Annotated in this window: 54 protein-coding genes and 1 pseudogene (1 of these 55 cut by a window edge); 22 read left to right on the top strand and 33 right to left on the bottom strand. The window is 70.5% G+C overall.

Translation table 11 applies throughout. The features are described from left to right. Positions 1-325: 325 nt before the first annotated feature. From AB0J53_RS43075 to AB0J53_RS43090, 4 genes are all read right to left on the bottom strand, one after another. Positions 326-1,117: a class I SAM-dependent methyltransferase gene (locus tag AB0J53_RS43075; protein ID WP_219519152.1), complete on the bottom strand. Its 792-nt coding sequence runs from the start codon at positions 1,115-1,117 to the stop codon at positions 326-328. A gap of 75 nt (positions 1,118-1,192) precedes the next feature. Next, on the bottom strand, positions 1,193-2,938 hold the full coding sequence (locus tag AB0J53_RS43080; RefSeq protein WP_364183601.1) for a proline--tRNA ligase: 1,746 nt from the start codon (positions 2,936-2,938) through the stop codon (positions 1,193-1,195). A gap of 69 nt (positions 2,939-3,007) precedes the next feature. After that, positions 3,008-3,679, bottom strand: a complete 672-nt coding sequence (locus tag AB0J53_RS43085) for a hypothetical protein (RefSeq protein ID WP_364183604.1) — start codon at positions 3,677-3,679, stop codon at positions 3,008-3,010. Between the two features lie 139 nt (positions 3,680-3,818). Further along, complete coding sequence (locus tag AB0J53_RS43090; RefSeq protein ID WP_308126253.1) at positions 3,819-4,220, bottom strand: hypothetical protein; 402 nt, start codon at positions 4,218-4,220, stop codon at positions 3,819-3,821. 138 nt (positions 4,221-4,358) lie between these two features. Between AB0J53_RS43090 and AB0J53_RS43095 the strand changes: the two genes are divergently transcribed. Both AB0J53_RS43095 and AB0J53_RS43100 read left to right on the top strand, forming a co-directional pair. After that, on the top strand, positions 4,359-5,660 hold the full coding sequence (locus AB0J53_RS43095; protein ID WP_364183607.1) for an FAD-dependent oxidoreductase: 1,302 nt from the start codon (positions 4,359-4,361) through the stop codon (positions 5,658-5,660). A gap of 34 nt (positions 5,661-5,694) precedes the next feature. Next, complete coding sequence (locus tag AB0J53_RS43100) at positions 5,695-6,825, top strand: aldolase (RefSeq protein ID WP_364183610.1); 1,131 nt, start codon at positions 5,695-5,697, stop codon at positions 6,823-6,825. Positions 6,826-6,838: 13 nt separating this feature from the next. Here AB0J53_RS43100 and AB0J53_RS43105 read toward each other — a convergent pair whose 3' ends face one another. The 4 genes and pseudogenes from AB0J53_RS43105 to AB0J53_RS43120 form a co-directional block, all read right to left on the bottom strand. After that, the gene (locus AB0J53_RS43105; RefSeq protein WP_219519141.1) at positions 6,839-7,519 is read right to left on the bottom strand and encodes a copper homeostasis protein CutC; all 681 of its coding nucleotides are present in this window, start codon (positions 7,517-7,519) and stop codon (positions 6,839-6,841) included. Between the two features lie 87 nt (positions 7,520-7,606). Next, positions 7,607-8,209: a GNAT family N-acetyltransferase gene (locus tag AB0J53_RS43110; RefSeq protein ID WP_357585345.1), complete on the bottom strand. Its 603-nt coding sequence runs from the start codon at positions 8,207-8,209 to the stop codon at positions 7,607-7,609. Between the two features lie 199 nt (positions 8,210-8,408). Beyond that, entirely contained in the window at positions 8,409-8,957 is a 549-nt protein-coding gene (locus tag AB0J53_RS43115; RefSeq protein WP_308126254.1) for a UTRA domain-containing protein, read from the bottom strand. A gap of 6 nt (positions 8,958-8,963) precedes the next feature. After that, positions 8,964-9,164, bottom strand: a pseudogene (locus AB0J53_RS43120) (winged helix-turn-helix domain-containing protein); the annotation flags it as partial. Between the two features lie 691 nt (positions 9,165-9,855). Here AB0J53_RS43120 and AB0J53_RS43125 point away from each other — a divergent pair. Genes AB0J53_RS43125 through AB0J53_RS43135 form a run of 3 tightly spaced genes read left to right on the top strand, consistent with a single transcriptional unit; the run spans position 9,856 to position 12,604 of the window. Continuing rightward, the gene (locus tag AB0J53_RS43125) at positions 9,856-10,485 is read left to right on the top strand and encodes a flavin reductase family protein (RefSeq protein ID WP_364183614.1); all 630 of its coding nucleotides are present in this window, start codon (positions 9,856-9,858) and stop codon (positions 10,483-10,485) included. A 33-nt stretch (positions 10,486-10,518) separates the two neighbouring features. Then, positions 10,519-11,823 (top strand): DUF2252 domain-containing protein, encoded by a 1,305-nt coding sequence (locus tag AB0J53_RS43130; protein ID WP_364183616.1) that lies wholly within the window; start codon positions 10,519-10,521, stop codon positions 11,821-11,823. 34 nt (positions 11,824-11,857) lie between these two features. Continuing rightward, a complete protein-coding gene (locus AB0J53_RS43135) occupies positions 11,858-12,604 on the top strand; it encodes an SDR family oxidoreductase (RefSeq protein WP_364183619.1) in 747 nt (248 codons plus the stop codon). A 10-nt stretch (positions 12,605-12,614) separates the two neighbouring features. Here AB0J53_RS43135 and AB0J53_RS43140 read toward each other — a convergent pair whose 3' ends face one another. The 3 genes from AB0J53_RS43140 to AB0J53_RS43150 form a co-directional block, all read right to left on the bottom strand. Further along, positions 12,615-13,430, bottom strand: a complete 816-nt coding sequence (locus AB0J53_RS43140; protein ID WP_364183621.1) for a hypothetical protein — start codon at positions 13,428-13,430, stop codon at positions 12,615-12,617. A gap of 254 nt (positions 13,431-13,684) precedes the next feature. Next, positions 13,685-13,945 (bottom strand): hypothetical protein, encoded by a 261-nt coding sequence (locus AB0J53_RS43145; RefSeq protein ID WP_219510191.1) that lies wholly within the window; start codon positions 13,943-13,945, stop codon positions 13,685-13,687. A gap of 77 nt (positions 13,946-14,022) precedes the next feature. Then, complete coding sequence (locus tag AB0J53_RS43150; protein WP_219510201.1) at positions 14,023-14,280, bottom strand: hypothetical protein; 258 nt, start codon at positions 14,278-14,280, stop codon at positions 14,023-14,025. A 216-nt stretch (positions 14,281-14,496) separates the two neighbouring features. Between AB0J53_RS43150 and AB0J53_RS43155 the strand changes: the two genes are divergently transcribed. Next, positions 14,497-15,150, top strand: a complete 654-nt coding sequence (locus AB0J53_RS43155; RefSeq protein ID WP_364183625.1) for an NIPSNAP family protein — start codon at positions 14,497-14,499, stop codon at positions 15,148-15,150. 571 nt (positions 15,151-15,721) lie between these two features. Here the strand turns inward: AB0J53_RS43155 and AB0J53_RS43160 are convergent. Both AB0J53_RS43160 and AB0J53_RS43165 read right to left on the bottom strand, forming a co-directional pair. After that, positions 15,722-16,393, bottom strand: coding sequence for a pentapeptide repeat-containing protein (locus tag AB0J53_RS43160; protein ID WP_364183627.1), 672 nt, complete (start codon positions 16,391-16,393; stop codon positions 15,722-15,724). 4 nt (positions 16,394-16,397) lie between these two features. Beyond that, positions 16,398-17,933, bottom strand: coding sequence for a glycoside hydrolase family 3 N-terminal domain-containing protein (locus AB0J53_RS43165; RefSeq protein WP_364183630.1), 1,536 nt, complete (start codon positions 17,931-17,933; stop codon positions 16,398-16,400). A 213-nt stretch (positions 17,934-18,146) separates the two neighbouring features. Between AB0J53_RS43165 and AB0J53_RS43170 the strand changes: the two genes are divergently transcribed. Both AB0J53_RS43170 and AB0J53_RS43175 read left to right on the top strand, forming a co-directional pair. Continuing rightward, positions 18,147-18,818 carry a TetR/AcrR family transcriptional regulator gene (locus AB0J53_RS43170; RefSeq protein WP_357585359.1) on the top strand — a complete coding sequence of 224 codons (672 nt, stop codon included), beginning with the start codon at positions 18,147-18,149 and terminating at the stop codon, positions 18,816-18,818. After that, complete coding sequence (locus AB0J53_RS43175; RefSeq protein ID WP_219510186.1) at positions 18,815-19,495, top strand: DNA alkylation repair protein; 681 nt, start codon at positions 18,815-18,817, stop codon at positions 19,493-19,495. Before AB0J53_RS43170 ends, AB0J53_RS43175 begins: the two co-directional genes overlap by 4 nt. 18 nt (positions 19,496-19,513) lie before the next feature. Here AB0J53_RS43175 and AB0J53_RS43180 read toward each other — a convergent pair whose 3' ends face one another. Then, complete coding sequence (locus AB0J53_RS43180) at positions 19,514-20,353, bottom strand: LysR family transcriptional regulator (protein WP_246646098.1); 840 nt, start codon at positions 20,351-20,353, stop codon at positions 19,514-19,516. A gap of 88 nt (positions 20,354-20,441) precedes the next feature. Here AB0J53_RS43180 and metE point away from each other — a divergent pair, with 88 nt between their 5' ends. Continuing rightward, entirely contained in the window at positions 20,442-22,619 is a 2,178-nt protein-coding gene (gene metE / locus AB0J53_RS43185; RefSeq protein WP_364183633.1) for a 5-methyltetrahydropteroyltriglutamate--homocysteine S-methyltransferase, read from the top strand. Between the two features lie 3 nt (positions 22,620-22,622). Here metE and AB0J53_RS43190 read toward each other — a convergent pair whose 3' ends face one another. The 5 genes from AB0J53_RS43190 to AB0J53_RS43210 are packed head-to-tail and all read right to left on the bottom strand — an operon-like array spanning position 22,623 to position 27,493. Continuing rightward, the gene (locus tag AB0J53_RS43190; protein ID WP_246646093.1) at positions 22,623-23,540 is read right to left on the bottom strand and encodes a carbohydrate ABC transporter permease; all 918 of its coding nucleotides are present in this window, start codon (positions 23,538-23,540) and stop codon (positions 22,623-22,625) included. A 3-nt stretch (positions 23,541-23,543) separates the two neighbouring features. After that, positions 23,544-24,455 carry a sugar ABC transporter permease gene (locus AB0J53_RS43195; protein ID WP_364183636.1) on the bottom strand — a complete coding sequence of 304 codons (912 nt, stop codon included), beginning with the start codon at positions 24,453-24,455 and terminating at the stop codon, positions 23,544-23,546. Beyond that, a complete protein-coding gene (ngcE, locus tag AB0J53_RS43200) occupies positions 24,455-25,864 on the bottom strand; it encodes an N-acetylglucosamine/diacetylchitobiose ABC transporter substrate-binding protein (protein ID WP_219510180.1) in 1,410 nt (469 codons plus the stop codon). Before ngcE ends, AB0J53_RS43195 begins: the two co-directional genes overlap by 1 nt. A gap of 24 nt (positions 25,865-25,888) precedes the next feature. After that, on the bottom strand, positions 25,889-26,623 hold the full coding sequence (locus AB0J53_RS43205) for an SIS domain-containing protein (RefSeq protein WP_364183639.1): 735 nt from the start codon (positions 26,621-26,623) through the stop codon (positions 25,889-25,891). Then, entirely contained in the window at positions 26,624-27,493 is an 870-nt protein-coding gene (locus AB0J53_RS43210) for a MurR/RpiR family transcriptional regulator (RefSeq protein ID WP_364183641.1), read from the bottom strand. It abuts the gene before it with no gap. A gap of 79 nt (positions 27,494-27,572) precedes the next feature. On the opposite strand from AB0J53_RS43210, the gene AB0J53_RS43215 reads away from it, so the two are divergent. Next, entirely contained in the window at positions 27,573-28,514 is a 942-nt protein-coding gene (locus AB0J53_RS43215) for a BadF/BadG/BcrA/BcrD ATPase family protein (protein WP_364183644.1), read from the top strand. Here the strand turns inward: AB0J53_RS43215 and AB0J53_RS43220 are convergent. The 6 genes from AB0J53_RS43220 to AB0J53_RS43245 all read right to left on the bottom strand — a co-directional run bounded on the left by AB0J53_RS43220 (position 28,504) and on the right by AB0J53_RS43245 (position 34,546). Then, positions 28,504-29,322 carry a carbohydrate ABC transporter permease gene (locus tag AB0J53_RS43220; protein WP_219510177.1) on the bottom strand — a complete coding sequence of 273 codons (819 nt, stop codon included), beginning with the start codon at positions 29,320-29,322 and terminating at the stop codon, positions 28,504-28,506. The two genes, AB0J53_RS43215 and AB0J53_RS43220, sit on opposite strands and share 11 nt — an antisense overlap. Further along, a complete protein-coding gene (locus AB0J53_RS43225; protein ID WP_364183646.1) occupies positions 29,319-30,197 on the bottom strand; it encodes a sugar ABC transporter permease in 879 nt (292 codons plus the stop codon). The genes AB0J53_RS43220 and AB0J53_RS43225 overlap by 4 nt, the downstream gene beginning before the upstream one ends. Positions 30,198-30,201: 4 nt before the next feature. Next, entirely contained in the window at positions 30,202-31,449 is a 1,248-nt protein-coding gene (locus AB0J53_RS43230; RefSeq protein WP_364183648.1) for an extracellular solute-binding protein, read from the bottom strand. Positions 31,450-31,460: 11 nt separating this feature from the next. Beyond that, entirely contained in the window at positions 31,461-32,804 is a 1,344-nt protein-coding gene (locus AB0J53_RS43235) for a cellulose binding domain-containing protein (protein ID WP_364183651.1), read from the bottom strand. A gap of 114 nt (positions 32,805-32,918) precedes the next feature. Then, the gene (locus AB0J53_RS43240; RefSeq protein WP_219510174.1) at positions 32,919-33,665 is read right to left on the bottom strand and encodes an SIS domain-containing protein; all 747 of its coding nucleotides are present in this window, start codon (positions 33,663-33,665) and stop codon (positions 32,919-32,921) included. After that, complete coding sequence (locus AB0J53_RS43245; protein ID WP_364183653.1) at positions 33,662-34,546, bottom strand: MurR/RpiR family transcriptional regulator; 885 nt, start codon at positions 34,544-34,546, stop codon at positions 33,662-33,664. The genes AB0J53_RS43240 and AB0J53_RS43245 overlap by 4 nt, the downstream gene beginning before the upstream one ends. Before the next feature lie 59 nt (positions 34,547-34,605). Here AB0J53_RS43245 and AB0J53_RS43250 point away from each other — a divergent pair, with 59 nt between their 5' ends. Further along, positions 34,606-35,718 carry a BadF/BadG/BcrA/BcrD ATPase family protein gene (locus tag AB0J53_RS43250; protein WP_364183656.1) on the top strand — a complete coding sequence of 371 codons (1,113 nt, stop codon included), beginning with the start codon at positions 34,606-34,608 and terminating at the stop codon, positions 35,716-35,718. Here the strand turns inward: AB0J53_RS43250 and AB0J53_RS43255 are convergent. The 5 genes from AB0J53_RS43255 to AB0J53_RS43275 all read right to left on the bottom strand — a co-directional run bounded on the left by AB0J53_RS43255 (position 35,696) and on the right by AB0J53_RS43275 (position 44,240). After that, positions 35,696-36,292: a transposase gene (locus AB0J53_RS43255; RefSeq protein WP_364183658.1), complete on the bottom strand. Its 597-nt coding sequence runs from the start codon at positions 36,290-36,292 to the stop codon at positions 35,696-35,698. The genes AB0J53_RS43250 and AB0J53_RS43255 overlap by 23 nt on opposite strands. Further along, positions 36,217-36,444 (bottom strand): winged helix-turn-helix domain-containing protein, encoded by a 228-nt coding sequence (locus AB0J53_RS43260; RefSeq protein WP_364183661.1) that lies wholly within the window; start codon positions 36,442-36,444, stop codon positions 36,217-36,219. Before AB0J53_RS43260 ends, AB0J53_RS43255 begins: the two co-directional genes overlap by 76 nt. Then, positions 36,441-36,761 carry a helix-turn-helix domain-containing protein gene (locus AB0J53_RS43265; protein WP_364183664.1) on the bottom strand — a complete coding sequence of 107 codons (321 nt, stop codon included), beginning with the start codon at positions 36,759-36,761 and terminating at the stop codon, positions 36,441-36,443. The genes AB0J53_RS43260 and AB0J53_RS43265 overlap by 4 nt, the downstream gene beginning before the upstream one ends. An 804-nt stretch (positions 36,762-37,565) precedes the next feature. Beyond that, positions 37,566-43,334, bottom strand: coding sequence for a LamG-like jellyroll fold domain-containing protein (locus tag AB0J53_RS43270; protein WP_364183667.1), 5,769 nt, complete (start codon positions 43,332-43,334; stop codon positions 37,566-37,568). 348 nt (positions 43,335-43,682) lie between these two features. After that, positions 43,683-44,240: a hypothetical protein gene (locus AB0J53_RS43275; RefSeq protein WP_364183670.1), complete on the bottom strand. Its 558-nt coding sequence runs from the start codon at positions 44,238-44,240 to the stop codon at positions 43,683-43,685. Positions 44,241-44,443: 203 nt separating this feature from the next. Between AB0J53_RS43275 and AB0J53_RS43280 the strand changes: the two genes are divergently transcribed. The 4 genes from AB0J53_RS43280 to AB0J53_RS43295 all read left to right on the top strand — a co-directional run bounded on the left by AB0J53_RS43280 (position 44,444) and on the right by AB0J53_RS43295 (position 47,974). Further along, positions 44,444-45,529 carry a methyltransferase domain-containing protein gene (locus tag AB0J53_RS43280; RefSeq protein WP_364183710.1) on the top strand — a complete coding sequence of 362 codons (1,086 nt, stop codon included), beginning with the start codon at positions 44,444-44,446 and terminating at the stop codon, positions 45,527-45,529. A gap of 122 nt (positions 45,530-45,651) precedes the next feature. Next, on the top strand, positions 45,652-46,500 hold the full coding sequence (locus AB0J53_RS43285) for a LysR substrate-binding domain-containing protein (RefSeq protein ID WP_219510164.1): 849 nt from the start codon (positions 45,652-45,654) through the stop codon (positions 46,498-46,500). Between the two features lie 15 nt (positions 46,501-46,515). Next, on the top strand, positions 46,516-47,142 hold the full coding sequence (locus AB0J53_RS43290; RefSeq protein ID WP_364183672.1) for a MerR family transcriptional regulator: 627 nt from the start codon (positions 46,516-46,518) through the stop codon (positions 47,140-47,142). 43 nt (positions 47,143-47,185) lie between these two features. After that, positions 47,186-47,974, top strand: coding sequence for a class I SAM-dependent methyltransferase (locus tag AB0J53_RS43295; RefSeq protein ID WP_364183674.1), 789 nt, complete (start codon positions 47,186-47,188; stop codon positions 47,972-47,974). On the opposite strand, the gene AB0J53_RS43300 is transcribed toward AB0J53_RS43295, so the two are convergent. Further along, a complete protein-coding gene (locus AB0J53_RS43300; protein ID WP_364183676.1) occupies positions 47,949-48,842 on the bottom strand; it encodes an NAD(P)-binding domain-containing protein in 894 nt (297 codons plus the stop codon). The genes AB0J53_RS43295 and AB0J53_RS43300 overlap by 26 nt on opposite strands. A gap of 76 nt (positions 48,843-48,918) precedes the next feature. On the opposite strand from AB0J53_RS43300, the gene AB0J53_RS43305 reads away from it, so the two are divergent. From AB0J53_RS43305 to AB0J53_RS43320, 4 genes are all read left to right on the top strand, one after another. Beyond that, entirely contained in the window at positions 48,919-49,272 is a 354-nt protein-coding gene (locus AB0J53_RS43305) for a helix-turn-helix domain-containing protein (protein ID WP_364183679.1), read from the top strand. Between the two features lie 227 nt (positions 49,273-49,499). Then, complete coding sequence (locus AB0J53_RS43310; protein WP_364183682.1) at positions 49,500-50,033, top strand: DinB family protein; 534 nt, start codon at positions 49,500-49,502, stop codon at positions 50,031-50,033. Between the two features lie 31 nt (positions 50,034-50,064). Further along, positions 50,065-50,661: a hypothetical protein gene (locus tag AB0J53_RS43315; protein ID WP_364183685.1), complete on the top strand. Its 597-nt coding sequence runs from the start codon at positions 50,065-50,067 to the stop codon at positions 50,659-50,661. Positions 50,662-50,747: 86 nt separating this feature from the next. Continuing rightward, positions 50,748-51,620, top strand: a complete 873-nt coding sequence (locus AB0J53_RS43320) for an aminoglycoside phosphotransferase family protein (protein ID WP_364183687.1) — start codon at positions 50,748-50,750, stop codon at positions 51,618-51,620. A gap of 9 nt (positions 51,621-51,629) precedes the next feature. Here the strand turns inward: AB0J53_RS43320 and AB0J53_RS43325 are convergent, their stop codons facing one another. Both AB0J53_RS43325 and AB0J53_RS43330 read right to left on the bottom strand, forming a co-directional pair. Next, entirely contained in the window at positions 51,630-52,136 is a 507-nt protein-coding gene (locus AB0J53_RS43325; RefSeq protein WP_357585391.1) for an NUDIX domain-containing protein, read from the bottom strand. An 848-nt stretch (positions 52,137-52,984) separates the two neighbouring features. Continuing rightward, positions 52,985-53,659 carry a ThuA domain-containing protein gene (locus tag AB0J53_RS43330; RefSeq protein ID WP_364183690.1) on the bottom strand — a complete coding sequence of 225 codons (675 nt, stop codon included), beginning with the start codon at positions 53,657-53,659 and terminating at the stop codon, positions 52,985-52,987. A gap of 124 nt (positions 53,660-53,783) precedes the next feature. Here AB0J53_RS43330 and AB0J53_RS43335 point away from each other — a divergent pair, with 124 nt between their 5' ends. The 3 genes from AB0J53_RS43335 to AB0J53_RS43345 all read left to right on the top strand — a co-directional run. After that, positions 53,784-54,647, top strand: coding sequence for an RNA polymerase sigma-70 factor (locus tag AB0J53_RS43335; protein WP_219510153.1), 864 nt, complete (start codon positions 53,784-53,786; stop codon positions 54,645-54,647). A gap of 8 nt (positions 54,648-54,655) precedes the next feature. Next, positions 54,656-55,417 (top strand): SDR family oxidoreductase, encoded by a 762-nt coding sequence (locus AB0J53_RS43340; RefSeq protein ID WP_364183693.1) that lies wholly within the window; start codon positions 54,656-54,658, stop codon positions 55,415-55,417. Positions 55,418-55,488: 71 nt separating this feature from the next. After that, on the top strand, positions 55,489-55,833 hold the beginning of the coding sequence (locus AB0J53_RS43345) for an FAD-dependent oxidoreductase (protein ID WP_364183695.1). The gene runs 1,320 nt beyond the window's last position; the window shows 345 of its 1,665 coding nt (coding positions 1-345); it begins with the start codon at positions 55,489-55,491; its stop codon lies beyond the right edge, outside the window.

Genomic DNA, 55,833 nt, shown 5'->3' on the forward strand with positions numbered 1-55,833 from the left:
GGGCGGGCAGGCCGATGCCGCACGCGCCCCGAAGCGCCGTACGCGTTGCGCCGGACTCCGCCGTCCCCCTCCTCGCCGCACCGGCGCCCGGGAAGGGGCGGACGGGCGCGCTCGCCAGCCCCGGCCACGGCGGGACGGAGCCTCCCTCAAGGGCGGGCAGGCCGATGCCGCACGCGCCCCGAAGCGCCGTACGCGTTGCGCCGGACTCCGCCGTCCCCCTCCTCGCCGCACCGGCGCCCGGGAAGGGCGGACGAGCGCGCTCGCCGACCCCGGCCACACCGCACCGGCGCCGGGGCGGGGTCGGCGGTGCCGGGGCGGCGGGTGGTCAGCGGCGGCGGCAGAGCATGAGTTCGGTGGTGGGGCTTTCGCGGAGGACGCGGACGAGGCGGCGTTCGAGGGGGTGGAGGAGGGCGCCGGCGAGCCAGCCGGTGACCTCCGTCAGGGTGACGGCGCGCAGGAGGCCGCCCCAGAGCTTGCGCCAGAGGGGGTGGGCGTCGACCTGGGCGTTCATGAGCACGAGCATGGGGACGCGGCGGATGACGTCGAAGCCGGCCTCGTCGAGGGCGGCGGTGATCCACGGGAGCGTGTGGTTGACCTGGTAGTCGGAGCGCTGCTCGGGCCGGTGGAGGAAGTTCTCCGACAGGACGAAGACGCCGCCTGGCCGGACGGCCTCGCCGATGGAGCGCAGCGCGGCCTTGTAGCGGTCGTCGTCGGTGATGTGGAAGAGCATGTCCATCGCCGACACCACGTCGTAGGAGCCGGGTTCGAGGGCGCCGGCGGGGTCGGCGATGTCGAGGCGGAGGAAGGAGGCGCTGGGGAAGCGTTCGCGGAGCCGGTCGACGGCGGCCTGGGTGAGGTCGCTGCCGGTGATCGTCTCGACGCCGAGGGCGCGCCACTGGCGGATGTAGAAGCCGGTGCCGGAGCCGACGTCGAGGACCCGGGCCTTGGTCAGGTCGAGCGGGATGGCGGCGGCTTCACGGCGGAAGCCTTCGGCGCGCACCCGGTACATCCAGATGTTGAACGCGCGGCCGAGCGCCTTGTAGCCGACTCCGCTCTCGGTCCAGTCGGACTGCAGGCGTGATTCCCAGAAGTCTTTCAGTTCGGCGTGTGGCTTCATCGGATGAGATTTGCAGCACACTACCGAGCCGTCAAACCGGGACGGCCCCGATGGGGACCGTCCCGGAGGAATGGGTCAGGCGGTGCAGGCGGCGTGGACGCGGTCGGCGGCTTCGGCGAGCGGGATCTCGCTCTTCTCGCCGGTGGCGCGGTCGCGCAGCTCGACGACGCCCTGGGCGAGGCCGCGGCCGACGATGAGGATGGTGGGCAGGCCGAGGAGCTCGGCGTCCTTGAACTTGACGCCGGGCGAGACCTGGGGCCGGTCGTCGACGAGGACGCGCAGGCCGCGGGACTCCAGCTCGGCGGCCAGCTCCAGGGCGACTTCGACCTGGCGCTCCTTGCCGGTGCCGACGATGTGCACGTCGGCGGGGGCGACCTCGCGGGGCCACACGAGGCCGAGCTGGTCGTGGGCCTGCTCGGCGATGACGGCGACGGCGCGGGAGACGCCGATGCCGTAGGAGCCCATGGTGATGCGGACGGGCTTGCCGTCGGGGCCGAGGGCGTCGAGGCCGGCGGCGTCGGCGTACTTGCGGCCGAGCTGGAAGATGTGGCCGATCTCGATGCCGCGGTCGATGGACAGCCCGGAGCCGCAGCGGGGGCAGGGGTCGCCGGCGCGCACCTCGGCGGCCTCGATGAACCCGTCGGGGGTGAAGTCGCGGCCGGCGACGACGTTGACGGCGTGCTTGCCGGGCTCGTTGGCGCCGGTCACCCAGGAGGTGCCGTCGACGACGCGGGGGTCGACGAGGTAGCGGATGCCGAGGTCGCTCAGCACCTGGGGGCCGATGTAGCCGCGGACGAGGCCGGGGTGCTTGGCGAAGTCGTCGGCTTCGAAGATGGCGGGCTCGCCGGGGGCGAGCGCGGCCTCCAGGCGCTTGAAGTCGACCTCGCGGTCGCCGGGGACGCCGACGACGAGGGTCTCGACCTTGTCGGAGCCGGGGGTGGTGACCTTGACGACGACGTTCTTGAGGGTGTCGGCGGCGGTGACGGACAGGCCGTGGTGCTCGTTGAGGTGGGCGACCAGGGTGTCGATCGTGGGGGTGCCGGGGGTGTCGAGGACCTTGAGCGCGTCGAGGCCGTCGAGGTCCCGGGCGGCGGGCGGGGGGGTGGTGACGGCTTCGGCGTTGGCGGCGTAGCCGCAGGAGTGGCAGGCGACGAAGGTGTCCTCGCCGGTGGGGGTGGGGGCGAGGAACTCCTCGGAGGCGGAGCCGCCCATCGCGCCGGAGGTGGCGAACACGATCTTGTACGTGATGCCGAGGCGGTCGAAGGTGCGGATGTAGGTGTCGCGGTGGGCCTCGTAGGAGCGCTTGAGGCCGTCGTCGTCGAGGTCGAAGGAGTAGGAGTCCTTCATGATGAACTCGCGGCCGCGCAGGATGCCGGCCCGGGGCCGCGCCTCGTCGCGATATTTCGTCTGAATTTGGTAAAGGGTGACCGGATAGTCCTTGTAGGAGGAATATTCGCCCTTCACCAGATCGGTGAACAGCTCCTCGTGCGTGGGGCCGAGCAGATAGTCGGCGCCCTTGCGGTCCTTGAGCCGGAAGAGCGTGTCGCCGTATTCGGTCCAGCGGCCGGTGGCCTCGTAGTATTCGCGGGGCAGCAGGGCGGGGAAGAGCACTTCCTGGCCGCCCATCCGGTTCATCTCCTCGCGGACGACGCGGGCGACGTTCTCCATGACGATCTTGCCGAGCGGGAGCCAGGAGTAGATGCCGGGCGCGACGCGGCGCACGTAACCGGCGCGGACGAGGAGCTTGTGGCTCGGCACTTCCGCGTCTGCCGGGTCGTCCCGCAGGGTGCGAAGAAACAACGACGACATGCGCAGCAACACGGCCACTCCTCGGTCGAGCCTGATGTGAGGGCTACAGGCTATCGACTCCGGGCCGCCCGCCGCGCGCGCTCAAACCGCTACGGTGATCCAGCCGCCCATGGCCGCGGCCAGCCCGGTGGCGAACAGCCCCGCGAGCCCCACCGCGCACACCAGCGCCCGTGCCCGGCCGCCGGCGCCCCGGCGCAGGGCGAGCACCACCCCGATGGCCCCCGCGCCGATCAGCACGGCGGGGATCGGCCAGAAGGAGCGCTCGTCGCCGATGAACCCGGGCGTCGCCCGGTCCACGACGTCGGCCAGCACGAGCGCGCCGATGACGCCGGCCGCGTAGTCGCCCCACCGGTCCTTCCTGCGGGTCACGTACGCGAGCAGGCCGGTGCCGACGAGCAGGGCGACGGTCCAGTTGAGGCCGGCGGGACTGCCGCCGATGATGTCGAAGTCGAGGTCGCCCCGCAGCGCGCTGCCGCCCATCGCGGCGACCAGCATCGACACGGCGGCCAGGAACGTGGTCAGCAGCGCCCAGCCGAACCCGGACGCGCTCGCCCCGACGGCCAGCGCCATCGCGAGGTAGACGTACGGGTCGTAGACGTGCTCCAGCCAGCCCGGCCCCCGGCCGGCGGTGATCATGCCGATGAAGCCGACGGCCAGTCCACCCAGGAAGGCCGCCAGCAGATGACGTTCGATGCCACGCTGCCGCCGGTCGTATTCGGCGAAGTCGGCATACTCGATCGCGGTTTTCTCCATCCCCATTCCCTGGTCATCCCACCCCCGGCGATTCTCCAGGGACGACCACATCCAGATTATGTGATCGTACATAAAAGGCAAATTTCGGTTGACCGTAAGCAATCTTGCCTGGCGGAAACCGGTGGGAATGGGAAAAGGATCAACCGCCGAGAAGTTCTTCCCAGGGGTGGCGGGTGTTGGTGCGGCGAGTGGTGTCGAGGGCCTCGGCCAGCCGCCAGAACCCCGGGCGGGCGCGGTCACGGACACGCCCCACCGGGTCGACGGCACGCAGCTCGAAGCGGACGCCCATGACGTCGAGCACCGCGCGCGAGTTGCCGCAGGGGCCCGCCGGGGTGGCGTCGAGCAGGGCGGCGACCTCGGAGGCGTAGGGGCCGTCGCGCCATTCGATGTGCCAGCTGTGGTCGGCTCCCCGCCACCAGGTCAGGTCTCGGGCCGCCTCGATGAACTCCGCCTTGGTCGCCAGCGCGGCCATGACGCGGCCGAACGCCTCGAACCTCAGCGATTCGGTCAGATGCCTCCGCGGCCCGTGCTTTCGCCTCACGAACAACCACTCTGATCGCGACCGCACCCATCCCGCAAGCCCTGGCGACCTTGAGGCCCGGGGCCCGGGAGAGGAGGATCGGGGTGAGGCGCCATCGGATCGGGGATACATCGGATCTGGCGGGCATAGGGAGGCAGCGTGACGTTGCGCGTGGCGGTCATCGGTTCGGGACCCGCCGGGATCTACACGGCCGAGGCGCTGGTCAAGCAGTCGGCCGAGGACGTCGAGGTGGACGTGCTCGAACGGCTGCCGACGCCGTACGGCCTGGTCCGCTACGGCGTCGCGCCCGACCACACCTCGATCAAGTCGATCGCCGGCTACCTGCGCAGGGTGCTGGAGCTGCCGCAGGTGCGCTTCCTGGGCGGCGTCACGCTCGGCGAGCACCTGTCGGTGGCGGACCTGCTGACCTGCTACGACGCGGTCGTCTACGCCACCGGGGCGATGGTAGACCGGCGGCTCGGCATCCCGGGCGAGGACCTGCCGGGCAGCGTGGCGGCCACCGACTTCGTCAACTGGTACTGCGGGCATCCGGACGTCGACCCGTCGCGGTTCACGCTCGACAGCCCCGAGGTCGCGGTGATCGGCGTCGGCAACGTGGCCGTGGACGTGGTGCGGGTGCTGGCCAAGACCGCCGAGGAGCTGAGCGCCACCGACGTGCCGCACGACGTGCTCGAACGGCTCGGCGACAGCCAGGTCAAGGCCATCCACATGATCGGCCGGCGCGGCCCCGAGCACGCCAAGTTCACGCTCAAGGAGCTGCGCGAGCTCGGCGCGCTGGCCAACGCCGACGTGTGCGTGCGCCCGGAGGAGGCCGCCGTGCTCGGCGGCGACTTCCCGCGCCAGGTGCGCGGCAACATCGAGGTGCTCCAGTCGTGGGCGGGCCGCGAGCCCGCCGGCCGGCCGCGCCGCCTGGACGTGCGCTTCTGGCTGCGGCCCGTCGAGATCCTCGGCACCGAGCGGGTCGAGGGGCTCCGGCTCGAACGGACCCGCCTGTCGGACGAGGGCCGCGTGGTGGGCACCGGCGAGTACGAGACGCTGCCGGTCGGCATGGTGCTGCGCTCGGTCGGCTACCAGAGCGTGCCGCTGCCCGGGGTGCCGTTCTCGCAGGAGACGATGACGGTGCCGAACGTGGCGGGGCGGGTGCGCGAGCGCGAGTACGTCGCGGGCTGGCTCAAGCGCGGCCCGACCGGCGTGATCGGCACGAACAAGTCCGACGCCGCCGAGACCGTCCGCACGCTGCTGTCCGACCTGGCCGGCGCCCGTCCCGGCGGGCTCGCCTCCGTCGACGGCCTGCTGGCCGAGCGGGGCGTCCGCCCGGTCACGTACGCGGAATGGCTGGAGATCGAGGCCGCCGAGGCCGAGCTGGCCAGGACGCTGGGCCGGGGCGAACGCGTCAAGCTGGTCGGCCTGGACGCCATGCTGCGTGCCTGCCGCCCCTGACCGGCCCTGCTCGGCCCTACTCGGAAGGCATCGGATGCTCGACTTCGACCAGGTTCACCGCGAGCAGCAGGCGCTCTACCCCGCCGCCGAGCCCGTTTGGCAGCCGGGTTGGCAGCCCGTGCACACCGTGTACGTGCCGGCTGACCGGTTCTCGGCGGGCACCGTGGCCGCGTGGGGCGAGGAGGCGCTGGGCCTGGTCAAGGCGCATCTGGCCGGGCCGGACGAGCTCGCCGGGGTGTTCGGCGTGCCCGACGGGATCGCGGGTGACGTGCACGGCAGGCTGGTGCGCAAGCTGGCTGCCGAGCCGGTCGAGGACCTGCGGGTGGACTTCGAGGACGGCTACGGCGGCGGGCCGGACGACGAGGACGGGCACGTCGACCAGGCGGTGGAGGCGCTGGCCGCGATGCACGCGGCCGGGACGCTGCCGAGGAGGTGGGGGCTGCGGGTGAAGTCGTTCGCCGACGGCGACCCGGCACGCTCGACGCGGACGCTCGACCGGTTCGTCACCGGCCTGGCGGGGCGGGCCGGCGGGCTTCCGGAGGGTTTCGTGGTGACCTTCCCGAAGGTCCTTATGGAGGCGTACCTGGGGATGTTCGCCGGATTCCTCCAGGGGCTGGACGACCGGGCGGGGCGGCGGCTGCGGTTCGAGATGCAGGTGGAGGCGCCGCAGACGGTGCGGTTCCTGCGCGCGGGGCTGACGTGCGGCGGGCGGCTGGCCGCGGCGCACTTCGGCGTGTTCGACTACACGGCGGCGATCGGGCTGCCGCCGCACGAGCAGCGGCTGGACCATCCGGCGTGCGACCACGCCAGGCACGTGATGCAGACGGCCTACGCGGGCACCGGCGTGGAGCTGTCGGACGGGTCGCTGGCCGCCTCGCCCGCCTCCGGCTCGGCGGAGGACGTACGGGCGCTGTGGCGGCGGCACGCCGGGCTGGTGCGCCACTCGCTGGGGCACGGCTTCCACCAGGGCTGGGACATGCATCCGTCCCACCTGGTGAGCAGGTTCGCCACGGTGTACTCCTTCCACCTGGCGACCTACGACTCCTACCGCGAGCGGGTTCGGGCCTGGCGGGAGCGGCGGCCGGTCGGCGGCGTCCTGGACGAGCCGGCCACGATCCGCACGCTGGAGTCGGCCCTGCGCAGGGCCGACGCGGCGCTCGGCTGACCGGCCCGGCGGCTCAGTCGCGCTCGACGAGCGCCCGCCAGCGGCGGACCATGTGCGGGTCGATGGGCTCCGACCAGTCGCGGCGCACGGCCGAGCCGACGTGGAAGGCGCGCACGCCGTAGTCGAGCAGGTCGGGCACGTGGTGGGGCTTGAGGCCGCCGCCGGCCAGGATGATGGACCCGTCGCCGGCGTCCGCGCGTCCCTTGAGCACGGGCAGGCCGTCGCCCACGCCGAGCGGTGAGCCCGCGGTGAGCACGGTCGCCAGGTTGGGCAGCAGCCGCACGGCCCGCCAGGCCGCCTGCACGTCGGCGGCGTGGTCGACGGCCCGGTGGAAGGTCCACGGCAGCGGCGAGACGGCGTGGATGAGCGCCTCCGTGGCCGCCAGATCCACCGCGCCGGCCTCGTCGAGGAACCCGAACACGAACCCGGCGGCGCCGGCCTGCGCCAGTTCCCTGGCGTCCTGGCGCAGGCGTTCCAGCTCCTCGGGGGTCCCGGCGAACCCGGGGCCGCCGCGCAACATCACCATCTGCGGCAGCGGGCACGCGGCGGCGATGGCCGCGACCGTCTCCGGGGCGGGCGTCAGCCCGTCGGCCGCCATGTCGGCGACGACCTCCAGGCGGTCGGCGCCGCCCTCTTCAGCGGCCACGGCGTCGCGCACGTCAAGCGCGATCACCTCAAGGAGGGATCCGGTCATGCAGCAGAGGTTATATGGTGCTCTGCACCTTTTTGCGCGAATAGAGATCCCCGCGTTCGCCCGGCCGGAGAACCCCGGGGACCGGCGTCAGGCGCTGATCAGCTCGGGCAGGGTCAGATCACGGAAGGCCGTGATCGCCGAGTCGGCCGCCGGGCGCTGGAAGAGCGCGCCGGACGCGCGATGCGGCAGGTCCACCGTGCGCACGTGCCGGAAGCCCCGGCCCCGGTAGTAGTCCTGCAGCCGCCGGTTGCCCTTGGCGCAGTCCAGCCGCAGCCACGGCAGCCCCGCCGCGTACGTGGTCGCCCCGGCCCAGTCGAGCAGCGCGTCGCCCAGGCCGCTGCCCGACCAGGGGCGGGCGATGGCCAGCTTGTGCACGTACAGCGCGGCGCCGGGGTCGTCGTCCGGCGCCCAGAACTCGGGGTCGGCGTGGCCGTCCAGGGCGATGGTGGCGACCGGCCGGGCCGAGCCGTCCGGGTCGAAGTAGCGCAGCTCGTCGTCGAGCAGGAACAGCACCCGCTCCTCGATCAGCGGCTCGATGCGCTCGGGGCCGAAGCCCGCCCGGGGCCACTGGCGTACGCCCCGGGTGTGCAGCCACTCGGCGGTGTCGGCGAGGAGCGTGAGCACGCCCGGGAGGTCGGCGGGCTCGGCGCGCCGGAGGGTCAGCGGGTGCAGCAGCGTGTTCGCGTGCATGGGTCTGCCTTTCGTTGCGAGGGGTGGCCGAATCGACACAGAGCGTAATCGCTCAATGGGACACAAACCCGACAGGGCTAGATAACCCGATATATGCGGATAAATCGCTATTAGGGAGCGGTGCACCACTCCCCAACGCTCAGCGAGACGGCAAGCTCACTGGGCCGCGGCCGGCGGGATCACCCCCAAGCAAGGCCGCTCAGCGGCGGTCGAGCTCGTATCTGATCAGATGCTTGTCGGCAGGCAGCACCGACACCGCGACGCGCACCGGCATGTCGCCCTCGTCGTAACCGACCCGGACATAGACCACAACAGGGGTGCCAAGCTCAAGCTGGAGCCGCTCAGCCTCCTCCTGGTTGGGCATGCGGGCCCAGATGTCGTCCACCACGCGCACCTGCGCGTGGCCCAGCTCCTCCAGCACCCGGTTGGCGCCGCGCTCGATGTCCCCGGGCCGGGCGATCTCGGAGTTGGCGACCAGGTCCCGGGGGAAGTAGGAGTCGTTCGTGTTGTACGGCTGGCCGTCCACGAACCGCAGGCGGCGGCGCACCACCGCGAGCTGTCCGTCGGCCAGCTCGAGCCGGCTGGCGATCTCCTCCACGGGGGAGACGGTCAGCACCTCGATGTACTGGCTGGGGGCACGGCCTTCCTGCGTCACGGCGTAGGCGAAGGCTTCACGGAGCTCTCCCGTGGGCTGCGGTTCCAGCTCCCGCTGCGGATAGATGAGCAGCGGCCTGCGGTCTCTGACCACCGTTCCGCGTCGTGGCGTACGCGTGACAAGCCCCTCATTGACCAACTCCCCGAGGGCCAACCTGACGGTGTTGCGGCTCACCCCATGGTCTTCCATGAGCTGCGCCTCAGTCGGCAGCTGCGCTCCGGGGCCGAGTACGCCGGAGTAGATGGCCCTTCGTAGCTCCGAAGCCACCTGCTGATACAGCACCGACCTTGCCACTTTCACCCCTTTTGTTCCAACAATTTAGACGATCTGGTTCTAGCAGGCCATCACCCCTTGACCGGACGGCATCGGGAGCCGCATCATCCATTCGTTGGTACAAATCCATCGAAAGGCCGGTGAGGGGGTGAGGGCCGGTGGTGCCGGTCCACGCGGGTACGCCGTACCTGCCCTGGGACTCCCCCCGTGATGCAACACGTTTACTGCGTTACGCGTTGCCTCGCCAGGGATTCACCCACACCTACCAGAGCAGCGGGAACGGTATGTCCGCACTTTCCGAGTCAGCCGAGCTGAACGTGTGGTGCGAGGACGGGTCCCTCGTCTGGCACGAGGGGAGCGCCCCCGTCCGCCACCCCATCGACGACCCGGCCGGCGCGGCGGATCGCATCGCCGCAGGTTACCGACACCCGGAGTCCTCGCAAGAGGGTCACTCCCCCACCATCTCCGTGCGCGAACCCACGGTCTAGGACTCCATCCCTCGCCGGAGTCCTGGCGCCGCCGCTCACGGGGCAGGAAGCGCGCCCTGGCGGGTCCCCCACGCCCGCCAGGGCGCGCGATCCACTCCAGAGGCCCTAGCAAGCGCTTGGGCCTCTTTCGCGTTACGATGAGGCCGGCGCGGCGGGCGTACCGCTTGACAGTCTTCCGGGGGCGAGCCTAACGTCCAAGCAAGCGCTTGGTTCATACGAGGAGGCGGCCCATGACCCCCCACGCTGCCCGGCCCATCGCGCCGAGCCGGCACCCGGGCCTGGCGATCCCCCGGCCGCGCCGCACCCCGGCCGCCGCCACTCCCCCGGCGCCCGCCGTTCCGACCACTCCCGCCGTCCCCGGGGTTCCCGCGCCCCGGCCCGACAGTGCGCGGTTCCGGTCGGTGCTCGGCCGGTTCGCCACCGGCGTCGTCGCCATCACCGCGCTCGACCCGGTCGACGGCAGCCCGTGCGGCCTGGCGGCCAACTCCTTCACCTCGGTGTCGCTGGACCCGCCGCTGGTGGGCTTCTGCGTGGCCCACACCAGCACGAGCTGGCCCCGGCTGCGCGCCACCCGCGCCGTGACCGTGAACGTGCTGGCCGAGCACCAGCGCGCGGCCTGCGCCCAGCTCGCCTTGCGGGGCGGCGACAAGTTCGCCGGCCTCGGCTGGACGCCGTCCCCCGCCGGCAATCCGGTGCTCGACGGCGCGCTCGCCTGGCTCGACTGCTCGATCGAGGCCGAGCACCGGGCCGGCGACCACATGATCGTGGTGGCCCGGGTGCACCGGTTCGACACGCTCGGCGACGGCGGGCCGCTGCTGTTCTTCCGCGGTGGTTACGGAGCGTTCACGTCCGCCCCCTAGGCGCGGGACCTGGGCCGCTCTACTGTCCGCAGTATGGGCACACGCTCCTCGTACCTGCTCGACGTCCTGATGACGGAGTTCGGTGAGTCGATCACCACCGATCCGCCCGCTTTCAGGCGCAAGTTCCGGAAGATGGCGGCCTCCCCCTTCGCGTTCTACCGGGGCGGCGCCTGCCTGTTCTACGCCGACCTCACCGGGCCGTTCGCCGACGACTCCTACCTGGACGAGGCCACCAGCCGGGTGTGGATCCACGGCGACCTGCACGCGGAGAACTTCGGCACGTACATGAACGCCTCCGGCGTGCTGGTCTTCAACGTCAACGACTTCGACGAGGCGTACGTGGGCCCGTACGTCTGGGACCTCAAGCGGTTCGCCGCCAGCGTCGCCCTGCTCGGCTACGCCAAGGCGCTGTCGGACGCGGCGATCGGCGAGCTGGTCGGCGGGTTCGCGGGGGCGTACCTGACCGAGCTGACGGCGATCGCCCGGGGCGGCGACGACGCGATCGGCTCGCTCACCCTCGACACCACCTCGGGCGTGCTGCACCGGGTGCTGCAGACGGCCCGGCTCAGCACGCGGGTGGCGATGCTGGACGTGGAGACCGTGGTGGAGGACTACGACCGGCGCTTCGCGTTCATGGAGGGGCGCGTGCCGGTGGCCGACGGGATGCGGGCGGCGGTGCGGGCCGCGTTCGAGGACTATCTGACCACGCTGCCCGCCCCGGCCACCCCGGCGAACCCGGTCGAGCACGTCATCAAGGACATGGCGCTGCGCAAGGGCGTGGGCATCGGCTCGGCCGGGCTGCCCTCTTACAACCTGCTGCTGGAGGGCCGTTCGCAGGCTCTGGAGAACGACGTCATCCTCTACATGAAGCAGGCCCAGGTCCCGGCCGTGGCCCGGTACGTCACCGACGAGAAGGTTGCCCGTTACTTCCGCCACCAGGGGCACCGGACCGCCGAGTCGCAGCGCGCCCTCCAGGCGTACGCCGATCCGTGGCTCGGCCACACCACGCTGAACGGCGTCGGCCAGCTCGTCGCCGAGGTGTCCCCGTACTCGGCCGACCTCGACTGGGACGACGTGAACGAGCCCGCCGAGCTGCACGCGATCATGCGGGACCTGGGGCGGGCGGTGGCGCGCATGCACGCGGTCGCCGACGACGACTCCAGCCACGACCTGGTGAGCTTCTCGACCGAGGCGGCGATCGTGGCGGTGGCCGGCGGCGACGCGGGCGGGTTCACCGCGATGCTGGTGGAGTTCGCGCACCGCTACGGGGCGCAGGCCCGCGAGGACCACCGGCGGTTCGTGGACCTGTTCCGCAACGGCCGCCTTCCAGGGGTGTGACGACCGACCGGTCGGTATGGCATGCTTCCGGAATATGACTCTGTTCTCGGTGGAAGGCAAGACAGTCGTCGTCACGGGCGGGTCGCGCGGCATCGGCCGCATGATCGCGGCAGGGTTCGCGGCGGCCGGCGCGAAGGTCCACATCACCGCCCGCAAAGCGGCCGAGGTCGAACGGACGGCCGCCGAGCTGGGCTGCTCCTCGGTGGTCGCCGACCTGTCCACCCCCGAAGGGGTGGCCGCGCTGGAGGCGGCCGTGGACGGCCCGGTGCACGTCCTGGTCAACAACGCGGGCGCCACCTGGGGCGCGCCGCTCGCGGACTACCCGGAGAGCGCCTTCGACAAGCTCTGGAACATCAACGTCAAGGGCGTCTTCTACGTCACCCAGCGCCTCCTGCCCCAGCTGCGCGAGGCCGCCACCGCCGACGACCCGGCACGGGTGATCAACGTCGGATCCATCGACGGGATCAAGGTGCCGTCGATGGAGACGTTCGCCTACTCGGCCACCAAGTCCGGCGTCCACATGCTGACCCGGCACCTGGCCAAACAGCTCGCCCGCGAGCACATCACGGTCAACGCGCTGGCCCCCGGGCCGTTCGAGTCCAAGATGATGGCCTTCGCGCTCGACGACCCCGCCACGCGCGACGCCATCTCGGCGAGCGTGCCGCTGGGCCGGATCGGCCGCCCCGACGACATGGCCGGAGCGGCGATCTTCCTGGCGTCGCGGGCCGGGGCCTACCTGACCGGGACCGTCATCCCGGTGGACGGCGGCATCTCCTGCTGACCGGCCCAGGTCACAGCAGCTCGCGCAGCGCCGTGGCCAAGCTCGCTGCCGCACCCGGCTCGTAGCGTAGATAGAGGTACGGCTCCGTCAGCTCCAACTCGATGACCGCCGGGCTGCCGTCGGGGAGCCGGACCAGGTCGATCCGGGCGTAAAGAAGGGCCTGGGGGATGGCGGCAAGCACCTTCTCCGCGAGTTCGACCTGGTCCGGGGCCGGGGTGCGCACTTCGGCCCGTGCGTTGTCGGCACCGGTCATGCCGGGCGTGAGCATCGGGGTGCGCCGGACGGCGTGGCTGAGACGGCGGTTGAAGTAGAGGAGCGAGGTCTCGCCCTCGGCCTCGACCATGTCGAGATAGGGCTGGACCATGGGGGTGCGGCCAGCGGCCTCCAGGGCCTCGGCGTGCGCACCGGCCCGGTCGCGGTCGGTGGTCCTGATCGTGTCGCGGGCGCCCGCGGAGATCGCGGGCTTGACAACGTACTCGTCCCAGCGCGGCAGGTCGTGCGCCGACCAGTGCGTCGGCACCGTCGGAACGCCGAGGTCGCGCAGATAGGTCTTGTCGGTGTTGGCCTCGATGACGGAGGCCGGGTTGAGGAGCCGGGAAACCTGCTCCACCCGCCTGGTCCAGGCCAGGAACTCCGCCCTGCGGTCGACGTAGTCCCAGACCGAGCGGACCACGACGGCGTCGTAGGCGCTCCAGTCGACGCCGGGGTCGTCCCAGCGTTCGGTGCGACCTTCGATGCCCTGTTCGCGCCAGGCGGCCAGGGCGAGCTCGCGCTCGTCGTCGTGCGTGTCGGGGTCGTCAAACGTCGCATATGCACAGGTAGCCATCCGCTGATGCTAATAGCGGACAGAACAAATGCCGATTGCGGGCCTGCTGGTTACGGGGTGGCTGGTTACGGGGTGGCTGGTTGCGGGGTTGGTCGTTGCGCGGTTGGTGATCGCGCGGGTTGGTGATCGCGGGATTGCTGGTTGCGGGCTTGCTGATCGCGGGGTGGCTGGTTGCGGGGCTTGCTGCGGAGGGGTTGATGCCGGAGAGGGGCCCACGCGCCCGTGCCCAGGCCCGGGCGCGTGGGCGGAGGTCACTAGTCGACCTCGACCTCCTGGCGGGCGGCGCTGTCGTCGGTCGCCACGTTGGCGTTGCCGTTGATGTTGTTGACGTTGGTCGAACCCCAGCCGCCGACGTTGCTGGTGCCGATGTTGGCGAAGTTGTTGCCCGTCTGCGACGACTCCTCGTTCCAGCTCGAGTTGTCGTTACGCGTGTCGGCCTGGGCCGGGGCGGCGAGCAGGGTGGCGCCGGCAGCGGCGGCCACGACGAAACCGGTCACGCAGAGCTTCTTGATCATGTCGATGTTCCTTCCGATGAGTGTTGCTGTTACGGGCCCGCCGGACGGGGCCGGCGGAATCGGGGAAGGCGGATCGCCTAGTAGAAGATGTAGGTCACGGAGATGCTTCCGTCGGAAGCGGTCGTGGCGATGCCGTTGAGGTTGTTGACGTTGACCGAGCGTCCCCACCCTTTGTTGGAGGCGCCGACGTGCGCGAAGTTGTTGCCGGCCTGGGAGGACTCGGAGTTGGTGCTCCAGTTGTCACTCCAGGTGTCCGCGTGAGCCGGGGCGGCCAGCAGCGTTACGCCCGCCGCCGCCGCGACCACGGCACCCGCCGCGCACAGCTTCTTGATCACTACAGCTCCTTCGCCAGAGGATTGGCTTCCAGGGGCAGCAGGCATGGGCCCGAGGTGCACTACCGCCCCTTTGACCTGTCTTGACCCGGAGAGGTCAAGGTCAAAGCGAGCATATAACTATGGGTTGCCAATCGGTAGCTTTGAGTAATTAGAAGATTCTTCTGTGCCATGCTCGCTGACAGGAGGTGTCAGCGAGGGCCGTCTAGCGTCCGGCGCATGATCTACGAGTTGCGCCGCTACACGCTGCGGCCGGGACGGCGGGAGACTCTGCTGTCGCTGTTCGATCGGGAGTTCGTCGAGACGCAGGAGGCCGTCGGCATCGACGTCATCGGCCAGTTCCGCGACCTCGACGACCCCGACGCCTTCCCCTGGATCCGGGCGTTTCCCGACATGGCGGCCAGGAAGGCCGCGCTCACCGCGTTCTACACCGGACCGGCGTGGCAGGCGCACCGGGAGGCGGCCAACGCCACCATGATCGACTCGACCGACGTGCTGCTGCTGCGGCCCGCCGGGGGGCGCCTGCCCCGCTGGGACCGGCCTCCCCTGGGTTCCGGGGAGGCGGCCTCGTCACTGTGGGTGGCCACGACCTACCACGTCGAGCCGGGGTTCGAGGCGTTCTTCGCCGACGAGGTGGCGCCCCTGCTGGCCGCTGGCGGGACGCCTCCGGTGGCCTGCTTCGCCACCGAGCACGCGGAGAACACCTACCCCTTGCTGCCCGTCCGTACGGGGGAAGAGGTGTTCGTGTGGTTCGCCCGCTTCGAGAGGGAAGCGGACGAGCGGGTGGTCGACGTCCCGGCGCTCGCCCAGCGGCTCACCGCGCCACCCCGCCGCCTCCGCCTCACCCCCACCCCCCGCTCCACCCTCCGCTGACCCGGGCCCCAAGCCCGCCGGAACCGGGCCCAAGGCGGGGGCGCGGCCCAAGGCGGGGGCGCGGGCCGAGGCGGGGCGCGGGCCGAGGCGGGGCGCGGGCCCGAGAGAAAGCCAGCGTCCAACCGAAGGCCCAGCCGCCCACCGGAGCGGACGCGGAGGCACACCCTCCCACGGGGCCGCCGAGGGCCGACGCAGGGTGGGGCGCCCCAGGCAGAGCGGCCTCCCGCAGGGCTGCCCCGGCGCGGGCCCAAGGCGGGGCTTCGGCGCGGGAGGCGGACGCGGGTGCCCACCCCGGCAGGACCGCTGGGGGCCCACTCTGGAGGGCCGACGCGGGAAAAGGGCGGTCCCAGGTGGGGGTCGGCGCAGGAGGCAGGTGCGGTCGCGGGGCCGGCGCGGAGCCGGGGGCCGACCGGGCGCGGAGGGGCGGGCGCGGAGGGGCGGGCGCGGAGGGGCGGGCGCGGAGGGGCGGGGCTGACGATCGTCGAGCTCGACGGTGCGGCGATCCTGGAGGCCGCCGCCCGGTCGGCGCGTTACTGGCCCGATCGCTGACCCCCAGCCCGGGGCCCGGCGGTCAGAGGACGGTGATGCCGCGGGCGGCGAGGATGGCGTCGGCCTGGGCGCGGTTGACGATCGCGCCGCCGAACGCGCGCAGCCGGGCGTCGTCGATCTCCCCGAGGTCGGCGCCGCGCAGGTCGGCCCGGGTGAACACGGTCTTGAGCAGCTTGGCCTCGCGCAGCCGGCAGTCGGTGAACGTGGCGTCGGTGAAGTCGCAGCCCGACAGGTCGGCCTCGTCGAAGCGGACGCCTTCGATCTCCTCGCCGCGCAGGGAGCAGCCGCCCAGGTTGGCCATGGTCAGGTTGGAGCGGGTGACGCGGAAGCCGGTGCCGCGGCTGCCGGTGAGCGAGGCGCCGATCAGGCGGCAGCCGGTGAACGACGCGTCGGTCATCAGCGCGCCGCCGAACTGCGCGGACGACAGGTCGACGTCGGTGAACACGGCGTCGATGAGGTCGGCGTCGCTGAACCTGACCCGCATCCCGCCGCCGCCCGTGAAGGCGGCGCCGTCGAGGTCGGCCTTGCGGAAGTCGGCCTGTTCCAGCACGCAGGACTCGAACCGGGCCCCGGCCAGCGAGGCTCCCCACAGGTCGGCCTCGGTGAGGTCGCAGCCGCGGAAGACGTGCGTCTCGTCCGGGGCGAGCCGGTCGGTGAGGGATGTGCCGGAGAGGTCCTCGCCGTCGAAGTTCACGGTGTCACAGGCTACCGGTGATCACCTCGGCGGCGGCCCGGCCGCAGACGGGCGCGGAGCCGTACGTGGCGATGTGCACGGCGCCGAGGTCGGAGCGCTGGGGCAGGCCCATCTCGACCACGACGGCGTCGGGGCGGGCGCTGAGCAGGTGCCGTACGGCCTCGCCCTGCCAGGGGTAGCGGTGCACGTCGCGTACGACGACGACCAGGGGGCGGGCGGCGGCCAGGGCGACGAGGTCCTCGATGGCGGCGCCGGACGCCTCGCCGGCGGCGAAGCGGGTGACGGCGGTGCCGGGCATCAGCTCGGCGAGCGGGCCGGCGACGCCCCACGGGGTGGACTTGTCGATGGCCAGGTTCATCTCGGGGGCGAGTTCCACGACGTGCGGGGGTGTGCGGAGCGGCAGGACGGCGGCTCCGGTGCGGCGGGTGACCCGCACGGCGCGCCGGGCGGCCGCGAGTCCGGCGTGGCCGTTGTGCGCGGCCCGCTCGGTGGTGACCGACATGCCGTCCGCCCCGGCGCCGACCATGTTGTCCGTTGGTGTGCTGCCCGAGGAGGCGGCCCAGACGGCCAGCTCGCGGACCCGGCGTGCGGCGTCGGCCAGTCGCTCCTCGGGCAGCAGTCCATCGGCGACCGCCGTGACGATCGCGTCCCGTACCTCGATCGCCGTGGCCTCGTCGGCGTGCTCGCCGCCGACGCAGATCGCGTCGGCTCCCGCGGCGATGGCGCGGGCGGCGGCGCCGCCGATGCCGTACGCCTCGGAGACGGCGGCCATCTCGATGCCGTCAGTGACGATCATGCCCTCGAAGCCGAGCTCCTCCCGGAGCAGTCCGGTGAGCACCTTGGGGCTGAGGGTGGCGGGCAGGTCGGGGTCGTACACGGGCACCAGCAGGTGGCCGGTCATGACGGACCGGACGCCCGCGTTGATCGCCTCCCGGAAAGGGCGGAGCGCGTCCTCGATCCCGCCGGGGGCGACGACCGGCACGCCGTGGTGGGAGTCGACGGAGGTGTCGCCGTGGCCGGGGAAGTGCTTGGCGCAGGCGGCGACGCCGGCGGACTGCAGGCCGCGCACGAAGGCCCGGGTGTGGCGGGCGACCAGGTCGGGGTCGGCGCCGAAGGCGCGCAGGCCGATGACCGGGTTGTCGGGGTTGGAGTTCACGTCGGCGGAGGGCGCGAAGTCGATCGTGATGCCGCACGCGGCCAGGTCCAGGCCGAGGTCGCGGGCCAGGGTCTCGGTGAGCGCGACGTCGTCGACGACGCCGAGGGCGTAGCCGCCGGGGCGGGTGCTGCCGGTGGCGACCTCCAGGCGGGTCACCTCGCCGGTCTCCTCGTCGGTGCCGACCAGCGCGTACGGGTTCTCGGCCCGCAGCGCCGTGGTCAGCCGGGCCACCTGGGCGGGGCCGGTGATGTTGCGGGAGAACAGCACCACCCCGGCCAGGCCTTCCCCGAGCCGCCGGCGTACCCAGTCTGGAGGGGTGACCCCCTCGAAGCCCGGCAGGAGTACGGCGTCGGCCAGGCGCACAAGGTCACCACTCTTGGACATGACCCGCAATCTAATAGGAAAGTTTCTTATTTGCTAGAGGCATTTTCGAACGTCAGCAGGTTCGGTTGCCGGACGAACTCCGCCGCGATGCGCAACAGGGCGCCCGCCCGGCCGCCGGCCGCCGCCGCGCGTCCCCGGCGGGCCGCCGCTCCCCGTCGTCAGCAGCGGCTTCGGCCGTGAACAAGCGATTGTCCGAGGGCCCATAATGGTCGTGTGACAACGCGAAAGAACTCCGCCGGCACGACCCCGGCTCCGGCCAAGCGCCAGCGCGCGGCCTCGACGGGGGCGGCCTCGGAGCGCCGGGACCATCTCGTCAAGCTCGCGGCGGAGCTCTTCGCGGCCAAGGGCTTCCAGGCGACGACGGTCCGCCAGATCGCCCAAGAGGCCGGCATCCTCTCGGGCAGCCTCTACCACCACTTCGACTCCAAGGAGTCGATCGTCGACGAGGTCCTGTCCACGTTCCTCGATGATCTCATCGCCCGCTACCGGTCCGCGATCGACTCCGGCCCCGACGCCCGCGCGGTGCTGACGGAGATGGTGCGCATCGGCTTCGGCACCCTGGAGCCGCACCGCGCCGCGATCACCGTCATGCAGAATGACTGGAACTACCTGCGCCAGTTCGAGCGCTTCAGCTACCTGGTCAAGGCCGAGGACGAGGTGGAGCAGATCTGGGTCACGCAGATCAAGGCCGGGCAGGCGGCCGGGCTGTTCAGGCCCGACGTCGACCCCAAGCTGACCTACCGGATGATCCGCGACACGATCTGGGTGGCGGTGCGCTGGTTCCGCCCCGACGGCAGGCTCAACACCGCCACGCTGGCCGACCACTACATCACCGTGCTGTTCGACGGCCTGGCGACCGGCGAGCGGACCTCCCAGCGGGGATGAGTCTCGGCAAGGCGGTGCGGCTGGCCCTGCGGGAGGCGGCGGACCCGGACAAGGCCGCCGCGATGCAGTCGTACATGAAGTCCCCGATGCCGTTCCTCGGCGTGCAGGCCGGGCCGCGGCGCACGGTGCTCAGGCGGGTGTTCGCCGAGCACCGGCTCGACACCGCGCCCGAGTGGCGGCGCGCGGTGCTCGACCTGTGGCGCGAGGCCGAATACCGCGAGGAGCGCTACGCCGCCGTGCAGCTCTCCGGGCACCACCTCTACCGCGACTTCCAGACCCTCTACACGGTGCCGATGTACGAGGAGATGATCGTCAGCGGGGCGTGGTGGGACCTGGTTGACGAGCTGGCCACGCACCGGATCGGCGGGCTGCTGGCCGCCTACCCCGACACGATGCGGCCGCTGATGCTGGAGTGGGCGCACGACGCCGACCTGTGGAAGCGGCGCACCGCGATCCTGTGCCAGAACCGGTTCCGGGAGCGCACCGACACCGCGCTGCTGTTCGCGTGCATCGAGCCGAGCCTGTCCGACAACGACTTCTTCGCCCGCAAGGCGATCGGCTGGGCGCTGCGCGAGTACGCCAAGACCAGCCCGCGCGAGGTCGTCCGCTACGTGCGGGCCAAGGGCCTGTCGGGGCTCAGCCGCCGCGAGGCCCTGCGCAACCTGCCGGTCACCTAGCACGGTCACCAGTCCCCGTCACCTGGTCCAGAGGGCTTCCTGTACGGCCTGGACGAGGCCGAGGAGTTCGCCGGTGACGCGCTCCTTGGACCAGGCCAGCGCGTAGGTGATGCGCAGCCCGGCGCCGTGCAGGGGGACGAAGCTGACGTCGTCACGGCGGGTGGCGCGGACCAGGAGCTGTGGCGCGGGCAGCACGCCCGCCCCGGCGGCGACCAGGTCGAGCGCGGCGGCGAAGTCGTCGTCGGCGACCATGCGCGGCTGGCCCGGCAGCCCGGCCCACGGCCTGCTGCCCGGCGTGAGGAGCACGCGGCCGACGAGGTCGGCGGGCTCGACGGCGGAGCGGGAGGCCAGGGGGTGCCCGGCGGGCACGGCGAGGTGGTCCACGCTGACGTGGAAGCGGGCGGCGGTGACGAACCGGGCGGGGGCCGGGGTGGCGAGGATCGCCGCCGACACCTCGCCCGCCTCCAGCGCCGCCGAGGCGGCGGCCCGGCCGGCCACGCGCAGCTCGACCCCGACGGCGGGGGTGCGGCCGGCCATCCTCCTGGCGATCCGCGCGGCCAGCGGCCCGGCGATCGGTGGATAAGCGAGGTGAATGGTCGGGCGGGCGAGCCGGGCGCCTTCCGCGGCGAACGCCGACACCGACTCCAGCACCTGCTCGGCGTGGGGCAGCAGCGCCTTGCCCGCGGCGGTGAGCCGCACCTCGCGCGCGGTGCGGGTGAACAGCCTGACCCCGGTGGCGCGTTCGAGCCGGGTGATGGCCTGACTCACGGCCGGCTGGGACAGGCCCAGGTCGGCGGCGGCCGTGGAGAAGCTGAGCCGCGCGGCCACCCGCGCGAAGCACTGGATCTCCCTGAGCATAAGCAGCACGAATAGATGATGCATCACGCGCGGCGGCCGGTGCACGATGCGAGGCGTTGACGATCGACGCTGAACGCTTGGAGCGCCCATGTCCCGTTTCCCGCAGTCCACCGTGCTCGGATACCCGAGGATCGGCCCGCGAAGGGAGCTGAAGCGGGCACTGGAGTCCTACTGGGACGGCACCGCCACCCGGCAGGACCTGGACCGCGTCGGCGCGGAGCTGCGCGCCGCCACCTGGCGCAGGCTGGCCGAGCTGGGCCTCGACGGCCTGCCGTCCAACACCTTCTCCCTCTACGACCAGGTGCTGGACACGGCCGTGCTGCTCGGCGCGGTGCCGGAGCGGTATCGGGGCGCGGCCGACCCGTACTTCGCCATGGCGCGGGGCACCGACGGGCTGGCGCCGCTGCGGATGACGAAGTGGTTCGACACGAACTACCACTACATCGTGCCCGAGATCGGGCCGGAGACGGTCTTCAAGCTCGACGCGGCCAAGCCGCTGGCCGAGCTGCGGGAGGCGCGGGCGCTGGGCTTCGAGACGCGGCCCGTGGTGGTCGGGCCGGTGACGTTCCTGCTGCTGGCCGCCGATCCCGGGGCGGCGCTGGAGCGGCTGGACGACGTGCTGGCCTGCTACGAGGAGCTGCTGGGCGTGCTGGCCGACGAGGGCGTGGCCTGGGTGCAGCTCGACGAGCCCGCACTGGTCCAGGACCGCACGCCCGGGGAGCTGGCCGCCGTGCGCGCCGCCTACGACCGGCTCGGCTCGGTGGCGGCGCGGCCGGGGCTGCTGGTGACCGCGCCCTTCGGCCATCTCGGCGAGGCGCTGCCGGTGCTGGCGGCCACGCCGGTGGAGGCGATCGGCGTGGACCTGGTGCGCGGCGGGCTCGACGGCCTCGACGCGCTGGCGGGCAAGACGGTCGTGGCGGGCGTGGTGTCGGGGCGCGACGTGTGGCGGACCTCGCCGGAGCGGGCCGCGCACGCGCTGCGCGCCGTGGCCGAGCACGCCGCCCAGGTGGTCGTGGGCACCTCTTGCTCGCTGCTGCACGTCCCGTACGACCTGGAGGCGGAGCCGGGGCTGGACCCGGCGCTGAAGGCGCGGCTGGCGTTCGCCGAGCAGAAGGTGGCGGAGGTGGTCGCGCTGGCACGCGGCGGGTTCGACGGTCCGGCCCCCGCCGTGCGGCCCGCGCCCGAGCCCGCGCCCGTCGTCCGCGACGAGCGCGGCCCGTACCCGGTGCGGGCGGCGGCACAGGCCGCGCACCTGGGGCTGCCCGCACTGCCGATCACCACGATCGGCTCGTTCCCGCAGACCGGCGAGCTGCGCGCGGCCCGCGCCGCGCTGGCCGCGGGCACACTCCCGGCGCAGGAGTACGAGCGGCGCGTCGAGGCCGAGATCGAGCGGGTGATCCGGCTGCAGGAGCGGCTCGGCCTGGACGTGCTCGTGCACGGCGAGCCGGAGCGCAACGACATGGTGCAGTACTTCGCCGAGCACCTGGACGGCTTCGCGGTGACGGCCAACGGCTGGGTCCAGTCGTACGGCTCGCGCTGCACCAGGCCCCCGATCCTGCACGGCGACGTGTCGCGGCCGGAGCCGATCACGGTCCGGTGGGCCCGCCACGCCCAGTCGCTCACGGACCGGCCGGTCAAGGGCATGCTCACCGGGCCGGTGACGATCGTGGCGTGGTCGTTCGTCCGTGACGACCTGCCGCTGCGTGACGTGGTGTTCCAGGTGGCGGCGGCGGTGCGCGAGGAGGTGCGCGACCTGGAGGCGGCCGGCGTGTCGATCATCCAGGTGGACGAGCCGGCGCTGCGCGAGCTGCTGCCGCTGCGGCAGGCGGCGCGGGCCGGCTACCTGGAGTGGGCGGTGGCCGCCTACCGGCGGGCGACGTCGGGGGTCGCCGACCGCACGCAGATCCACACGCACCTGTGCTATTCGGACGCCGACCAGATCCTCGACGCGATCGACGGCCTGGACGCCGACGTGACCACGATCGAGTCGGCCCGCTCGGGCGCCCGCATCCTGGACGCGGTGGGCTCGTTCGGGCGCGGGCTGGGCCCGGGGGTGTACGACATCCACTCCCCCCGGGTCCCGTCGTCCGCCGAGGTCGAGACGCTGCTGCGCCGGACCCTGGCCGCGCTCCCGGCCGAGCGCGTGTGGGTGAACCCGGACTGCGGCCTGAAGACCCGCACCTACGCGCAGGTGGAGGCGGCCCTGGCGAACGTCGCCGAGGCCACCGGCAGGCTGCGCGCCGAGCTCACCCGCGACGCCGGCTGAGCCTCACTTCAGGGCCCCCATCGTCAGGCCGGACTGGATCTGGCGCTGGAAGACCGTGTAGACGATCAGCATCGGCAGGATGGCGAGCGTCAGCGCGGCGAACAGCGCCGCCCAGTCCGCGTCGTAGCCGGCGGCGGTGGAGATGTCGGCGATGCCCTGGGTGAGCACCCACTTGTCCCGCTCCTGGAGCAGGACCAGCGGAAGCTGGTACTGGTTCCACTGGCCCAGCACGTTGAAGATCGTGATGCTGATCAGGCCGGGCCGCGCCATCGGCAGCATGATCTGGAAGAACACCCGGGTGTGCGACGCGCCGTCGACCATGGCCGCCTCCCCCACCGCCGTCGGCAGCGTGCGGAAGAACGCGGCGAGGAAGAACACCGTGAACGGCATCGAGTACGCGATGTACACCAGCACCAGGCCGGCATGCGTGTTGAGCCCGATGAACGGCCCGATCAGCGGCACGCTGCCCATGTTCTGCACCACGAAGAACAGCGGCGTCAGCGCCAGGTAGACGGGGAACGCCAGGCCGGAGACGAACAGCAGGTAGACCGCCCGGTTGCCGCGGAAGGGGTAGCGGGCCAGCACGTAGGCCGCCATCGCGCCCAGCAGCATGGTCCCGGCCACGCTGAAGGCCACGACGATCACGCTGTTGACGAAGTACTGCCCGATGTTCACCTGGTCCCAGGCGCGGGCGAAGTTGTCCCAGCGCGGCGTGGCCGGCAGCGACCAGGCGTCGCCGAAGATCTCGTCCTCGCTCTTGACCGAGGCCAGGAACGTCCACAGGATCGGCACCACGGTGAGCACGGTCCACAGCAGCAGCGCCAGATGGGTGAGCGTCGCCAGCGGGCCCAGCCTCCGGCGGCGCTCCTGCCGGGCGGCCTTGCGCGAGTTCGCGACCGTCCACGAGGTCATCGTCGTCATCTCTCAGTACTCGATTCGCTCACGACGCGACAGCCGCAGCGACAGGATCGCGAAGCCGATGGTGAAGAAGAACATCACGACGCCCAGCGCCGAGGCGTAGCCGAAGCGGAAGTACTCGAACGCGTTGCGGTAGATCTCCGTCGCCATCACGGTCGTGGAGTAGTCGGGGCCGCCCTGCTGGTCGGTCATCACCCACACGATCGCGAACACGTCCAGCGCCAGGATGCCGAGGTAGACCCAGGCGACCTGGACGGTGTCCCACAGCAGCGGCAGCGTGATGCGGAAGAACAGGCTCACCCGCCCTGCGCCGTCGATGGAGGCGGCCTCGAACATGTCACGCGGGATCGAGGCCAGCCCGGCGGAGAACAGCACCACGTAGAAGCCGACCGCCTGCCACACCATGACGCCGAGCACCGACCAGAACGCGATGCCAGGATCGGACAGGAAGGAGACCGGGCCCAGCCCGAGCGCCATCAGCGGCGCGTTCAGCATGCCGCTGTCGTCGGGCCGGAACACCTGCTGGAACAGCACCGCCACCACGGTCACGGCCAGCACCTGCGGGAAGAAGAACACCACGCGGTAGAACTTCGACCCGGGCACGCCGCCCACGCCCCGCCCTCCGCTGCCCACGTTGAGCAGGAACGCGAAGAACAGGGCGATGACGATCGTGATGAGCGGCAGCAGCACGAGCAGGGCCGCGTTGTGCGTGACCGCCTTCCAGAAGACGCCGTCGGCGAACAGCCTGACGAAGTTGTCCAGCCCGACGAAGTTCGGCGTGGCGCTGACGCCCCGCCAGTCCGTCATCGCGATGTAGAACGCCTGGATGTACGGGGAGATCACGTACACCAGGTAGAGCGTCACCGGGGCCGCCAGGAACGCGGTGATGAACAGGCCCCGGCGATAGGCGTTGAACATCAGCGCGTGTACTTCTTGATCGAGGAGTCGTTCTTGATCTCGTCGGCCTTCTTCTGCAGGCGCTCCACGTACTTGGCGGGGGTGACGCCGCCGGACATGAGCTGGCCGGTGGCGGCCACGGCCTCGTCGTGCAGCTGGGCGTACCAGGTGCGCCAGCGGTAGTAGACGGTGTTGGCGCCGGCGGCGGCGAGCGCGTCGGTGGCGCTCTGCGCGCCCGGCGTCAGGTTGCGGCCCTCGCCGGCGCCCTTGACCACGGACACCGTGCGGACGAGCTCGCTGAAGTCGCCGGCCGCCTTCTTCGACAGCATCGCGCGCAGGTACTCCATGCCGCCCTGCGGGTTGGCGCCCTTCGACGGGACGATGAACGACTCGCCCGGCTGGGTGTGCAGGGTGCCGTACGGCATCTTGTCCGAGGAGGTGAAGTCGGGGATGGGGAACATGCCGTACTCGAAGTCGTCGGGCGTGGTGTCCTTCTGCTCGTTCTCCAGCCAGGAGCCGGAGGGCAGCATCGCGACCTGGTACTTGTTCTGGGCCGTCTGGGTCTGCACGTGGTCGAGGCCGGTGGTGCCCTCCATGAGGTACTTGGCGCCGACCTCGGCCCACGCCTCCGCCGCCTGCCTGACCGGCTCGGCCGACCAGGCGCCGTCGGCCAGGTTGTCGATGTTGACCAGCACCTCGTTGCCGCCGATCTTGGCGGCCATGGTCAGCAGCGGCTCGTACAGGTACTGCGGGTGCTTGCCCGCGTAGGTGAACGGCGCCATCTTGCCGGACTTCTTGATCGTCTCGCAGAGGGCGAGGAAGGCGTCCCAGGTCTTGGGGATCTCCCAGCCGTTGTCGCGGAAGGCCTTCTGCGAGTACCAGATGCCGTGGATGTAGTTGACGTAGCCGAGGACGCTGAACTTGCCGTCGTAGGTGCCGAACTCGGTCACGGCCGGGTCGAGGATGTCGCGGACCTTGACGTTGGGGTCGTCCCAGCTTGGCGCGTCGAGCAGCGGGGTCAGGTCCTGGAGCTGGCCGTCCTGGGCGAGCGCGCCCATGTCCATCGCGTTGGCGCCGGAGTTGTCGATGACGTCGGGCGGGTTGCCGCCGGCGAAGCGCGGCTGCAGGACCTTGGTGATCTCCTTGGTGGCGTTGTGCTTGATCTCCACCTGCGGGTACTTCGACTTGAACAGCGGCTGGTGGATGTCGGTGGCGTACTTGTTGCCGAACCCGCCGTCGAAGATCCAGATCTCCAGCGGCTTGTCGGCGGCCACGCCGAACGGGTTGGCCGCGCTCGTGGCGGCCGGCGCGGCCGAGGCCGTGGGCGCCTGCTGGGCGGGGGTGGCGCAGGCGGCGAGCGCGCCCGCCATCGGGGCCAGGGCGGCGGCGCGGAGGAGACCGCGCCGGGTGATGTGGGGGGTGTTCGACATTGCTGTTCTACTCCTTGGGCTACTTCATGTTCCGCGCCTGATGCGCCCTGCGTAGCGGCTTTCCAGTGCCTTGTTGTGCTCGTCGCCGCCGGCCACGTTGACCGACAGGTAGACGGGCGGCGTCTGGCCGAGCGCCACCAGCCGCTCGACCGCCTCGGTGACCACCATCTGGGCGAGCAGCGCCGAGGTGATCGTGGAGACCGCGCCGTAGCTGCCGCCCCCGGGCAGCTCCAGGATCGCGTCGCCGTAGGGGGAGCCGTTGTCCAGCACGATGTCGGCCAGGTCGAGCAGCTTGCGGCCCGACGGGTGGCGCGAGGTCATGCGGACGCTGTGGCTGACGGAGGTGATCGCGATCAGCGGGTGGCCGCGTTCCTTGACGAGCGTGGCCAGCTCGACGACGGCGCCGTTCACGCCGGAGCTGGAGACGAGCACGAACACGTCCTGCGGCTCCACCGGCGCCAGCTCGTAGATCCGGTGCGCGATCGCCGGGTCGCGTTCCAGCTCGGGGGTGAGCACGCTCGGCGGCTCCCCGCCGTACAGGACAAGGTCGCGCGGGGTGAGCCGGTTGCTCGGCACCAGTCCGCCGGCCCGGCCGGCGATCTCCATCGCGATCGCCTCGGAGTGCCCGGACCCGAACGCGTTGACCACTCCCCCGGCGCGCAGCGACGTCACGATGGCCTCTGCGGCCTGCCCGACCTGCTCCACCTGCGATTCGGCCACCCGGCGGGCCGTCTCCAGGGCCTTGGATGCGTACGTCATTCAGCCTCTCTCCACGCGGTGGCTCTCCACGGCGCTGATCGTGAGCTCGAACGCCTCGTTGGTGCGCTCGTACGTGCGCTGCGCGACCGCCACGTAGACGGCGTCGAGCACGAACAGTTGCGAGTGGACGGCGGCCAGCCCGCCGAGCCGGAACGTGGTCTCCCTGCTCGCGGTGGTGAGCACCAGGTCGGCCAGCTCCGCCAGCGGGGAGCGGGCGAACGAGGTCACCGCGACCGTCAGCGCGCCGTGGCTGCCGGCCTCGGCCAGCGACTCCATGACCTCGCGGGTGCGGCCCCGGTGGCTGATGCCGATCGCCACGTCGCCGTCGCGCAGCAGCGCCGCCTCCGACAGCGCCACGTGCGCGTCGCCCGCGCTCCAGCACGGGATGCCGATCCGGCGCAGCCGCCCTTCGAGCATGGTCGCCACGTTGCCGCTGGTGGAGACGCCGACCAGGAGCACCCGGCGGGCGGCGACCACGCGGTCGGCCACCGTCGAGACCACGGACGCGTCGAGCTGGGCGGCGGTGTCCTGGATGAGCCGGGCGTCGGCGGCGGCCATCACCTCGATGGCGGCGTCTATGGGGTCGTCGGGGCCGATCTCGTGCCCGACGCCCGCGCCCCAGCCGGCCTGCGCGGCCCGGCCCGTCTCGGTCGCCAGCGCCACCCTCAGCTCGGCGTAGCCGGAGAAGCCGAACGCCCGGCAGAACCTCGTCACGGTCGCGGGTGAGCTGCCGGCCCGCTCGGCCAGCGCGATGATCGTCGAACGGGCGGCCTCGGCCGGGTCGCCGAGAATCACCTCGCCGACGCGCCTCAGCGCCTCCGGCAGGCCGGGCAACTCGGTCTCGACGCGCCCCAGCGCTCCTGAAGTCACGAATATTCCTTCCGGATACCCGGTCTTCTGGCGAAAATTATTCTTGCTTCTCGGTCACGTCAAGACCCACAATCTGATCGTGACTTATTCGCTCGTGATCGGCGTCGACGCCGGCGCGACCTCCTCCCGCGTGGCCGTGCACGCCCTCGACGGCACCCGGCTGGGCTACGCGCGCGCGGGCGCCGGCAACCCCACGGCCCACGGGCTCGACAGCGCGGTGGCCGCCATCGCCGCCGCCACGCGCGAGGCGCTCGGCACGCATCCGGGCTCCCGCGTGGTCGCCTCCCTGGCGGGCGTCGCGGGCCACGTCCGCGAGCTGGAGCCGGCACTGGGCAAGGTCTGGGCGGAGCTGGGCATCCCGGCGGGGCCGCAGGTCAGGGGCGACACCGAGATCGCGTACGTGGCCGGCACCCCGGAGCCGGACGGCACCCTCCTGCTGTCGGGCACCGGCGCCATCGCCGCCCGCGTCGCCGGTCACCATCACCGCGCCGCGGTCGCCGACGGGCTCGGCTGGCTGCTCGGCGACGCGGGCTCGGGCTTCTGGATCGGCCGCGCCGCCGCCAAGGCCGTCGTCGCCGCCCTGGACCGCGACGAGCCGCCCTCCCTCCTGACCGAGCTCGTGCTCGGCCACTTCCTCGGCGCCGAGCGCGGCGCCACCGCCCGCGAGAGCGCCGACCGTCTCGTACGGGTCGCGCAGGCGGCCCACATGCGCCTGGCCGAGCTGGCCGCGCCGGTGAGCCGGGCCGCCGCCGAGGGCGACCCGGTGGCGCTCGGCATCGCCCGCCAGGCCGCCGCGCACCTGGTGGACACGCTCGGGCGGGTCCACCAGGGCGGGCCGATCGTGCTGGCGGGCAGCGTCCTGACCAACGCCGGGCCGGTACGGGAGGCCGTGCTCGGGTTGCTGGAGGGTGAGACGGTGACGACGGCGCGCGACGCGGCGGGCGGCGCGGCCTGGCTGGCCGCCTTCGACCTGCTGCCGGAGGGCGAGCGCGCGGCGCTGCACCCCCGCTTCACCCCTTGACGGCCCCCGCGGTCATCCCGACGCCGACCCTGCGCTGCAGGAAGAGGAAGAGCAGCAGCGCGGGCAGCGCGAACAGGCTGGCCGCGGCCATCGTGGCGCCCCAGTCGGTGCCGAACACGTCGCGGAACGACGACAGCCACACCGGCAGCGTGCGCCGGTCCTGCTCCTTGATGATCAGCACGTTGACGAACGCGAATTCGTTCCACGCGGTGATGAACCCGAACAGCGAGGTCGCCATCAGCCCCGGCGCCAGCAGCGGGAACACCACCCGGCGGAAGGCCACCAGCCGGCTGCACCCGTCGACCTGCGCCGCCTCCTCCAGCTCCAGCGGGATCGCGGCGAGGAACCCGCGCAGGGTCACGATCGTGAACGGCAGCGTGATCATGAAGTAGACGCCGGTCAGCATCGCCAGCGAGTCCAGCAGCTCGGTGTCCCTGGCGATGATGAACACCGGCACCAGCAGCGCCTCCCACGGCGCCATCTGCGCGGCGAACACCATCACCACGAACGCGCCGCGTCCCCGCCAGCGCATCCTGGTGACCGCGAACGCCGCCAGCAGCGCCACCACGAGCGCCAGCAGCACGGCCACGACGGTCACGAGCAGGCTGTTGCGCCAGTAGGTCCAGAACCCGGGCGCGTTCACGGCGGTGACGAAGTGCTCCAGCGTCGGCGCGGACGGCCAGAACGACGGCGTACGCGCCTGGATGTCGCGGGTCGGCTTGAAGGCCGTCAGGAACATCCAGTAGACGGGGAAGATCGTCATCACCAGCACGGCGAGCGCGGCGGCGTTGAGCGCGAGCCTTCTCATGAGCGCACCATCCGTCGCAGGTTGGCGACCAGGGCCACGGCCAGCAGGACGACGGTGAGCAGGGCCACGGCCGAGCCCAGGTCGTACCGGTGCAGCACCCGGGCGATCTTGAACGCGTAGACGGGCAGGGTGGTCGTGGCGCCGTCGGGCCCGCCCTGCGAGAGCACCCAGATCTGCGGGAAGCACTTGGCCACCCAGATCACCTCCAGCGCGACGATCAGGGCGAACAGCTGGCGCAGCATCGGCAGCGTGACCCGCCAGAACACCTGCCAGCCGGTGCCCCCGTCGATCCTGGCCGACTCGTACAGCTCTCCCGGGATGGTCGTCAGCCCGGCGTAGAGGGTGAGCGCGCCGAACGGCACCGACTGCCACACCACCAGGACCACCAGCACGGCGAACGTCGCGGCGCCGTCGGCGAACCAGGTGTAGCCGCGGAACGACTCGAACCCGAGCGAGGCCAGCGCCCAGTTGACCACGCCCAGCTCCGACTGGAACAGCCACTGGAAGACCGTGGTGGCCGCGATCACCGGGGTGGCCCAGGCCAGCGCCAGCGCGCTCATCAGGGCCAGCCGCATGCCGCGCCGCAGCCGTACCAGCATGAGCGCGACGCCGGTGGACAGCACCACGATGAGCACCACGTTGATCGCGGTCCACGCGAGAGTGCGGAGCACGACCTGCCAGAACTCGGCGCCCGCCAGGAGCTCGGCGTAGTTGCCGAGGCCGACGAACTCGGCGCCGCCCCGGATGAGCTCGCCCATCCGGAAGTGCTGCAGCGAGATCAGCGCGGCCTTGAGCATCGGATAGAGCAGGAGGAAGGCCCCACCCGCCACCGTGGGCGCGATGAGCAGGTAGGGCCAGAGCGAACGGTTGCGCACGGGCTCAGGACCCGCTGTTGAGCGTCGTGGTGATGGACTCGGAGACCTTGCGGGCCTCCGCCCGCGGGTCGCCGCCGGTGAGCACCGCGGTCATGTACTGCTTGATGACCGAGGTGGCCTCGACGGCCGCCCAGTTGGGGGTGTTGGGCGTCGCGCGGCCCTGCGCGGCGCCGGCTGCCATCGCGGCCGTCGCCTCGTCACCGGCCAGCACGCCGGCCAGCGACGTGCGGTTGGGCACGAAGGCCATCTCCTTGGCCAGCTCCGTCTGGAACCGCTCGCCGGTCAGCGCCTTGACGACCTCGTACGCCTGCTCCTGGTGCCGGGAGGCGACCGGGACGATCAGGTCGGAGCCGCCGGTGAAGACCGCGCCGGGCGTGTCGGGCGTCTTGCCGGGGATGGGGAAGAAGCCGAGCTTGTCCTTGAAGCCGGGTTCGACCTCCAGGACGCGCGCTGCGATGCCCGGGGCGGCGATGATCTGCGCCACCTTGCCCTGGGCGAACACCTCGTGCTGGGGCGGGTTGGCCTCGTCGGCGTCCTTCGGGCCCTTGCCGAGGGCCTGGAGCCGCTGGTAGAACTCCATGCCGGCCAGGGCCTGCGGGGTGTCGAGCACGCCCTTCCAGGCGCCGCCCTCCTGGATCGCCAGGTCGCCGCCCTCGTCCCAGACGAACCCGGCGAGGGCGTACCAGGTCTGGCCGGTCAGATAGATGCCCTGGTTACCGCCTTTGTTCAGCTTTTTGGTGATATTTAGCCATTCGTCCCTCGTTTTCGGGGGCTCGTCGATGTCCGCCTCGGCGAACAGGTCCTTGTTGTAGACGACCACCCGGTTCGCGGCGTACCAGGGGATTCCGTACTGCTTGCCGTCGATCTTCCCCGGCTGGGCCAGGCCCGGGAGCCAGTCCTCGCCCTGGAGGTCGGCGATCCTGGCGGTCAGGTCGGTGACGCCGCCGCTGGCCGCGTACTGGGCGACCTGGGTGTTGCCCACCTCGATCACGTCGGGCGCGTCGGTGCTGGCCAGCGCGGCGGTGACGCGCTCGCCGATGCCGTCCCAGGGCTGGATCTGCAGGGCCAGGTCCACGTCCGGGTGCTCGGCCTCGTAGCGGGTCTCGAACGTCTTGAGCAGGTCCTGCGTGACGCTGCCGTCCATGATCCAGACGGTCAGCCTGGCGGGGCCGGTGGGCTCCTGCTGCCCACCGCCGCCGCCGCACGCGCCCAGCGCGAACACGGCGGCCAGGGCCAGGATGCGGTTCTTCATGGCTTTCCTCGTCACGGGTTCGGAACGGTGTCCTGGAAGGCGGTGCCGGCGGTGCGGAATGCGCCCACCCTGCTCTGGATCTGCGCGGGCGAGAGGACCTCGTTCTTGGCGTGGTAGACCCAGTCGACCTGCTGCCGGTACGTGCGCGTCCCGGTCGCCGCCTGGAGGTCGATGAACCACTGGTTGAACATGATCCACATGGGCGTCTCGGGGTAGTAGATCCCGCTGTGGTCGGCGAACAGACGGCCGTCGACGTAGTACTTGATGTGGCCGCCGGACACCTGGATCACCAGGTCGTGCCAGCCCGCGAAGCTCGTGCGCTCCTCGGTGTGCGTGTTGACGGCCTGCCACGGGTCGCCCTGGTAGGTCTCCCAGCTCGTCGCATACAGGATGTTCGCCGGCTCGCCCCAGCCGCCGTTCGGCAGATACTCGAAGTCCAGCTCGCCGTAGTCCGGGTCCAGGTTGAAGCGGAGCGGGGTGATCGTGAAGAACGTCTGCACGACGTGCTCGCCGTCCGGGCCGCTCACCGGCGCGTCGCTGAAGCGCACCCGGGCCGCGTACGTGCCCTCGTGGAACTTGCGGTTCGCGGTGGACAGCTCGGTCTGGACGGTGCCCGAGGCGGTGCCGTCCGTGGAGGAGTCCAGCGTCAGCAGGCCGCCGGGGAACGAGACCGCCGACGCCGACCAGGTCGCCCCGGGCACGCCGGGCCCGCCCTGGCTGGAGCGCACGGTCCAGCCGCGCTGTTGCAGGCGCGGGTCCGAGGCGTTCGTGTAGGTGAAGTCGTCGAACAGCTCACCGCCAGGCCCCGGCGGATCGGTCGGGTCCGGGTCCGGCTCGCTGCCGCTGGGGTTGCCCCAGGCGAGCTGCCCGTTCACGTACACGGTCGCCTTGTCCCAGTTCGTGTAGGAGGTGTGCGGGCCGAAGGACGGGTCGTCGCTCTGCGTGAAGCTCTGCCAGTCGGCCCGGTAGAAGCGGAGCTGCAGGTCGCGGGTGCTCGTCCCGGGGGCCAGCGTGCCGGAGGTGAAGCCCACCTCCAGGTACTGCCTGCCGTCCGCCTGCGGGACGAAGTGCCCGGTGACCGTCGAGCACGACACCACCGCCCAGGAGCAGGCGAAGCGGTACGACTCGGCGCCCTTGAGGTAGTAGCGGATCTTGATCTGGTTCAGCGGGATCGAGGTCGTGCCGTCGTTGAAGACCTGGAACCAGGGTTCGGCCTGGGCGGTCGTGGCGCCGGTCGAGCTGGTCCGGTACTGGAGGCGTACCGCCTGGTCGGCGTCGGCCGGAGCGGCGACGGCCACGGCGAGGGCGGCGGGGAGGGTCAAGGCCAGCAGGATCTTTCCGATTTTTCGGGACATGGGTGGGGTTCTCCTTGGTTCAGCGGGCCCCCGAATGGCATGCCGAAAAGAGCTGTCGTGCTCCTGGGTTCCGTGCTTCTGGATTTCGCGCTTCTGGATCTGGCGCTTCTGGGGTCAGGCGCCGCGGCGGATGCGGCCCGCGTACAGCGCTTCCAGCCTGAGGTTGTGCGCGTCGCCCTCCGGCACGTTGGCCGACAGGTAGACCGGCGGCACCTGGCCGGCCGCCAGCAGGTCGCGCACCGTCCTGGCGACGACGAGCTGGGCGATCAGCGCGGAGGTGATGGTGGAGACGGCACCGGTGGCGCCTCCGTCGGGCAGGGGCAGCACGGCGTCGCCGTACGGGGCCCGGTTGTCGAGCACGACGTCGGCCAGGTCGGCGAGCTTGCGGCCCGAGGGGTGGCGGGAGGCGACCGCGTCGCTGTGCGCGTGCGAGGTGATGGCGATCAGGTCGTGACCGCGCTGCTTGACGAGGGTGGCGAGCTCGACCACGACGCCGTTCACGCCGGAGTTCGAGATGATCACGAACAGGTCGTCGTCGTGGACCGGGGCCGCCTCCAGGATGGCGCGGGCCACGGCCGGGTCGCGTTCGAGGTCGTAGCGGTCCAGCGCCTCACGGGGGGCGTCCCCGTACAGGACGATGTCGCGGAGGGCGAGGCGGTTGGTCGGCACCAGGCCGCCGGCGCGACCGGCGATCTCCATGGCGACCGCCTCGGAGTGGCCCGAGCCGAACGCCTGGATGACCCCGCCTCTGGTCAGCGCCCTGGTGAACAGCTCGGCGGCCTTCTCGATGGCCGGGTCGTCAGGGATCGTCCGGACGAGCTCGGCGATGTGGTCGGCGAATTGTTGCGGATTTATCGTCATAAATCTCCCTCGGGGAGTCCGTCTTCCGGCAGGCGATGCCCTTCCACGGCCCGCACCGTCACGTCGAACGCCTCCCGCGTCCGCTCGTACGTCCGCTGCGCCACCGACACGTACACCACGTCCAGCACCAGCAACTGCGAATGGATCGCCGCGAACCCGTCGGCCCGGAACGTCGTCTCCCGGCTCGCGGTCGTCAGCACCAGCTCGGCCACCTCGGCCAGCGGCGAACGGGGATGCGACGTCACCGCGACCGTGATCGCGCCGTGGCTCCCGGCCTCCGCCAGCACCTCGATGACCTCGCGCGTCCGGCCGCTGTGCGAGATGCCGATCGCCACGTCGCCCTGCCCGAGCAGCGCCGCGTCCGTGAGCGCGCTGTGCGCGTCGGACCTGCTCCAGGTGGGCACCCGCATCCGCTGCAGCCGGTACTCCATCTCGCTGGCGACCGCCGCGCTGCTCGACACCCCGAACAGCAGCACCCGCCCGGCCCCCGCCACCGCCTGCGCCACCTTCTCCACCACGGCCAGGTCGAGCTGGTCGCCGGTCTCCTGGATCAGCCGGATGTCGTTGCCCGACACCACGCCCAGCACCTTCTCCAGGCTGTCGCCGGGCAGGATCTCCTGGCCGATGTCGGTCTGCCAGGTCTGCTGCTTGACCCGCCCGGTCTCGGTGGCCACGGCCACGCGCAACTCGGCGTAGCCGCCGAAGCCCAGCGCCCGGCAGAACCGGGTGATGGTCGCGGTCGAGGTGCCGCTGCGCTCCGCCAGGTCCACGATCGTCAGCCGCGCCGCCTCGCCCGGGCCGGCGAGGATGGCGTCGGCGACCTTCCGCAGGGCTTCCGGCATCTCATGCCGTTCGGTCCTGATGCGGCCGAGTAGTTCCATGTGGTGATAATTATGCTCAACTCTTGGCCTGGTCAAGGCTTGCGGCGATAATTCTTGACATGAGGCTGGTTCTGGGCGTCGACGCCGGCGGCACCTCCACCCGCGCGGCAGCCTTCACCGTGGACGGCGTGGAAGTGGGACGCGGCACCGCCGGCGGCGGCAACCCCGGCACCCTCGGCCTCGACCGCGCCTGCGCCAACGTGTCGTCCGCCATCGCCTCCGCGCTCGCGGGAGCGGACTCCGCCCTGGTGGAGTCGGTCGTCCTCGGCCTGGCCGGCAACCCCGCCCTCGCCGACGCCCTGGCCCGGCGGCTCTTCGCCGCCTCCCCGGAGACCGGTCTCCCCCGCGCCCTCCGCCCGCGCCTCGTCCGGAACGTCGGCGACGTCGTCACCGCCTTCTGCGCCGGCACCCCGTCCCCATCGGGCACCGTCCTCATTTCGGGGACGGGGGCCATCGCGGCAAAAATTACCGGCCGCGCCGTCGTCGCCACCTCGGACGGCTACGGGTGGCTCCTGGGCGACGACGGCTCCGGCTTCTGGCTCGGCCGCACCGCCGCCCGCGCCGCCCTCCACGCGCTCACGGAAGGCCGGCCGTCACCCCTGGCTGATCTGGTCACCCGCCGCCTCCTCCCCGCCGCCCCACCCCACGATCCGGCCCCGGGTCCGACCCTGGGTCCCGCCCCGGGTCCCGCCCCGGGTCCCGCCCCGGGCCCCGCCCCGGGCCCCGCCCCGGGTCCCGCCCTGGGTCCGGCCCTGGCTGACCGCCTGGTCGCCGCCGTGCACTCCCGGCCGCCGCTGGCCCTCGCCGAACTGGCGCCCCTGGTCTCCGAAGCCGCAGCCGCCGGCGACCCGGAGGCCGTGGCCATCGCCTCGGAAGCCGCCCACCTGCTGGCCGCCACGGCCCTGCGCGTACACGATCCGGGCTCGCCCCTCGTGCTCGCCGGCAGCGTCCTCACCTCACCGGGCCCGATCCGGGACTCCGTACGGGCCCTGCTGGGAACCGTCCACACGGCGGGAGACCCGGCCGGCGCGGCGGCCTGGCTCGCGGCTCTGCCGTTCCTCGACCCGGCCGATGCCGAGAAACGCCATGCCCGCTTCGTTGCAGCACTGAGCCATTTCACCATGAGTACAGAGATTGAAAGGTCAGGGTTCATGGCGCCGCTTCGCTGGTGAGGGTCAGGCCGGTGTGTGCGATGAAGGCCTCGAGCAGAGCTGGCCGGTACTGCATCCGCTTGAGCCGGCTGCGGACCAGCGAGGCCAGCTGATCAAGAGTCGCCGGGGCGAGGTTGCCCAGGCTGCGTTTGAGGTGCGCCCATACTCCCTCGGTCGGGTTGAGCTCGGGTGCGTATGCGGGGAGGTAGAAGACGGTCAGCCAGGGCCGGGAGGCGATCAGGCGGCGCATCAGCGCGTCCCGGTACGTGGTGAGGTTGTCCCAGACCAGCACGATCGGTCCGCCCAGTTGCTGATGGGCGGCATCCAGCAGGAGGGCGTAATCGACCTCACGGAAACCTTTCGGCTCGCTGCGGCGGCCGCGATGCAGCAGTATCCGGTAGATCAGCCGGGTGCGCTGACCGGGTTTGAGGCAGATCAGCCCGGCCACCGAGACGCGGCCGGAGCCCTTGCCGGTGACGGTGATGACCGGGTGTGTCCCCGGCGGGACCTTGGGCGGCCTCAGCGACTGGCCTGCCTCGTCTTCGAAGCAGATCCACGGGTCCTGGTCCCGCGCGGTCTTTCCACGCTCGGCCAAGTCTCCTTCGCCCAGGTGGCGACGGCGTCCTCATCGCGCTCGGCGGCGCGCCGCTGCGGCACCTGGGGACTCCAGCCGAGCCGGTGCAGCAGATAGGAGGTGCCGCGCAGGGTGTAGGAGATCCGGAACAGTTGTTCGATCAGCGCGGTCACCCTGGCGAGAGTCCACCGCTGGTCCTCGCTCCCGCCATGAGCGGCCGGACCGGCGTCCAGGCGTACTCCAGGAGTGCCACCTGCTGCTCGGTCAGGCGGCAAGAGGACCCGCTCGGCCCTTTGGACCCCAAGGCTTCCAGCCCGCCCTGCTGCCAGGCCCGATGCCAGGTATAGGCGGACTTGCGGGAGACTCTCAGCTGCTTGGCCACCTGAGCGGGCGCCAGCCCGGCAGCGAACAACTCCCCGGCTCGCATGCGCACCTGCTCGCGCTTGGCTCGGGCGGCCGGGGTCAGGCCACCACCATCCGGATACCGCATCTCACCGGCATAGTCACCGACCTGCCGAAAAGCACGCAACCACGCCGAGGAACCTCAACCTTTCAACCTCTGTAGCAGCAGAGCTCCATCGCCAGACGTCGCCAGCTTACAGTCACGATGGTTCGATTTTCGCTGGCAGAAGGCTTGAATGAGAAGCTCACTCACTGTCGTTACATTGCTATCAAGCATATCTTGATCAGTCATGCACCCGAGGTTCCACACATGTCGTAGCATAATTCGAAAAATCTAAGACTCCGTTATTACGATACCCCACCATGTCACCCCCTCTGGGAGGCTGACTTCAACCTGGCGAACAATCTTGCGCCCCGCCGGATAATTACCGACTCTGATTTTATTGGGGCCATTTAAGCAGCCATAACTGAGGCGAGAGGTGTTAATTTTGACAGATGCATCACTAGGCACTCCGACGCATTGAAAGGCGACAGTGTATGAGCTATCGCTCATGAAGCGCCCACTCCAATTTGTAGAGCCTTGGTCGTTACCCGAATGGCGAAGCAGAATACGGCCGCCGGCAAGTTTAATAAGGCTATCCAAAGGTGACATAGAGTAAGTTGAGGGGGTAGTATATTCGTGCTCAAAACTTTTATCATTGCTAGTCGAGCAGCTTGTCATCAAGACCAGGCAGATACCCATACAGGCATAACGAGTCATATTCGGCCATTCTCACTTCTAACAAAGCTCAAGGTGGCTACATCTCAGGGTTGATAGCACGGAGCTCCGACCCCCGCAGAACTCGAGTTCAACTGGGGGCCGGAGCAGCGCTATGAGAAGGAATAGGACTGGCTACCAGCCTCCGTCATAAGGTACCCACCCGGAAGCTGGACCCGTACTCTTGGCGCTGGTGTCCCTACCCCCACTCCTCGGGCGATAGTAGAGTGTGCCTGTTGTCTGCAGCCGAAATTGAGTGACGGAGCAGACTCCTCCCGCGGTCTGCCAGCAATCCGCGACCGCTGCATTAGGGCTCGACCATACGCTCGTACGAAAAGCAACCTTGCCGTACAGCGGCCCAACTTTCCGGCTTGTCTGCCCGATGAGCTGCAGTTGGTCTCCACAGTCTTTTCCGGCAGATTGAGATACGGATACCCCGGCGGCGCCCGAGTACCCGACGCCGTCTTTGCTCCACGAACCACTGGCCTCGAAATTGTATTGCAAATTCGTCGACCTGACGACCCAACAAGGCTTTACCTGCAGATCTGCACTAGAGTGCCCTAGTGCATATTTATGCAGTGCCCATTGCTTTTTATCGAGTATCCACCGACCATTTCTTTTTACTTGAGGATTTATGAACCATGAACTGTAGTAGAGAGTTGCGACGGAGCCGATTTTATTGACAGTCCACGTAGTGTGATCTCGAGGATTACACTCCCTCCAGACTGCCTTATGGAGGACCTCGAAAAGGGTTCCCTTTTGATAGCGCTGTGTCGACCTGGAGGGGCCTCCCATAGAGGTCCACGGTGCGACGCTCGGACTACATGGATCAGAAGACTGTTGCGCCTTGCTTTGCGTATCTGGCCGAGAAGCCGCACCAGTAAGAGCCAACTTCTGAGCGAGATAGGATTCCCCATCTGTCTCTATCAGGTCTGTACTGTCCTCGTAGACATCAGGCGGCACCTGAATGACCTTCATGTCTCCACAACGATCAAAGACATGAATTGAGATAAGGAACTCACCGGGCTCTATCTGGTCATTCTTCGTTACTTGCGCCGTGGAACTTGCGGCGACCTCCGAAACCTCCACCCATTCGCGTTTAACCTTGACAGTGATCCGGATGCTACCGTCGGCCATGGCTTCGACAACTGAGTCGGAGAGCTCGACGCTCGACCCAGTTCGCTTGACACCCGCTTGCTCCATCGCCCTTCGCTGCTCCACCAGGGACGCATTTAGCAACGAAAGCTTGGCTGTGCTGGGAGCCGTTGGGGTAACCCCAGGAGCGTCCCAGATCGTTTCGGCCCTGCCTTCAAGAACAGCATCCTGCGCCCGATAGTAATCGAGGACCCGGTCGAGGTATGCCTGGCCGGCCATGCTCCTAGAACCTGCTAGTGACGCGGCGTCAATCGTTGCCTCTCGCACAGCACCAAGGGGCGAATTACAGGCTCCCTCCGGATTGGGAGGTGGCGGCACTTCCTTAGGGGTAGCTGCAACGTTCTCCCAGCCACTAACACCATAAGCTGTTTTTGCGCGAACCTTGATGGTGTATGTCTGCCCGTTGACAAGGTTGCCCACCGCAACCCATGAATCCTGCACCTCTAATGTCTTGACTATACTCCCGTTACTGTCACCTATCTCGATATCATAGCCATCCAGCGAGGCAATACTCCCGTTGGATTCGGGTAGGCCCCAGCTCGCCACGATGCCGGAATCGCCGCCGGATGCCTGGAGATTGAGCACATTACTGGGAGGGCCCGCTGGTAGATAGGTGAGAGACAGTGATGGCTGCTCGGCCGCTGTCGCGTCGGCAAACCTTATAACACCATCACTGTTTGAGGTGAGGAGAAGCCACTGATATTCACCGCCAGCAATATCGGCTTGCGGGCCAGTGAGCGGCAGCACGTATGGCTCGGTACTGGTATCAGCGTCTCCAGGAAGATCCGAACCCTTCGACTCAGCCGTAACGGCGCTTTTTAGCGGGGTAGCGGTTATGACAGCATCAGACGGGCAATGGCCCACCGAGCATACCGGGGTGCCAAGCTTGAGTAAGCCCTCCAATATAGCGGCCCCATTCGGAAGCTCATCCATTTTGAAGCCCAGCGCAGCAGCCGTCTTATCGTCTCCTGCACCACCGATCTCCATAACTGACGTATCGCTCACTAGACAAGGCGAGCCGTCGCAGGCGGTCGGGCTCGTCTTGACATTTTTAATAACGAAGTTGTCAGTTCCCAGAATGAGATTTCGGGCCTCAGGCTCAGGACCTGGCTCCGCAGGCGTTCCAGGAGTAACAAAGCTGCTAGCTGTAGACTTCGAGGTGCAAACCTCAGTTAGTCCATCACCTATCGCAGATTCCTGAAATGAGACTGCATCCTCTCCTGCGGCCCGGATATGTCCCGACTCGAGAGCAGCATTCATGTCACTGACGATTTCGGGCACCGTTTGAGCGCGGTTGTAGATGCGCACTTCGTCGATGATGCCCTCGAAGTACTCTCCATAGAGAGAGTTTCCACCGATGTGAACCGCGCCACCGTCATCGGCGACGTTGCCAGCGACCGTGTTTTCGCCGACCTGTTTCCCGTTGAGGAACAGGCGCACTGTCGTGCCATTGTAGGTGACGGCGAGGTGGCTCCAGGTGTCAACCGGGAGGGGAGCGGAACCAGAGGCACTTCCTCCGCTGTTCTCCGTTATGACCAGGCCGGAAGGGCGGGTGCCATTCGAGGCGTACAGGCCGTAGGACAGATCCCATACGGTCTCGTTGTCCTTGCCAATGACCGTACGCCAGCCAGCGACATCGCTGGGGTTCACCCACGCAGACAGCGTGAATTCGTTGCTCATCGTCAGAGACGGGGAGTGGTTGACGCTCACCCAGCTCGAGACGCCGTCGAAGGACAGGCCCTTTCCGAACTTGCCGTTGACCCAGGAGGCGTCACTGGCGATGCCGTTATTGGTACCTGTGACATCCCCGATGGTGGTCCCGGCGCCTTCATTCATGCCATAGGCGGCTACCAGGCCCGAAGGCGTGGGTGTGGGGGTTGGCGTGGGGGTCGGTGTCGGTGTGGGTGTCGGCGTCGGGTCAGGGTCGGGTGGTGAGGTCTGTCCCTCTGGCGCGGTGACGCAGGCCGTCATCTGCCACTTGTAGGTGCTGCCCGGCTGCACCATGTTGGCTGGCACCTGGAATGAGGCCCGCTCTCCACCGTTGACCGTGCGACTGCCCAGCGGCACAGCCCCGACGGGTGCCCCTGTGCTGTCGTACAGGTAGTACTTCGCGGTGACCGGTCCTCCTGATGGCCGGTCGACCATGCCCGAGAGAATCGGCTGCATCGGGTCAGCCATGCCGGTCTCGGTGTCGCTCGGCAGGACGGGGGCGTCGGACGTGATGCGATACGCCGGGCTCTCATTGCAAGAGGGCGGGGTCACGCCGGCACGGCACGCCTTGACCACGAACTTGAAGCTCGCCGGGTTGTCCAGCGTGAACACCTTGTCCAGCGTCTGCCCGGACGGGATGTTGTTGTGCGTCGTCGTCCCTGGGACGCCGACCAGGGTACGGATCTCGTCAGAGCTCAGTACCCGCTGGTAGACGTGGACATCGTCCACGGATCCGTCGAGGTTCCCCGCCAGGACACGGGCGCGGCCGATCTCGAAGGCGCCCTGGGCGTTCCAGCTGACGGTGTAGTCGCGTTCGCCGGCCAGCACGCCGTCCACGTACAGACGGATCTTGCCCGCGGTCTTGTCGTACTGGGCGGCCAGGTGGGTCCACTCGCCGATCTTCGCCAGGTTCGCCGACTGGATGGGCGTCTCGTAGATACGGTCGGCACGATCCTGGTCGAGCATCGACAGCAGCCAGCGCTGGTCGTACTCAGGCGCTGTGGACGTCCGGTACGACAGTGTGAAGCCCGGCTGGTGAACGCCCATCTGCGACAGGACGTTCTGTTCCTCGGTGCTGCTGTTGAGCCGCACCCAGGCCGTGGCGGTGAAGCTCTGATTGGTGTTGATGACCGGGCCGGTGGTCGCGGCATGACCGCCCCTGAACGTCACCGCCTGGCCGAGCTGGCCGGGCACCCGCGTGTGGGCTCCGGTCAGGGTGGCGGTCCGGTTGTTGCCGGAGGAGTCGGTGACGGTGGCGCCGGAGGCTTCGTCCAGCTTCCAGAACGCCGCCTCGCCCGTGGGCAGCTGGGCGGCAGGCGGAGGCATGGTCGAGTCGTTGACCGTCACCGTGTAGTTGAGCGGCTTCGCCTCGGGCACGCTGGACTTGTACGTCACCTTGACGTTGGTGCTGCGGGCGATCGCGTCGTTGCCGTCCATGGAGTCGATGGACTCGGCGGTCACGGTGGGGATCTCCGGAGGCAGGAGCCAGTCCACGCTCAGCTTCGGCTTCACACCGCCGGTGAACATCTGCGGCCAGAACAGGAACTCCTCGCCGTAGCCCTGCGGTGTCGACCCCTCGTTGTTCAGCTTCAGCAGCAAGCCGTGGTTGGCGGTGCCCGAGGCCCACAGCCGCGCCATCGCGGTCAGGTTCCAGCTCCAGATCGAACCGTTGCTGCCCGGCAGCGAGCACGGATCGATCGAGGAGCGGCCTTCCTCCGTGGTGGCGGGCTGGTTGCTCCAGAAGGTGTCGTCGGCCACCCACGCCTCGGTGATCCGCTGAGCCGTGATGCCCTGGAACTCGCTGCAGTTGGTCACATCTGCGCGCAACTGCAATTGCATAGTGGCCTTGCTCACCTGCTTCCCGGCGATCGGGGCGGTGTCGAAGGCCATCAGGGTGCGGAAGAACGATTCCGTGTAGACGCACTTGAGCGGACAGCCGCTGCCGTAGTTCCACCTGCCCACGATGCCCGGCGATCGCTGGGAGTTCGGGGAGTGGACGGCGACCTCCTGCGTGATCCCGAGAGTGGTCGTGGGATCAACGGTGACCGGGTACTTCGTCGCCGGATCGGCCAGCCAGGCCGCATCCGGCTTCAGCACCAGCACGGAGGAACCGTTCTCCGATTCCACGCTGGTCTTGATCTTCTTCTGCCGGCCCGGCTGGTTCGCGCTGGGCTTGTCGGCCGCGGCGTCCCACATCAGCGGTGCCGGGGCTGAGGCCACCTTCTTGCCCTCGGCGCCCTTCAGCTTGAGCCCGCCGGACTTGGTCATCGACAGCTTGAGGCCCTTGGCCTGCACCGGGATGCGGAACTCCACCGGCCCGGTGGGGCGCTCCCGCAGCACGACGTCGTGTCGGAACCCGGTCGGCAGCGCCGTCACCACCAGGTCGCCCGATGGCCCGGCGACTCCCACGTACGTCGCCACGTTGCCCTTGATCTGCGGAGCGGGCAACGGCGTCGGCCAGGACAGCCCGAACGACTGCTCCCGGCCCAGCATCATGGTCGCGAACGGGCTGGTCCCGCCCGTTGACAGGCGCAGCTTGGCCTTGGCGAGCTTGGGCTTCAGGACGCCGTTCTGCTCGACGAGGGACGTGTCGATCCATGCCCAGGAGCCGTCCCCTTGCTTGAGCTGGCTCGGGCCGGAGTAGGACTCTGTGGTGAGGTGCCCATCGGGGTAGGCCCATGTCCGGGAGGTCTCGGTGTAGGCCGCCTCGACCGCGACCGGCTTGTTCTGCTGCTTCGCCTCCGCCACCGCCGCGCGCAGGGCCGCGTCGGGGTCCTCCGGGCGGGGGAACGTGGTGACCGACGGACTTGAGGGTTCCTGCGGGTCGGGCTCGGCCGCTGCCTGTCTGACTGGTCCTGCGACCAGCAACGATGCTGCCACCGTGAGCACCGTCGCCGACACGAGACTTCGGCCCGGTTTCCTGAGGAGCCGGGCCCTTCTTCCTAACTCGTTCACAAACACCTTCAATCCCCGTGAGTCTGGATTGTCAGGCTTGATCATCGAGCGGTAGGCCAATTCGATCAATATGGCGTAGATCACAATAAAATCAACATAAAAACCCGTAACTTTTGCCCTGTCGTCGACGATTCCAGACGGGTGCGGCTACTCGGCAAGAGGAAATTCGAGTTTCCCTTTTCCGGTGGATCGGTTGCCGCCTTCAGGGCGTGATCGTAAGGTCACAGCCAGCACTGGAACGAGCGCACTGGAGGCGCAATGGGCAAGCATGAGCGGGATCCGAAGAAGGACAAACCGTTCACCCCAGACAAGCCTCAGCCGGACGCCAGAAAAGGGGGCGACGGAAAGCACACCGGTGGCAGCGGCACCAAGAAATGACGCCGACAGGTCCCGTACGGGAGGGCGTACGGGACCTGTCGGATTCGTCGGGCGTCAGGCGGTCTTGGTGAAGCGGAACGACGTCAGGCCGTTGCCGTCGTTCCAGACGTCGGCGGCGGTCGAATGGCCGAGGCTGTTGATGCGGCGCACCTCCAGCACGATCCTGGTCGGCTCGTCGACGGTGATCCGCTCGCTGATCGGGCTGGTGGTGTTCTGGCCGATGTGACCGGCGCCGTTCCCGGCGCGGGTGTGGTCGGCGATCTGGTTGAGTATCCGCGCGCTGCGCGGCAGGAGGGTGTTGGTCGTGGCGTTGCGGAGGCGGCCGACGATGTACGTGTTGACCGGGGGAACCCCCGAGAGCCTGGTGCGGACGTTCAGGTCGAGCGAGTAGGTGCCGGCTTCGGGCAGGGTGACCGCGAGCCGGGTGTTGACCCAGGTGCCGGACGCGGTCGGCTGCAGGTTGACCCGGGCGGGCAGGTAGGAGATTCCGGACGGCATCGGGTGAAACTGGGCGACGGCGGCCGCCGTGGAGGCAGGGGCCGTGACGGTGCCGCCGATGGCCAGGGCGGCGGCTGTGGCGGTGAGCGCGGCTGCACGGATGAGGGTGTGCATGAGGGGCTGACCTCCCGATAAAGAGGGACCGGGTCTGGTGACGCCCACGCTATGAATTACTCAGAGCATCTGTAAGGCTACTATCCGTTTTATGGTTACAGTCCCCATTGCGACAAATGCGCGCCACTGAAACGCGGGGAGGAAAGTTGAATGGGGCGGAAAACGTCCACGGGATTGAAACGCTGATCGCGGAGATCGGCTTGGTGGACGGCCCGATCGCCTCGGCGCTGCGCGCGGTGCATCGGCACCGGTTCGTCCCGTCCGTCGGGCTGGCTCATGCGCCCGACGACACGGTTCGCCTCATCGACCGGGACGCCGATCCGGCTGACTGGATGGCGGCCGTCTACACCGACACCAGCATCGTGACCCAGCTGGACGACGGCAGGAGCGCCGTCGAGGATCGGGACGGCGACTACACCTCGTCCGCGTCGGCGCCCAGCACCGTGGTCGAGTTGCTGCGGTGGCTCGGCGCCGAGCGCGGGCAGCGGGTTCTGGAGGTGGGCACCGGCACCGGCTGGACGGCCGCCCTGCTCTGCCACCTGGTGGGCGCGGCGAACGTGACCTCCGTCGAGATCGATCCCATGGTGGCGGGCCAGGCGGCCTGGAGGCTCGCGGAGGCGGAGCTCCGTCCCCATCTGGTCGTGGGGGACGGGGCGGACGGGTGCGCGGAGCGCGCGCCGTTCGACCGGGTGCACGTCACCTGCGGCGTCCGGACGATCCCGTACGCCTGGGTCCGCCAGGCCCGGCCGGGGGCGGTGATCGTGCTGCCCTACAGCCCGGGGTTCGGCACCAACCACGGCCTCCGGCTGGTCACCACCCGGGACGGCACCGCGTACGGCCGGTTCCCGGGGTTCGCCTCGTACATGATGATGCGCTCCCAGCGGCCCCGCCCGGTCCGGCCGCCGCGCGGGCCCGAGGACAGGCACCATCTGACCACCCGCGTCGATCCCCGGACGATCGCGCACGCCCCGGCGGGGGCGGATCTGGCCGTCGCGGCGCTGACCGGCGTGGCCTGTCACGGCAGCGCGGAGCCCGACGAGGACGGGGAGCTGTATCGGATGTGGCTGTCGGACCCGGAGGAGCCGGGGTCGTGGGCGGTCGTGGACTGGCGGCCGGACGCCGAGGAGTACGAGGTCTTCCAGGTGGGCGACCGGCCGCTGTGGGACGAGGTGACCGACGCCTACTTCCGGTGGGTGAGCTGGGGCGAGCCGGGCCGTGACCGGTTCGGGATGACGGTCACGGCCGACGGGCAGCGGGTGTGGCTGGACGACCCGGGGCGGCCGCTGTAGTCGGCCGATCTGCTCTGTCCGCGGTCTATCGGACATCCCTACATGTCCGTAGAAGCACGGGCATTTCACCGGGGCCCTTCACGGCGCATGTCAATTTCTGTAAGACAGAGTCGAGGTGAGGGATGGACCTACGCCATATCCGGTACGCGATCACCATCGCCCGTGCCGGCAGCCTGCGCCGAGCCGCGGCTCTTCTGCGCGTCGCCCAGCCGACCCTGTCGGAACAACTCAGGGCGCTGGAGAGGGAGCTCGGCGTCGAGTTGTTCAGCCGTTCGCCGTCCGGGGTGCAGCTCACCGAGGCGGGCGAGGTGTTCCTGGCCCAGGCGACGGTCGCGGTGGACGCGCTGGGGAGGGCGGCCACGGCGGCCCGGGGCAAGGGGCGGACCGCCAGGCTGGGCGTGGCCGACGGGCTGGGCGACGTCGCCGCCCGCCTGCTCGCGCAGCTCCAGCAGGCGCGGCTGCGCATGGCGCCGATGGGCACCGCCGAGCAGCTCGTCTCGCTCATGGACGGCACGCTCCAGGCGGGCCTCGGCTACGCGCCGGGGTCGCTGCCGCGCGGGGTGGCGCGTGTGCTCGTCCACCGCTCCCCCGTGCGCGCCCTGCTGCCGCGCGACCACGAGCTGGCCGCGTACGTGCGGCTGCCGCTGGCGGCGCTGGCGGGCGAGCCGCTGGTGATGCCGGAGTCGGAGGCGGTCGCGGGGGCGCGCCGGTTCCTGGAGGCGTTCGTGCGGCATCGCCTGCATCCCCGGCTGGGGCCGTCGGCGGCCACGCACGACACGGTCGTCGCCATGGTGGGCGAGGGCGCGGGTTACGCGCTGTGCGTGCGCGAGGGGGTTCCGGTGCCGGAGCGGCTGGCGTTCGTGCCGATCGAGGAGGAGGTGCCGCCCATCGAGGTGGTGCTGCTGTGGAACCGCCAGGCGGACGTGCAGGACGTGGTGAGCGCGGCGCGGCACCTGGCCAGATCTGGATAGCAATATTATCCAGTGATGCGCATGTCCGAACTGAGCGCCGAGTCCGGCGTGCCCATCGCCACGATCAAGTACTACCTGCGCGAGGGCCTGCTCCACCCGGGCGAGCAGACGTCCGCCACCCGGGCCGAGTACGACGCCACGCACCTGCGCAGGCTGCGCCTGATCCGGGCGCTGCTGGAGGTGGGCAGGCTGCCGGTGTCGGCCATCAAGAAGGTCGTGGAGGCGGTCGAGGACGAGTCGCTGCCGGTCCACACGATGCTCGGCACCGCCCATTACGCGCTCAGCCCGCGCGTCGAGCCGGAGGCGACGCCCGAGTGGGACGCCGCGCTGGCCGAGGTCGACGCGTTCCTGGCCGGCCTGGGCTGGAAGGTGGAGCCGGAGGCGCCGGCCCGGCACGAGCTGGCGCACACGGTGATGCGGATGCGCCAGCTCGGCCACACGCCCGAGCTGGCCCCGTACGCTGCGGCGGCCGGCAGGCTGGTCGAGGAGGTCGAGATCGACACGATCCCGTACGACGGCCCGCGTGACGCCGCCGTGGAGGCGCTGGTGCTGGGGACGGTCCTGTACGGGCGGGCGTTCGACGCGCTGCGCCGCCTGGCCCACGAGTCGACCTCGGCCCGCCGCGTGTCCGGCGGGTCGTGAAATTCCGGTTGCCGGTGGCCCGCGCCGCTCGGCAAGATCGAGTATGGCGCTGACACCCGAGCTCGTCGCTTACTACGCCCAGGACCTGGAGCACGAACGGCTGCGCGAAGGGCGCAACCGGCTGGAGCTGTGGCGCACGCAGGACGTGTTGCGCCGGACGCTGCCCCCGGCCCCGGCCCGGGTGCTGGACGTGGGCGGCGGCACCGGGGCGCACGCCGAATGGCTGAGCGCCGACGGCTACGAGGTCGAGCTGCTGGACCCGATCCCGCTGCACGTCGAGCGGGCCGCGCGGCTGCCCGGGGTGCGCGCCCGGCTGGGCGACGCGCGCCACCTGCCGGTGCCCGACGCGAGCGCCGACGCGGTCCTGCTGCTGGGCCCGCTCTACCACCTGCCCGAGCGCGCCGACCGGGTGCGGGCGCTGGCGGAGGCCCGGCGCGCCGTACGGCCGGGCGGGCTGGTGGCGGCCGCGACCATCAACCGCTACGCGGCCGTGCACGGCACCATCCAGCTCGGCCACTACGTGCGCGCGCCGGAGCGGCAGGCCGCGCTCGCCGCCGCGACCGGCGGCGTCATGCTCTCGCCGGGGCGCGGCTTCACCGCCTACTTCCACGATCCGGACGACGTGCCGGGCGAGTTCGCCGACGCCGGGTTCCCCGAGGTCGGCAGGTACGGGCTGGAGGGGGCGTTCTGGTTGTACGGGGACCTCGACGACTGGCTCGACGACCCGGGGCGGCGGGCGCTGCTGCTCGACGCCCAGCGGGTCATGGAGTCCGAGCCGTCGCTGCTCGGGGTGAGCGGTCACCTGCTCACGCTCGCCCGGCGCCCTCTCTGAGCAGCCCGACGATCCCGGCCAGGCCCTCGTCGCCGTGGCCCTGCGCGACCCGCCGGGCCATCAGGTCCATGAACGGCGTCAGCAGCCCGGGGTCGACGCCCTGCTCCCGCGAGGTGTCCAGGAACGTGGCGTTGCCCGTGGACATCATGGCCAGGTTGGAGTGCACGCCGAGCGTGTAGTCGCCGCTCTCCAGCTGGGCGGCCATGCCGTGGGCGGCTCCGGACATCGCGCCGAGCCAGCCGGCGAGCAGCGTGGCGAACCGCGACAGGTCCACCTCCTTCTCGCCGTCGACCAGGGCGAAGGCGTGGGTGGTGCCGGCGAACATCGCGGTCATGGCGCTGAGCAGCGCGACGTCGTACAGCGCCGCGTGGCCGGCGTCCGAGCCGACGTAGTTCACCCCCGCCGGGACCTCCAGCGCCTCCCGGTGCCGCTCGAACAGGGCCTGGTCGCCGCTGTAGAGGATGTAGCCGCCGCTCTCCGGGACGCCGATCATCGGCGGGACGGCCATGATGCCGCCGTCCAGGAAGCGGGCGCCGCGTTCCTCCGCCCAGCGGGCGCGCCGCCTGCCCTGCTCGGGGGTGCCGGTGGTCAGGTTGATCAGGTCCTTGCCGGCCAGGTCGGCGCCGTCCAGCGTCGCGCCGACGGAGTCGTCGTCCAGCAGGCACAGGATCACGGGACCGGTGGCCGCGGCCACCGCCTCGGCGGCGCTGCCTGCCGCGCGGGCGCCCGCCGCGACCAGCGGTCCGGCCTTCTCCGGGGTACGGTTCCAGACGGTCAGCGGGTGCCCGGCGGCGAGCCAGGACCGGCCCAGCGCGGCGCCCATGTCGCCGAGGCCGAGCAGAGTGATGGGAGTCTTGGACGTGTTCATGCGTCCAGGCTCGCGCCCGCCCCTGATCAAGATCAAGAACGCACTTTATTGTGGGTGGTTACCTTATGGTGGGTTCATGACCAGGCGGGATACGTACGTGTGCGGGATCGACGCGGCGATCGACGTGGTCGGCGGGAAGTGGAAGGTGCTCATCCTGTGGGCGCTGGACGAGGGGCCGTGCCGGTTCGGCGAGCTGCGGCGCGGGATTCCCGGTGTCACCGAGAAGGTGCTCACCTCGCACCTGCGCGAGCTGGAGTCCGACGGGATCGTCTTCCGGGAGGAGGCGGTCGAGGGGGCGGTGCGGCGCGTCACCTACGCCCTCACCCCGCTCGGCGTCTCGCTCAACGCGGCGCTCGCACCCCTCGGCGCGTGGGGGCGTGAGCACCTGCTGAACGGGCGCGCCGCCCACGACCACGCGGCGGCCTCCTAACCCCGGCCTCAGAAGCAGGTCAGGCCGGGGTTCTGGGCCGGGGCGCAGGGGCCCTGGTTGCCGCCGCCACTCCCCGTACCGTCATGTCGTCTCCCGTCCCCGTAGCTGACCGGCGAGCGCCAGCATCCCCCCGTGGAGGCCGCCCGGTGAAGCGCGGAACCGGACGCCGAAAAGGGATGAAACCATGACGGCACTGGGCCTTCCCGGCATGCCCCTAGGGTGATCACATGACTGAACTTGATCGCATTCGCTGGCAGTTCGACCTGACGTGGTCGCTGCTGACCCTCCACCTCGACCAGCTCACCGACGAGGACGCCCTGTGGGAGCCGGTGCCGAACTGCTGGACCGTGCGACCGCGCCCCGACGGCACGTGGACCGCGGACTTCTCCATGGAGGAGCTCGACCCGATCCCGCTGCCGACGATCGGATGGGTGATGTGGCACATGGGCATGTGGTGGGAGAACGCGTACGCCGGATGCTTCGGCGACGGCGCCTCCGCCGACTGGGCCGCCGTGGCGGCGGCCACCACGTGGCCGGGCGACGTGCGCTCGGCCGTGACCTCGTTGACCGGCCACCACGACCGCTGGCGCGCCGCCCTGGACGCGCTCTCCGACGCCGACCTCGACGCGACGGACCGCACCACCTGGTTCGCCGAGGGCGGCCTGACCCTCGGCCACGTGCTGGCGTGGGCGAACGTCGAGCTGATGAAGAACGCCGCCGAGATCGGCAGCCTGCGCCTCCAGCGGGCGAACCTCCGCTGACCGCCGCGTACACCCTCTCTGTGGCCGCCAAGTGCTCTCGCTGCTGAACGAGCTGTATGACGGGCCCGCGGCGCCGGCCGTCGGGGCGTTCCTGGACGCGGTGGACTCCGTCATGAACAGCAACACCTTCCTGCTCAAGGTGCGCGCCGACGTGCCGGTGACCGGCGGCGACCGGGCCGAGGTCCTGTCCGCGTTCCTGCGCGATCCGCTGTTCGAGGAGATGATGCTCGCCGTCGACCGGAGCCGGGGGTGGTGGAACCTCCAGGACGGCGACGGCCCGCTGGTGGTGGATGGCCCGGTGCGGCCGGACGTACGGGAGCTGGGCGCGGACGGGTTCTGGCGGCGGCTGCGCTGGATGTTGCGGGAGGCGTTCAGTCCTTACGGGCGGCACCTGGACGACGCGGCGACCGGGGCGGTGCTGGGGCCGTTGCCGCAGGCGCTGTTCGGGGGTGACGTGGCGGGGTGGTCGTTCTGCGAGGTGCGGCCGGACTTCCTGCGTGGCACGGGGTATTACTCAGGTGCGACTTGTGCTGGCTTGGCCTACTTTGATGGTGGAGAGTCGGACACGGCCACGTTCTTCTACCGTGGGGATGTCTTCTACCTGTTGCTGACCAACGGGTCTCCATGACGCGGCGGCGGCCCGGTGGTCGGGTGCCGGTTGCCGTGTGGCGGTTGACGGGTGCCGGTTGTCGAGGTGTGAGGGGCGGGTGGCGAATGCGGGCGTCAGAGGGTCTGCGTGCGGTGGCCGCGGCCCGGTCCGTCGCCTCGTCGCTCGGCCTGGCGGCCGACGACGCGGTCGTCCTCCAGGACTCCAACAAGCTCACGCTGCGGTTGACCCCGTGTGACGTGCTGGCCAGGGTGGCGCCCGAGGCGGAGCACGTCGCGCCGTTCGAGGTCGAGCTGGCGCAACGCCTCGCCGCGACCGGCAGCCCGGTGGCCGCGCTGGACCCTCGGGTGAAGCCGGGCGTGCACGAGCGTGACGGGTTCGCCGTGACGTTGTGGACGTACTACGAGCCGGTGACGCCGGACGCGGTCGCGCCACCGCCGGACGCCTACGCCCGGGCGCTCGAACGGCTGCACCACGGGATGCGCACGCTCGATGTCGCCGCGCCGCACTTCACCGATCGGGTCGAGGAGGCTCTGCGGCTCCTGGCGAGCCATGACCGCACCCCGGCGCTCTCCGACGAGGACCGGGACCTGCTCGGCGACACGTTGCGAACCCTGGGCCGGGCCGTGGACGAGCGTGGCGGCGCCGCCCAGCAGCTGCTGCACGGCGAACCCCACCCGGGCAACGTGCTGACGACGAGGGAGGGGCTGCTGTTCATCGACCTCGAGACGTGCTGCCGCGGACCCGTGGAGTTCGACCTCGCCCATGCGCCCGAGGACGTGGGCCAGCACTATCCGGGCGTGGACCCGGGTCTGCTGCGCGACTGCCGGACCCTCGTACTGGCGATGGTCACCACGTGGCGCTGGGACCGCGACGACCAGCTCCCGGACGGGCACCGGCTGGGCGTGGAATGGCTCGCCCAGCTCCGCGCCGCCCTCGATGCCGACCAGCCGGATGCCGCCTCGCATCGCGCTGGTTGACGCCGTTTCTCACGAAGCCATCGAGGTGGCGCGCATGGCCAGGTAGCGGGCGAAGGCCTCCTGACCGTCGGGCACGAACGGCCAGCGGCACATCGCCAGCCGCAGCTCCGCCTCCCCCATCCAGCCGTACCACGGCACCTCGGCCGGGTCCGGGCGCAACGGGCCGGTGATCACCGCCTCGTGCACCCCCATCCAGTACGGGCCCAGCATGCCCCGGCACAGGAACTTGACGACGAACTCCACCGGCGCCCCCACGCCCAGCTCCTCGGCCAGCTCCCGGCGGGCCGCCTCCTCGTAGGACTCGCCGATGTCCACCCCGCCGCCGACCAGCACGTCGTAGTAGCCCGGGAAACGGGGGGAGTCGTCGGGGCGGCGGTGCACGAGGATGCGGCCCCGCTCGTCCCTGCACACAGTGGTGGCGATGCGGTGCAGCCAGCCCCGCCGGGTGGCCTCGTCGCGATCCGCGACACCGACCACGTCGTCTTGCTCGTTCACCAGTTCTATACGTTCGTCCACGGGGCCACGATCTCAGATGGGTGTGACAGTTTCGACACCCCTAGGGGGACGCGGGGGCGGGTTGGGGGTCGGGGGCCGGTCGTGGGAGCGGGTGGGCGTTGTCGCGCTCCTGCCGTGGTGTTCTCCGGGCGGCCCATCCCAGGCGGCTGACGCCGCGCCGCCCATCCCCGGCGGCTGACGCCGCATGGCCCTCACGGGCGGGGCGCTGCGCGCCGGGCAGTTCGGACGTTATTCCAAGGCGGCTCACGCCGCAGCGGAACGCCCCGATGCCACCGAAAAGCCCACTTGCCACAGCCCACTCGCATCGTCAAGCCGTTCGGGGCGCAACGCCTCGCCTGTGAGGGCCTTGCGTTCCGGTGTGGGCCGCCCACCGTGACCGCGTGAACCGCCCGGCGCGAAGCGCCCCCATGTGAGGACGATGTCCTGCGGCGCCAGCCGCCCTGGAAGGACGTCCGAGCTGCCCGGCGCGCAGCGCCCCCACCCGCGAGGGCCATGCGGTGCGGCGCTAGCCGCCCCTGGAAGGACGTCCGAACCGCTCGCGCGCAGCGCCCGGCCCGTGAGGGCCTTGCGGTGCGGCGCCAGCCGCCCAAACGACCGGCTGAACCGCCCGGCGCGAAGCGCCCCCACGTGAAGACGACGCCCTGCGGCGCCAGCCGCCCCGAAAGGGCGTCCGAACCGCCCGGCGCGAAGCGCCCCCACCCGTGAGGGCCATGCGGTGCGGCGCTAGCCGCCCCGAAAGGACGCCCGAACCCGCGCGGCGCGCAGCGCCCCGCCCGTGAGGGCCTTGCCGTTCGGAAGGTCGAGACCGTAGGTGCGCGACGTCGTGACCGGTTAAAGCTCTTAGGCGGTTAGTCGGTGATCGTGGCGGGGCGTTTCAGGAGCCAGAGCGCCGCCCGTTGCAGCAGGGTCCGGTGGATCTCGTTCTCGTACGACCGCGTGTCATGTCCGAGCGCGTCGTAGAAGACCCTCCCCCGCCGCACCGGCCGGGCCCAGATGAGCGGCTGGCCGTGGGAGGAGGCGAGGGGCCGGACGTCGGGCAGCACGTCGAGGTCGCTGTACACCTCGTCGACGACGTCGAAGTCGCGCAGCCCGTCGACGATGGGGTGGCCGCCGTGGACGCGGACGCTGGTCCAGCCGAGCGGCGGGTGGTGGGACTTGGGCCAGGTCCAGCAGCCGCCGAGGACGCGGGGCCAGCCTTGCCAGTCGTCGAAGCAGATGGACGCCGTGTGCATGCACAGCAGGGCGCCGCCGCGGTCGAGGTGGTCGAGGAGGGTGGTGCGGGCTTGGGCGGGGAGGTGGAAGCGCCATTGGTCGCGCTGGTCGGCGAAGCGTTCGTGGGTCATCTGCCAGCGGAGCGCGTTGATGGTGATGAGCTGGACTTCGGGTGGTTCGCTGAGGGCGCCGGCGATGTCTTCGGTGGTCTCGGATTCGACGCCGACTTCGGCGAGCGCGTCGGCGAGGGCGGCCGACGTGGCGTCGAAGTCGTGGTACAGGCCTCCGGAAAGGATGAGATTTCGCGCCATTTCCCAAGCTCATCATGCTCATCGCGGTATTTCTACCCATCGGCTGTCACATCCGGTGATGCGGGACCGTCCTCTCGGGAGGAGGGAAGGAGCGGGCATGCTTGATACGGGTACCCTGCCCGGCATGACGGGGACCGCTGAGTTCGAGGAACACCGTCCCGCCCTGCTCGGCCTGGCCTACCGGCTGCTGGGCAGCATGTGGGACGCCGAGGACGTGGTGCAGGAGGCGTGGCTGCGCTGGCAGGGCACGGATCGTGACGTGGTCCGGGAGCCGCGGGCGTTCCTGATCACGGTGGTGTCGCGGCTGGCGCTGGACCAGCTCCGCTCGGCCCGGGTGAAGCGGGAGGCGTATCCGGGACCGTGGCTGCCGGAGCCGGTGGCGTCGGCGGAGGCGGGGCCGCTGGACACGGCGGAGCTGCGGGACACGGTGGCGTACGCGACGCTGCATCTGATGGAGCGCCTGTCGCCGCCGGAGCGGGCGGTGTTCGTGCTGCGGGAGGCGTTCGAGCTGCCGTACGACGAGATCGCGGAGATCGTCGGCGCGTCGGTGGCGAACGCCCGGCAGATGCACCATCGGGCGTCGGTGCGGCTGGCGGAGGGCCGGGACCGGTTCCGGCCGTCGTCGCGGGAGCACGAGGAGCTGCTGGCGCGGTTCATCGCGGCGGCCGGGGGCGGCGATCTGGGGCCGTTGACGGATCTGTTGCACGAGGACGTCGTGATGTGGAGCGACGGCGGCGGCCGGGTCCGGGCGGCGCTGCGGCCGATCGAGGGCCGCGACAAGGTGCTGCGGTTCCTGGAGGGGGTGCTGGCCCGCTACGAGTACGGCGGGCTGTCGGTCGTGGACGTGAACGGCCATCCGGGGATCTGGATGGAGATCGGCTCCGATCATCAGCTGGTCGTCCTCGACTGGCACGAGGGGCGCGTGCGGGGCATGTACGGCGTGCTGAACCCGGACAAGCTCGCCCGGGTGCGGGCGTCGTCTCTATAGTCGCCGTTATGGATCTCGGCATCGCAGGCAAGGTCGCACTCGTCACGGGTGGCAGCGCGGGCATCGGGCTGGCCGCCGCCCGGAGTCTCGCCAGGGAGGGGTGCCACGTGTGCGTGTGCGCCCGCAGTCCGGAGAAGCTGGCGGACGCGGTGGTGGAGTTGCAGGAGTTCGGCGGCGTGGTGCACGCGGTGCTCGCGGACGTGGAGGACCCGGAGGCGGCCGAGCGGGTGGTGCGCGAGACGCAGGACGTGGTGGGGCCGGTCGACATCCTGGTCGCCAACGCGGGCGGGCCGCCGCCGGGCCGGTTCGTGGACGCGAGCCTGGCCGAGTGGGACGTGGCGGTGCAGCGCAACCTGCTCGGCACCGTGCGGCTGGTGCGGGCGGCGCTGCCGGGGATGCGCGAGCGCGGCTGGGGCCGCATCGTGACGGTGACGAGCCGGTCGGCGCGGGAGGCGATCGACGGGCTGGCCCTGTCCAACGCGACGAGGTCGGCCGTGGCGGGCATGGTCCGCACGCTGGCCCGTGAGGTGGGCGGCGACGGGGTGCTGGTCACGAACGTGATGCCGGGCCCGATCGACACCGACCGGCTGCGTGAGGTGGCGGGCGGCGAGGACGGGCTGGCGGAGCGGGCGGCCGTCGTGCCGCTGGGCCGGATCGGCCGGGCCGAGGAGGTGGGCGACGTGGTGGCGTTCCTGGCGAGCGAGCGGGCGTCGTTCGTGAACGGGATCTCGATCCTGGTGGACGGCGGCGAGAGCCGCGTCATCGCCTGACGAGGGCCCCGGCGGCCTCGCCTGGCCGGAGTCCGTTCCCTGCCGCATGACATCCTTCTCCCAAGGACGACGTGAGAGGCAGGGGAATGGACAAGCCGGTCATCGTGACGGTCGACGACGATCCTGGCGTGTCGCGGGCGGTGGCCCGCGACCTCAGACGCCGCTACGGCCGCGACTACCGGATCGTCCGCGCGGAGGCCGCCGTGCAGGGCATCGAGGCGGTCAAGGAAATGCGGCTGCGTGGTGACGAGGTGGCCGCCATCCTGGCGGACTACCGGATGCCGCAGATGAACGGGGTCGAGTTCCTGGAAAAGGCGATGGACATGTACCCGTTCGCGCGACGGGTGCTGCTGACCGCCTATGCCGACACCGACGCGGCGATCCAGGCGATCAACGTGGTGGATCTGGACCATTAT

The sequence above is a fragment of the Nonomuraea sp. NPDC049725 genome, assembly GCF_040674795.1.
GTDB lineage: Bacteria > Actinomycetota > Actinomycetes > Streptosporangiales > Streptosporangiaceae > Nonomuraea > Nonomuraea ceibae.

Excerpts from the sequence above, each read along its gene's own strand:
- AB0J53_RS43285 (WP_219510164.1), top strand. The coding sequence starts at position 45,652 with ATGGACCTACGCCATATCCGGTACGCGATCACCATCGCCCGTGCCGGC.
- AB0J53_RS43105 (WP_219519141.1), bottom strand. The coding sequence starts at position 7,519 with ATGACCGGATCCCTCCTTGAGGTGATCGCGCTTGACGTGCGCGACGCC.
- AB0J53_RS43075 (WP_219519152.1), bottom strand. The coding sequence starts at position 1,117 with ATGAAGCCACACGCCGAACTGAAAGACTTCTGGGAATCACGCCTGCAG.
- AB0J53_RS43165 (WP_364183630.1), bottom strand. The coding sequence starts at position 17,933 with ATGTCCAAGAGTGGTGACCTTGTGCGCCTGGCCGACGCCGTACTCCTG.
- AB0J53_RS43340 (WP_364183693.1), top strand. The coding sequence starts at position 54,656 with ATGGATCTCGGCATCGCAGGCAAGGTCGCACTCGTCACGGGTGGCAGC.
- AB0J53_RS43125 (WP_364183614.1), top strand. The coding sequence starts at position 9,856 with ATGACCCCCCACGCTGCCCGGCCCATCGCGCCGAGCCGGCACCCGGGC.
- AB0J53_RS43300 (WP_364183676.1), bottom strand. The coding sequence starts at position 48,842 with ATGAACACGTCCAAGACTCCCATCACTCTGCTCGGCCTCGGCGACATG.
- AB0J53_RS43190 (WP_246646093.1), bottom strand. The coding sequence starts at position 23,540 with ATGACGACGATGACCTCGTGGACGGTCGCGAACTCGCGCAAGGCCGCC.
- AB0J53_RS43290 (WP_364183672.1), top strand. The coding sequence starts at position 46,516 with ATGCGCATGTCCGAACTGAGCGCCGAGTCCGGCGTGCCCATCGCCACG.
- AB0J53_RS43175 (WP_219510186.1), top strand. The coding sequence starts at position 18,815 with ATGAGTCTCGGCAAGGCGGTGCGGCTGGCCCTGCGGGAGGCGGCGGAC.
- AB0J53_RS43305 (WP_364183679.1), top strand. The coding sequence starts at position 48,919 with ATGACCAGGCGGGATACGTACGTGTGCGGGATCGACGCGGCGATCGAC.
- AB0J53_RS43100 (WP_364183610.1), top strand. The coding sequence starts at position 5,695 with ATGCTCGACTTCGACCAGGTTCACCGCGAGCAGCAGGCGCTCTACCCC.
- AB0J53_RS43230 (WP_364183648.1), bottom strand. The coding sequence starts at position 31,449 with ATGAAGAACCGCATCCTGGCCCTGGCCGCCGTGTTCGCGCTGGGCGCG.
- AB0J53_RS43130 (WP_364183616.1), top strand. The coding sequence starts at position 10,519 with ATGGGCACACGCTCCTCGTACCTGCTCGACGTCCTGATGACGGAGTTC.
- AB0J53_RS43320 (WP_364183687.1), top strand. The coding sequence starts at position 50,748 with ATGCGGGCGTCAGAGGGTCTGCGTGCGGTGGCCGCGGCCCGGTCCGTC.
- AB0J53_RS43145 (WP_219510191.1), bottom strand. The coding sequence starts at position 13,945 with ATGATCAAGAAGCTCTGCGTGACCGGTTTCGTCGTGGCCGCCGCTGCC.
- AB0J53_RS43155 (WP_364183625.1), top strand. The coding sequence starts at position 14,497 with ATGATCTACGAGTTGCGCCGCTACACGCTGCGGCCGGGACGGCGGGAG.
- AB0J53_RS43250 (WP_364183656.1), top strand. The coding sequence starts at position 34,606 with ATGAGGCTGGTTCTGGGCGTCGACGCCGGCGGCACCTCCACCCGCGCG.
- AB0J53_RS43265 (WP_364183664.1), bottom strand. The coding sequence starts at position 36,761 with ATGCGGTATCCGGATGGTGGTGGCCTGACCCCGGCCGCCCGAGCCAAG.
- AB0J53_RS43235 (WP_364183651.1), bottom strand. The coding sequence starts at position 32,804 with ATGTCCCGAAAAATCGGAAAGATCCTGCTGGCCTTGACCCTCCCCGCC.
- AB0J53_RS43195 (WP_364183636.1), bottom strand. The coding sequence starts at position 24,455 with ATGTTCAACGCCTATCGCCGGGGCCTGTTCATCACCGCGTTCCTGGCG.
- AB0J53_RS43245 (WP_364183653.1), bottom strand. The coding sequence starts at position 34,546 with ATGGAACTACTCGGCCGCATCAGGACCGAACGGCATGAGATGCCGGAA.
- AB0J53_RS43240 (WP_219510174.1), bottom strand. The coding sequence starts at position 33,665 with ATGACGATAAATCCGCAACAATTCGCCGACCACATCGCCGAGCTCGTC.
- AB0J53_RS43220 (WP_219510177.1), bottom strand. The coding sequence starts at position 29,322 with ATGAGAAGGCTCGCGCTCAACGCCGCCGCGCTCGCCGTGCTGGTGATG.
- metE (WP_364183633.1), top strand. The coding sequence starts at position 20,442 with ATGTCCCGTTTCCCGCAGTCCACCGTGCTCGGATACCCGAGGATCGGC.
- AB0J53_RS43205 (WP_364183639.1), bottom strand. The coding sequence starts at position 26,623 with ATGACGTACGCATCCAAGGCCCTGGAGACGGCCCGCCGGGTGGCCGAA.
- AB0J53_RS43110 (WP_357585345.1), bottom strand. The coding sequence starts at position 8,209 with ATGCACGCGAACACGCTGCTGCACCCGCTGACCCTCCGGCGCGCCGAG.
- AB0J53_RS43140 (WP_364183621.1), bottom strand. The coding sequence starts at position 13,430 with ATGGCTACCTGTGCATATGCGACGTTTGACGACCCCGACACGCACGAC.
- AB0J53_RS43135 (WP_364183619.1), top strand. The coding sequence starts at position 11,858 with ATGACTCTGTTCTCGGTGGAAGGCAAGACAGTCGTCGTCACGGGCGGG.
- AB0J53_RS43085 (WP_364183604.1), bottom strand. The coding sequence starts at position 3,679 with ATGGAGAAAACCGCGATCGAGTATGCCGACTTCGCCGAATACGACCGG.
- AB0J53_RS43180 (WP_246646098.1), bottom strand. The coding sequence starts at position 20,353 with ATGCTCAGGGAGATCCAGTGCTTCGCGCGGGTGGCCGCGCGGCTCAGC.
- AB0J53_RS43330 (WP_364183690.1), bottom strand. The coding sequence starts at position 53,659 with ATGGCGCGAAATCTCATCCTTTCCGGAGGCCTGTACCACGACTTCGAC.
- AB0J53_RS43335 (WP_219510153.1), top strand. The coding sequence starts at position 53,784 with ATGACGGGGACCGCTGAGTTCGAGGAACACCGTCCCGCCCTGCTCGGC.
- ngcE (WP_219510180.1), bottom strand. The coding sequence starts at position 25,864 with ATGTCGAACACCCCCCACATCACCCGGCGCGGTCTCCTCCGCGCCGCC.
- AB0J53_RS43310 (WP_364183682.1), top strand. The coding sequence starts at position 49,500 with ATGACTGAACTTGATCGCATTCGCTGGCAGTTCGACCTGACGTGGTCG.
- AB0J53_RS43295 (WP_364183674.1), top strand. The coding sequence starts at position 47,186 with ATGGCGCTGACACCCGAGCTCGTCGCTTACTACGCCCAGGACCTGGAG.
- AB0J53_RS43275 (WP_364183670.1), bottom strand. The coding sequence starts at position 44,240 with ATGCACACCCTCATCCGTGCAGCCGCGCTCACCGCCACAGCCGCCGCC.